The following is a 57,671-nucleotide window of genomic DNA, read 5'->3' as shown; positions in this document are numbered from 1 at the left end:
TAACAGCACGTCACCACGGGGTTTCGGCCAGAGGTGAAACGCCTCGCCCCGGACCGCCACCGGACGAAAAGCTGTACGTCGTCGGGTGCGATTCCGGAGCCACCGGAAGAGCGAGCGAAGGCCGTGGGGGGTTTTGCTCGTTCGGCGGCGGTTGGCAATGGTGCGGCTCCGCACTCGATGGGGGTAAGCCGGGTGCGGCCCGCCGATGGGGATCGGCGGGCCGCACCCCGGTCCGTTCAGCTAGTTTTCTTTGCGCATTAAACGAAGCAATGGGCGCCCGCCATCCGCCCGACATCCCGATTTCCAGGGACATGACAACCCGTTGCCGGTGCCGCCCCGCACGACAAGGCGGCGGCACCCCCGCACAGGGTGCCGCCGCCGCCGGAATTCCGCGCGGCCGGCCCGGTGAGGGTGGGTCGGCCGGCCGCGCGGAATCGGTGGGTGTGCCGCCTCAGCGGCTGTCGCTGGCCCGCGGCCCGGCCGCCGCCCGGCCCGCCTCCAGACGCGCCACCGGAATGCGGAACGGCGAGCAGGAGACGTAGTCGAGACCGGCCTCGTGGAAGAAGTGCACCGACTCCGGGTCGCCGCCGTGCTCCCCGCAGATGCCGAGCTTGAGATCGGGGCGGGTGGCCCGGCCGGCCGCGACGGCGCTCTTGACCAGCGAGCCGACGCCGTCCTTGTCGATCGTCTCGAACGGCGAGACCCCGAAGATGCCCTTCTCCAGGTAGGCGGTGAAGAAGGACGCCTCCACGTCGTCGCGGGAGAAGCCCCAGACCGTCTGGGTGAGGTCGTTGGTGCCGAAGGAGAAGAACTCGGCCGCCTCCGCGATCTGCCCGGCCGTCAGCGCGGCGCGCGGCAGCTCGATCATGGTGCCGATCTTCAGCTTGAGGTCGGTGCCGGTGGCGGCCTGCACCTCGGCGATGACCCGGTCGGCCTCCTCGCGGACGATCTCCAGCTCCTGGACCGTGCCGACGAGCGGGATCATGATCTCGGCGCGGGGGTCGCCCTTGGCGTTCTTGCGGGCGGCGGCCGCCTCGGCGATGGCCCGCACCTGCATGGCGAACAGGCCGGGGATGACCAGGCCGAGCCGGACCCCGCGCAGCCCGAGCATCGGGTTCTGCTCGTGCAGCTTGTGCACCGCCTGCAGGAGCCGCAGGTCGTTCTCGTTGGCGTCCTTGCGGGACTCGGCGAGCGCGACCCGTACCGACAGCTCGGTGATGTCGGGCAGGAACTCGTGCAGCGGCGGGTCCAGCAGCCGTACGGTGACCGGCAGTCCGTCCATCGCCTCGAACAGCTCGATGAAGTCGGCCTTCTGGAGCGGCAGCAGCTGCTCCAGGGCGGCCTCGCGCTCCTTGTCGGTGTCGGCCAGGATCAGCTTCTCGACCATCTCGCGGCGCTCGCCGAGGAACATGTGCTCGGTGCGGCACAGGCCGATGCCCTGGGCGCCGAAGCGGCGGGCCCGCAGGGCGTCCTCCGCGCTGTCCGCGTTGGCCCGCACCCGCAGCCGGCGCACCCGGTCCGCGTACGCCATGATCCGGTGCACGGCGGCGACCAGCTCGTCGGCGTCGTCGGCGCCCGCGTGCATCCGGCCCTCGAAGTACTCGACGACCGGGGACGGTACGACGGGGACCTCGCCCAGGTACACCTTGCCGGTGGAGCCGTCCACGGAGACGAGGTCGCCCTCCTCCACGACGATGTCGCCGACCGTGAGGCGCCGGCGCTTGGTGTCCACCTCGATCTCCTCGGCGCCGCAGACACAGGTCTTGCCCATGCCGCGCGCGACGACGGCGGCGTGCGAGGTCTTGCCGCCGCGCGAGGTGAGGATGCCCTCGGCGGCGATCATGCCGTCCAGGTCGTCCGGGTTGGTCTCGCGGCGGATGAGGATGACCTTCTCGCCGGACCGGGACCACTTGACGGCGGTGTACGAGTCGAAGACCGCCTTGCCGACCGCCGCGCCGGGCGAGGCGGCGATGCCCCGGCCGAGCCGCTGGGTCTTGGCGGTGTCGTCGAAGCGCGGGAACATCAGCTGCGCGAGCTGGGCGCCGTTGACCCGCTGGAGGGCTTCGGCCTCGTCGATCAGGCCCTGGTCCACCAGCTGGGTCGCGATGCGGAAGGCGGCGCCGGCGGTGCGCTTGCCGACCCGGGTCTGGAGCATCCACAGGTGCCCGCGCTCGATGGTGAACTCGATGTCGCAGAGGTCCTTGTAGTGGGTCTCCAGCGTCTCCATGATCTTGAGCAGCTGGTCGTACGAGTTCTTGTCGATCGCCTCCAGATCGGCGAGCGGCACGGTGTTGCGGATGCCCGCGACGACGTCCTCGCCCTGCGCGTTCTGGAGGTAGTCGCCGTACACGCCCTGGTGGCCGCTGGCCGGGTCACGGGTGAAGGCGACGCCCGTACCGGAGTCGGGGCCGAGGTTGCCGAAGACCATGGAGCAGACGTTGACGGCGGTGCCGAGGTCGCCGGGGATGCGCTCCTGGCGGCGGTAGAGCTTGGCCCGGTCCGTGTTCCACGAGTCGAAGACCGCCTTTATGGCGAGGTCCATCTGCTCGCGCGCGTCCTGCGGGAAGTCGCGGCCTGCGTCGCGGGCGACGATCTTCTTGAACTGCTTGACCAGCTTCTTCAGGTCGGCCGCGTCCAGGTCCACGTCCACCGTGACGCCCTTGGCCGCCTTGGCCTCCTCCAGCGCCTCCTCGAAGAGGTCGCCGTCCACCCCGAGCACGGTCTTGCCGAACATCTGGATGAGCCGGCGGTAGGAGTCCCACGCGAACCGCTCGTCACCGGACTGCTGGGCCAGGCCCACGACGGAGGCGTCGGAGAGCCCGATGTTGAGGACCGTGTCCATCATGCCGGGCATGGAGAACTTGGCGCCGGAGCGGACGGAGACCAGCAGCGGGTCGTCGGCCTGGCCGAGCTTCTTGCCCATCCGGGCCTCCAGCGCGTCGAGGTGCGCACTCACCTCGTCGCGGAGCGCCGCCGGCTCGGCACCGCTGTCCAGGTAGACCTTGCATGCCTCGGTGGTGATCGTGAAGCCGGGGGGCACGGGGAGACCGAGGTTGGTCATCTCGGCGAGGTTGGCCCCCTTCCCGCCGAGCAGGTCCTTCAGATCCTTGTTGCCTTCGGTGAAGTCGTAGACGAACTTCTGCACATCTTTGTTTTCCGACACGGTCTCGACTCCTCGAAGACGCGGTGGCTGCCCTGACGGCGAGGAACATACCCAGATCGAAGGTGCGTGGGTACGTCCACTTGCGCGTCGTACGGCCGCAACCACCCGTCCGCCAGCAGATCGAAAGTGAAGCCCGTTTCGGCCCTGGGAAGCGTCGTGTTCAGAAGTCGTACACAGGATGACGCCATGTCCCTCGGAGGCCGCGAATCGGTGGCTGAAAGTAGTCGAAGCGTCGATCGATCAAAGTACGATCCCTTGGCACCCAGTGCCACCCTTTGAGAAGTGCAGCCCCCGTTTTTGCGCTCATGTGAGCGTCAACCATCTCAAGGTGGCGAGAATCACTCCCAAGAGGCCGCTCAGATGTCACCATCCGGACACCCTTGTGTTGACGCAGCGCATACAGATCGACCACACACGGTCACCGTTTACGTGCATACGCTTGCACAGAGCATCGATTCAAGGTCGGGAAGCCTGAATATCGACCCTGCAAGCGCTCAAATGAGCAGGATGCACGTGGGGGCACCCAGTGCCCCGCTCGCGCGGGCGGTTCGTCAGCCGCCGGAGGTGTCCAGCTCCGCGTCGGCGCTCACGCCCGTGCAGTCGTACGGGTCCTTCAGCCAGCCGTCCGGCAGGGCCACCCTGTTGTTGCCCGAGGTGCGCCCGCGCGGCCCGTCGGCGCCGTCCGGCCACGGCTGGTCCAGGTCCAGCTCCTGGAGCTGGGAGCCCAGCTCCTCCAGCGAGGAGGTGATCGCCAGCTTCTTGCGCATCTCCGAGCCGACCGCGAAGCCCTTGAGGTACCAGGCGACGTGCTTGCGGAAGTCGATCACGCCGCGGGCCTCGTCGCCGATCCACTCCCCGAGCAGGGTCGCGTGGCGCAGCATCACCCCGGCGACGGTGCGCAGCGTGGGCGCCTGCCTGGTCTCCGTGCCCTCGAACGCGCTGACCAGGTCACCGAAGAGCCACGGCCGGCCGAGGCAGCCGCGCCCCACGACCACACCGTCGCAGCCGGTCTCGCGCATCATCCGCAGGGCGTCGTCCGCGCACCAGATGTCGCCGTTGCCGAGCACCGGGATTTCCGGGACGTGCTCCTTGAGGCGGGCGATGGCGTCCCAGTCGGCGGTGCCGCCGTAGTGCTGCGCGGTGGTCCTGCCGTGCAGGGCGACCGCCGTCACGCCCTCCTCGACGGCGATCCGGCCGGCGTCGAGGTAGGTGAGGTGGTCGTCGTCGATGCCCTTGCGCATCTTGATGGTGACCGGCAGGTCCCCGGCCCGCGAGACGGCCTCGTGCAGGATGGCGCGCAGCAGCGGTCGCTTGTACGGGAGGGCGGAGCCGCCGCCCTTGCGGGTGACCTTGGGGACCGGGCAGCCGAAGTTGAGGTCGATGTGGTCGGCGAGGTTCTCGTCGACGATCATGCTGACCGCCTTGCCGACCGTCTCCGGGTCCACTCCGTACAGCTGGATGGAGCGCGGGGTCTCGCTCGCGTCGAAGTGGATGAGCTGCATGGTCTTCTCGTTGCGCTCGACCAGGGCCCTCGTGGTGATCATCTCGCTGACGAACAGCCCCTTGCCGCCCGAGAACTCCCGGCACAGCGTGCGGAACGGGGCGTTGGTGATCCCGGCCATGGGCGCGAGGACCACCGGCGGCTGCACGGTGTGCGGGCCGATGCGGAGCAGCGAGGGCGAGGGGGCGAGCGTGGTCATGACCCCCATTGTCCCGTACCCGGACGACTGCTCCCGGGCCGGTCGCGTCCGGCCCGGGAGAAGGGGCTCAGCTCTCCCCGGCGCGGACCAGGTCCAGAAGGCGTTCCAGGCGTTCCTGGGTCTCCTCGTCGCGGGGCGCGTAGGTGACCAGGCGAGGGCCGGCCGCCGGGCCGAGCCAGAGGTCGGTGGTCTCCACGCGCAGCAGCCCCACCCAGGCGTTGCGGAAGACCTTGGACCGGCCGCCGGCCCCGACGACCTCGTGCCGGGCCCAGTTCTCGCGGAACTCCGGCGAGGCCGCCTCCAGGCGGGCCAGCAGTTCCTTCCAGGCGGGCTCGGCGAGGTGGTCGGCCATCGCCGCGCGGAACTTGGCGGTGATGAAGCGGGTCACCTCCGCGGTGTCCATGACGGAGGTGCGCCACTGCTCGTTGGTGTGGGCGAGCAGCATGACGTTGCGGTCCTCGGGCGCCACCGCGTCCATGTCGCAGAGCAGCCGCCCGTACGTGCGGTTGTGGGCGAGGATGTCGTACCGGCTGTTCTGCACACAGGCGGGGATCGGCTCCAGCTGCCGCAGCATGGTCCGCAGCGCCGGGGTGATGTGCGGGCACTCGGTGCCCGGCGCGGGGTCGATGGCGCCGGCCAGCGAGAAGAGGTGGCTGCGCTCGCTGCGGTCCAGGAGCAGCGCGCGGGCGAGCGCGTCGAGGACCTGGGGCGAGACCTGGATGTCGCGGGCCTGTTCGAGCCAGGTGTACCAGGTGACGCCGACGGCGGAGAGCTGGGCGACCTCCTCGCGGCGCAGTCCGGGAGTGCGCCGGCGGCGGCCCCGGACGAGGCCGACCTGTTCCGGGGTGATCCGTTCGCGGCGGCTGCGCAGGAAGTTCGCCAGTTCGTGCCGCCGGATGTCGGGCTCGCTGCCCCCGGGGGCGGCCCTGAGCGCGGCCGGCGTCGCCATCGTCGTCATTCCTCCAGCGTGCGGGTCGGACGGGCGCTGTGCCAGGTGGTAGTTGTACCAGGATAAAGACACTCTGGTACCAGGCTGAGGGGCGGGCGATCGTCGGTGGCGTGAGTGAATCCTCTGTACGGACGACAACGGCGAGCGCCCCGGCCGCCCCGGTGGCGCGGCACGACCATCCCGCCCCGGTGCTCGGCACCCTGGGCCTGTTCACGGTGCTGCTGGGCGCGGCCCTTCCCCTGATCGACTTCTTCATCGTCAATGTGGCCCTGCCCACCATCGACCACGACCTGGCGGCGGGACCCGCCCTGCTGGAGCTGGTCGTCGCGGGCTACGGACTCGCGTACGCCGTGCTGCTGGTGCTCGGCGGGCGGCTGGGTGACATGGCGGGCCGACGCCGGCTGTTCCTGACCGGCATCGCGGCCTTCGGGCTCACCTCGCTGGCCTGCGGTCTCGCCCCGAACGCCTGGTCCCTGGTCGGGGCGCGGGTGGCGCAGGGCGCGGCGGCCGCGCTGATGCTGCCGCAGGTGCTGGCCACCATCCAGGCGGCCACCTCCGGGCACCGCAGGGCCAGGGCGATGAGCCTGTACGGGGCGACCGCCGGGCTCGCCATGGTCGCGGGCCAGATCCTGGGCGGGGCGCTGGTGGCCGCCGCGCCGCTGTCCTCGGTGTTCGGCGAGAGCGCGGGGTGGCGCTCGGTGTTCCTGGTCAACGTGCCCGTCGCGGCGGTCGGTCTGGTGCTCGCGGCGCGTGCGGTGCCGGAGACGCGGGCGGACCGGCCCGCGCCCGTCGACGTACCGGGGACGCTGCTGCTCGCCGCGTCGCTGCTGACGCTGCTGGCGCCGCTCACCGAGGGGCGGGCGGCAGGCTGGCCGCTGTGGACCTGGGTGTCGCTGGCGCTGTTCCCGGTCGTGGCGGTGGCGTTCTACCGGGTGGAGCGGCGGGCGGACCGGCGCGGAGCGGTCCCGCTGGTGCCGCCGAGTCTGCTGCGGCTGGAGTCGCTGCGGCGCGGGCTGGCACTGGTGGTGCCGTTCTCGGTGGGCTTCGGCGGCTTCATGTTCGTCATCGCGGTGGCGCTCCAGCAGGGTCTCGGGCTGGGCCCCGCGGAGTCGGGTCTGTCGATGGCCCCGATGGCGGTGGCGTTCTTCGCGGCCTCGCTGGCCGGCCCCCGGCTCGTGCGGCGGTACGGCAGCCGGGTCGTGACGGCCGGCGGGCTGATCCAGGGGGCCGGGGTCGCGGTGCTGGCGCTGACGGTGTGGCGGGGCTGGCCGGACCTGGGGATGGCGGGCCTGCTGCCCGGAATGGCGGTCGCCGGTTTCGGGCAGGGCCTCCAGCTGCCGGTGATCTTCCGCATCATCCTGTCGGACGTGCCGCCGGAGCGGGCCGGTGTGGGCGGCGGTGTGATGACGACGACCCAGCAGGCGACGCTCACCCTCGGCGTGGCGACGCTCGGCTCCCTGTTCCTGTCCCTGGTGCCCGGTTCGGGCATGCGTGACGCGTTGATCGTCACGCTGCTGGTGCAGTTGGGGGCGGTGGCCCTGACGGCCGCGCTGAGCCTGCGTCTGCCACGCGAGGTGGGATGAGCGTCAGTCCTGGGCCGGGGCTTCCTCGGTGGGGGTGTCCGTCTCGGGGGTCTCCGGGGCGTCGGTGGTCGGGGCGGCCGCGCGCTCCCGCATCCGGCGGAGCAGTTCCTGCTTCTGGTCGGCGGCGCTGCGGCGGTCCGCCTCGCCCGCCGGGCCGGCGCCCTGCGCGCCCGCGCGGGACAGCTTCTTGCGCTGTCCGCCGACGCCGAGAAGGTTGTTGCGGCTCTTGGCCATGGGGTTCTCCCGTTCCTGGTCTCAGTGAGGTCTTCGTGACCTTGATCGATCCGGGGGGCGGCGGGTGGTCGGGCCCGCCACGCGCTCACTCGTAGATCTGGAAGAACGTGTGCATGGGCAAGACCGTACCCACGCCGCTCCCCGTCCTCACCCGGTTTTCCGGCGCCGGGCGCGCTGTGCCGCGTACGGCGTGCGAAACCCCCGCTCCGCCGCGGGGGCGGAGCGGGGGTTTCGTACGGCGGGTGCGGCCGTCAGCAGCCGATCAGGCGGGTGGCGAGGTAGCCCTGGATCTGGTCCAGGGACACGCGCTCCTGCTTCATCGTGTCGCGCTCGCGGACGGTGACCGCGTTGTCGTCCAGCGTGTCGAAGTCGACGGTGACGCAGAACGGCGTACCGATCTCGTCCTGGCGGCGGTAGCGGCGGCCGATGGCGCCCGCGTCGTCGAACTCGATGTTCCAGTTCTGCCGGAGGTCGGCGGCCAGGCCCTTGGCCTTCGGCGAGAGCTGGGCGTTGCGGGAGAGCGGGAGGATCGCGACCTTGACCGGCGCCAGGCGCGGGTCCAGGCGCATCACGGCGCGCTTCTCCATGACGCCCTTGGCGTTCGGCGCCTCGTCCTCGTTGTAGGCGTCGAGGAGGAAGGCCAGCATCGCGCGGCCGACACCGGCCGCCGGCTCGATGACGTACGGGGTGTAGCGCTCGCCCTTCTCCTGGTCGAAGTAGGAGAGGTCGGTGCCGGACGCCTTGGAGTGGGCCGTGAGGTCGTAGTCGGTGCGGTTGGCGACGCCCTCCAGCTCACCCCACTCGCTGCCGCCGAAGCGGAAGCGGTACTCGATGTCGGCGGTGCGCTTGGAGTAGTGGGAGAGCTTCTCCTGCGGGTGCTCGAACCACCGCATGTTCTCCTCGCGCATGCCGAGGCCGGTGTACCAGTTCCAGCGCTGCTGCATCCAGTACTCCTGCCACTCCTCGTCCTCGCCCGGCTTGACGAAGAACTCCATCTCCATCTGCTCGAACTCGCGCGTGCGGAAGATGAAGTTGCCCGGAGTGATCTCGTTGCGGAAGGACTTGCCCATCTGCGCGATGCCGAACGGGGGCTTCTTGCGCGAGGTGGTCTGCACCTGGGAGAAGTTGGTGAAGATGCCCTGGGCGGTCTCGGGGCGCAGGTAGGCGACCGAGCCGGAGTCCTGGGTGGGGCCGAGGTGGGTGGAGAGCAGGCCCGAGAACTGCTTGGGCTCGGTGAAGGTGCCCTTGTTGCCGCAGTTGGGGCAGTTCAGGTCGGCGAGGCCGTTGGCCGGCGCCTTGCCGTGCTTCTCCTCGTACGCCTCCTCCAGGTGGTCCGCGCGGTAGCGCTTGTGGCAGGAGGTGCACTCGGTCAGCGGGTCGGAGAACGTGGCGACGTGGCCGGAGGCCACCCACACCTCGGGGGCCAGGATGACCGACGAGTCGAGACCGACCACGTCCTCGCGGGAGGTGACCATGTAGCGCCACCACTGGCGCTTGAGGTTCTCCTTGAGCTCGACACCCAGCGGCCCGTAGTCCCAGGCGGCCTTCTGACCGCCGTAGATCTCACTGCAGGGGTAGACGAAGCCACGGCGCTTGCTCAGGCTGACGATGGTGTCGATCTTGTCGGCGGCCACGGTGCTCTCTTCATTACGACGACGGAACGTGCGGGCTAATGGCCCAGATTACCGGCGGGCACTGCCCTTCGATCAAATCGGTATCGGTCCCGGAGGCGAACCCCGCTTGTTGACAATCGTTTCCACCTTTGTTGAAAATGACTGTCATGAACGTACGCCGCCTCATACCCGTCGCCGCCGTCACCGGCGCCGTCCTCCTCGGTCTCACCGCCTGCTCCTCCCCGGACGGCTCCGCGCACGAGAACGGCGGCAAGCTGGACGTGGTGGCGTCCTTCTATCCCATGCAGTTCCTGGCCGAACGCATAGGCGGCGAGCACGTCGAGGTCACCGGCCTGACCAAGCCCGGCGTGGAACCCCACGACCTGGAGCTCACCTACCGTCAGATAGGCGGCCTGAGCGACGCCGACCTGATCCTGTACCTCAAGGGCATCCAGCCCGCCGTCGACGAGGCGGTCAAGCTCTCCGAGGCCCCCCACACCCTCGACGCCGCGACGCTGACCACGCTGGAGGACCACGGCGCGGAGGTCGGCGGCCACGACCACGGCGACGACGAGCACGCCCACGAGCACAAGGGCGACGGAGCGGGCGCCGACCCGCACATCTGGCTGGACCCGGTGCGCTACGCCGAGGTCGCCGAGGGCGTCGGCAAGTCCCTGGAGAAGACCGACCCGGACCACGCCGCGGACTACCGCGAGAACACCGACGCGCTGGTCGCGGAGCTGGGCGCGCTGGACACCGCGTACCGTACCGGTCTGAAGAACACCGAGACCCGGACCTTCATCACCACCCACTCCGCCTTCGGCTACCTCGCCGAACGCTACGGGCTCACCCAGGAGGGCATCGCCGGCATCGACCCCGAGGCCGAGCCCAGCCCCGCCCGCATCAGCAAGCTGCACTCCATCGCCGAGAAGGAGAAGGTCACCACCGTCTTCTTCGAGACCCTGGCCAGCGACAAGACCGCGAGGACCGTCGCCCGCGACACCGGACTGCGCACCGACGTCCTGGACCCGCTGGAGGGAATCACCGAGGCGTCCAAGGGCGATGACTACATCGAGGTCATGAAGTCCAACCTCGCCGCCCTGCGCACGGCACTCGGCGCGAAGTGAGCGACGACCGCACCGCACCCACCCGATCCACCCGCGCAGCAGCACCGGAGGCGCTCATGCCCGAGCCCCGCACCCCCGACCGCGAACCCGTCATCGCCGTCCGCGACGCCACCGCCGTCCTCGGCGCGCGCCCCGTACTGCGCGGCATCGACCTGACCGTGCGCCGGGGCGAGGTCGTCGCCCTGCTCGGCGCCAACGGCTCCGGCAAGTCCACCGCCGTCCGCTCCGTCATCGGCCAGGTCCCGCTCACCGGCGGCACCGTCGAACTCTTCGGCACCCCGCTGCGCCGCTTCCGCTCCTGGGCCAGGGTCGGCTACGTACCGCAGCGCACCACGGCGGCCGGCGGGGTGCCCGCCACGATCCGCGAGGTCGTCTCCGCCGGGCGGCTCTCCCGCACCCGGCTGCGCATCCCCCGCCGGGCCGACCGCGCCGCCGTCGACCGCGCCATCGCACTCGTCGGCCTCGCCGACCGGGCCGGGGACTCGGTGGACGCCCTCTCCGGCGGCCAGCACCAGCGCGTGCTCATCGCCCGCGCCCTCGCCGCCGAACCCGAGCTCCTGATCATGGACGAGCCGATGGCGGGCGTGGACCTGGCCAGCCAGGAGATCCTCGCCGACACGCTGCGCGAGCAGGTCGCCGCCGGCACCACCGTGCTGCTCGTCCTGCACGAGCTGGGCCCGCTGGAGCCCCTGATCGGCCGGGCGGTCGTGCTCCGCGACGGCTGCGTCCTGCACGACGGACCGCCCCCGAAGGCCGTCGGGCAGCACGCCCTGCCCGGCCACGACCACGTACACCCCCACGCGGCTTCCGAGCCCGTCCGGACGGGACTGCTGAGCTGACCATGGAATTCCTCGACCCTCCCTTCATGCAGCGGGCCCTGATCGCCGCCGTGCTCGTCGGCGTCATCGCCCCCGCCGTCGGCGTCTACCTGGTGCAGCGCCGGCAGGCCCTGATGGGCGACGGCATCGGCCACATCGCGATGACCGGCGTCGGCCTCGGCTTCCTGCTCTCCACCAGCCCGGTCTGGATGGCCACCGGCGTCGCCGTCGCGGGCGCCGTCGTCATGGAGCTGATCCGCTGGTACGGCCGCACCCGCGGCGACATCGCGCTGGCCATGCTCTTCTACGGCGGCATGGCGGGCGGTGTCCTGCTGATCAACCTGTCCGACACCGGCTCCAACGCCAACCTCACCTCCTACCTCTTCGGCTCGCTGGCCACCGTCGCCCCCGAGGACATCACCGCGATCTCGCTGCTCGCCGCGTTCGTGCTGCTGGTGACGCTGGGGCTGCGGCGCCAGCTGTTCGCGGTCAGCCAGGACGAGGAGTTCGCGCGGGTGACCGGGCTGCCGGTGCGCCTGCTGAACCTGCTGGTCGCGGTCACCGCCGCGGTCACCGTCACGGTCGCGATGCGGGTCGTCGGGCTGCTGCTGGTCAGCGCCCTGATGGTGGTCCCGGTCGCCGCCGCGCAGCAGATCACCCGGTCGTTCAAGGTGACCTTCGTGCTGGCCGTCGTCATCGGTGTCGGCGTCACCCTGTCCGGCACCATCACCTCGTACTACCAGGAGGTCCCGCCGGGCGCGACGATCGTGCTGCTGGCCATCGCCGTCTTCGTCGTCCTGACCCTGCTGGCCGGTCCGCTGGCCCGCCGCCGGGCCCGCCGGGGCGAGGCCGCCGCCGCGGACGGGTGCACCCTGGAGGTACCGGCGGCCCGCCCCTCCCCGGACGACGTCCGCGTCTGACCGCCCCACCGGGCGGGGCCGGGCTGGCACAATGGCCCGACAGATGTACGGGCGACACGAGGAGGCTCCTGTGGCGACGGCGCCGATCAGTGGAACGAACGCGGCTCCGGTACGCGGCCGCTCGACCCGGCAGCGGGCGGCCGTCGCGGCGGCACTCGACGAGGTGGACGAGTTCCGCAGCGCCCAGGAGCTGCACGACGTCCTCAAGCACCGCGGGGACTCGGTCGGGCTGACGACGGTCTACCGCACCCTGCAGTCCCTGGCCGACGCCGGTGAGGTGGACGTCCTGCGCACCACGGAGGGCGAGTCCGTCTACCGGCGCTGCTCGACCGGCGAGCACCACCACCATCTGGTCTGCCGCGTGTGCGGCAAGGCGGTCGAGGTCGAGGGCCCCGCCGTCGAACAGTGGTCGGAGACCATCGCCGCACAGCACGGCTTCGTCAACGTGGCGCACACGGTCGAGGTGTTCGGCACCTGCGCGGACTGCGCGAGCGCCGGGAAGTAGGCCGGGAGGAACAGGACGGGCCCGGCGGGGACACCCCCGCCGGGCCCGTCGGCCGTCCGGTCAGCTGCCGGAGGCGGCGACCTCCTCGGCGCCGCCGAAGCGGCGGTCGCGCTGGGCGAACTCCAGGCAGGCGCGCCACAGGTCCCGGCGGTCGAAGTCCGGCCACAGCACGTCCTGGAAGACCATCTCGGCGTACGCGCTCTGCCAGATCAGGTAGTTCGAAGTGCGCTGCTCGCCGCTGGGGCGCACGAACAGGTCGACGTCCGGCATGTCCGGGTAGTAGATGTACTTCGCGAACGTCTTCTCGTTGACCTTCGACGGGTCGAGCCGGCCGGCGGCGACGTCCTGCGCGATGCGCTGCGCGGCGTCCGCGATCTCGGCCCGGCCGCCGTAGTTGACGCAGAAGTACAGCGTCATCCTGTCGTTGTCCTTGGTCTGCTCCTGGGCGACCTGGAGCTCCTGGACGACGGACTTCCACAGCTTGGGCATGCGGCCCACCCAGCGGATGCGGATGCCCAGCTCGTCCATCTCGTCACGGCGGCGGCGGATCACGTCCCGGTTGAAGTTCATCAGGAACTTCACCTCCTCCGGGGACCGCTTCCAGTTCTCCGTCGAGAAGGCGTACAGCGAGAGGTTCTTGACGCCCATCTCGATGCAGCCCTTGAGCACGTCCATGACGACGCCCTCGCCGACCTTGTGCCCCTCGGTGCGGGGCAGGCCGCGCTCCTTGGCCCAGCGGCCGTTGCCGTCCATCACGATGGCGACGTGCTTGGGCACCAGCTCACCGGGGATCTTCGGCGGCGTGGCACCGGAGGGGTGCGGCTCCGGGGTCTTGTAGTCGCGCCGGTTTCGGCCGCCGAGCATCCCGCGTACTGCCATGAGCTTCTCAGTCTCCCTGTGTCACTTCTCTACGTACCGCAGTGAACGCAGCCCGCGCTCCAGATGCCAGTGCAGATACGCGGACACCAGCCCGCTCCCCTCCCTGACATGACGCGCCTCGCACGCGTCGGCCGTCTCCCAGTCGCCGGTGAGCAGGGCGCTCAGCAGGGCGACGGCCTCAGCCGAGGGTACGACGCTCCCGGGCACCCGGCAGTCGCCGCACACCACGCCGCCCGCCGCCACGGAGAAGAAACGGTTCGGGCCGGGCAGTCCGCAGCGCGCGCAGTCGTCGAAGCTGGGGGCGTAGCCGTTGACGGCGAGGGAGCGCAGCAGAAAGGCGTCCAGGATCAGATGCGGCGCGTGCTCGCCCCTGGCCAGCGTGCGCAGCCCGCCCACCAGCAGCAGGTACTGCTGGACGGCGGGTTCGCCCTCGTGGTCGGTGAAGCGCTCGGCGGTCTCCAGCATGGCCGTGCCCGCGGTGTAGCGCCCGTAGTCGGTGACGATCCCGCCGCCGTACGGGGCGATGGTCTCGCTCTGGGTGCACAGCGGCAGCCCGCGCCCGACGAGCTCGCTGCCGCGCGCGAAGAACTGCACGTCCACATGGGAGAACGGTTCGAGCCGGGCCCCGAACTTGGACTTGGTGCGGCGCACGCCGCGCGCGACGGCCCGCACCCGGCCGTGGCCCCGGGTCAGCAGCGTGATGATCCGGTCGGCCTCGCCCAGCTTCTGCGTGCGCAGCACCACGCCGTCGTCCCGGAACAAGCTCATGCGTCCATTGTCCGGTACGCGGCCGGTGCGCCGGGCCCGCCCCCGCGAACCGGTGCGCTCAGTTTCCCGCCGCGCCCCCGCCCGCGGGCACGACCAGGCCCGATTCGTAGGCGGCGATGACCAGCTGGGCCCGGTCGCGGGCGCCGAGCTTGCCCATGATCCGGCTGACGTGGGTCTTGGCGGTGAGCGGACTGAGGCCCAGGCTCTCGGCGATCCCGGTGTTGTTGAGCCCGCGCGCGACCAGGGCGAGCACCTGGCACTCGCGCTCGGAGAGCATGCCGAGGGCCTCGGGGCCGGGCCCGGCCGGGGCGCTCGGGGCGCTGAGGACGCGGGCGATCAGCCGGGCGGTGGGGCCGGGCGAGAGCAGGGACTCGCCGGCCGCCACGGTGCGGATGGCGGCGAGCAGCTCGGCGGGCCGGGTGTCCTTGACCAGGAAGCCGGAGGCCCCGGCGCGGAGCGCGTCGAGGATGTGGTCGTCGGTGTCGTACGTGGTGAGGACGAGGACCTTCACTCCGGCCAGGTCCTCGTCGGCGGCGATGCGGCGGGTGGCCTCGATGCCGTCGAGTTCGGGCATCCGGATGTCCATGACGACGAGGTCGGCGCGGGCGGACCGGGCCAGCGCGACCGCTTCGAGGCCGGTGGCCGCCTCGCCGACGACCTCCATCTCCGGGTCGGAGCCGATGAGCATCGCGAAGGCCGCCCGGACGAGCGTCTGGTCGTCCGCGAGCAGTACCCGGATCATGAGGTGGTCTCCGCTTCCCGTGCCGGCGCGTGGTCACGCGTCCGGTCATCCGTTCGAGGGGCTTCGGGTGCCCGCTGGTTGCCCGGCGACGCGGGCGGGCAGGGCAGCAGCGCCGACACCTCGAAGCCGCCGCCGGGCCGGGGTGCGGCGGTGAGGGTGCCGCCGGTGCTGCGGGCCCGTTCCCGCATTCCGGCGATGCCGAACCCCTGCGGGACGCCGTCGTCCACCGGGCCGGTGCCGTCGTCGCTGACCGTGACCCGCAGCCCGGCGGGGCCGGCCGGTTCGATGGCGACGGTGATGTGGACGCCGGGGCCCGCGTGGCGGACGGCGTTGGTGAGGGACTCCTGCACGATCCGGTAGGCGGCGGCCCCGGTCACCGGCGCGAGGCGGCCTTCGGGGACGCGGACCCGGAGGTCGACCCGGGCCCCGGCCGTCTCCGCCGCCCGGACCAGGCCGGGCAGGGCGGCCAGGTCGGGCAGCGGCCCCTGCGCGGCGCCGTCGTCGCGGCCGGTGTCGCGCAGCACCTGGAGGGTGGTGCGCAGTTCCGCCCTGGCCTCCCGGCAGGTCTCGGCGATGTCGTCCAGCGATGCGGCGATCGCCGTACGGTCCAGGCGCTGCGGGTCGACGGTCAGGATGTGCGAGGCCACCGACGTCTGGACCCCGATGAGGGTGATGCTGTGGGCCAGCAGGTCGTGCAGGTCGCGGGCGATGCGCAGCCGCTCCTCGGCGACCCGGCGCCGGGCCTCCTCCTCCCGCGTACGCTCGGCGCGTTCGGCGCGCTCCAGCATCGAGGCGACGTACTGGCGGTAGAACCGCACGTCGACGCCGCAGAACAGGATGGCGACGATCCAGCCGGAGATCCTCAGCAGTTCGAACCCGTGGTGGGCGTTGATACCGAGTGCGACCGCGACGGCGACGGAGGTGACGCCGATGCCGACGCCCAGGGTGCGCAGCGGACGGCCGGTGGCCGCCACGGTGTAGAGCACGATGCAGGCCGGCGGCACCGCCGCCGTGTGCAGGTCCTCGGTGACGTGGTAGAGCACCAGCGGCACCACCATGGCCAGCAGCACCCGCAGCGGCCCGCGCCGCCGCCACACGAGCGGTACGGAGCAGCCGAGCAGCAGCGCCCAGCCGGCCGCGCCGAGCGTCCGGCCCCCGTCCGAGCAGAGCGTGAGAACGGCCGAGAGCGCGGCGGACGCCAGCGCGGTCAGGGCGTCGTTGCGGGTGCGGTGCGGCGCCGTCATGGGGTCGCGGTTGACGACGGCCATGACGCGGTCGCGGCGGCTCGTTGCGGTGGCTGGGGGCACGTCGCCATCCTCCGGTACGGGGGCGGGGTCTGTCAGGGGACTTCGGCGGGTGCGGGCTCGCGGGGCGCCGGTGCGGGGGGCGCGGTACGGGAGAGGGCGCCCGGCCACCAGATCGCGCGTCCGAGCGCCACGCTCGCGGAGGTCACCAGATAGGTGCGGACGAGGAAGGTGTCCAGGAGGACGCCGACCGCGATCACGAAGCCCATCTCGACGAGGGCCGCCATCGGCATGCTGGTCAGGACGGCGAAGGTGGCGGCGAGCACCAGACCGGCCGAGGCGATGACACCGCCGGTGGTGCGCAGGGCGGTGAGCGCGGCCTCGGTGGGTCCGGCGCCGTTCCGGGCCTCCTCGCGGACCCGGTGCATCAGGAAGATGCCGTAGTCGACGCCGAGGGCCACCAGGAAGACGAAGGACACCAGGGAGAGTCCGGGGTCGGTGCCCCGCAGGCCGAGGACCGGTTCGAAGAGCAGTCCGCCGATGCCGAGGGCGGCGCCCCACACCGCGACGACGGCGACGACGAGCAGCAGGGGTGCGACGAGGCTGCGCAGCAGGGCGATGAGGATCAGCAGGACGGAGAGCAGGACGAGCGGCACGATGACCTTCAGGTCGCGGGCGCAGGCGGCCTCCATGTCCATCTGCTGGGCGCCGGGTCCGCCGACGTGGCTGTCGGGCAGCCGGTCGCGCAGGGCCAGCAGGGTGGCCCGTTCCCCGGCGGACTCGGGCGGGGCCTCGGCGGTGACGACGAGTTCGGTCCAGCCGCCGCCGCTGCGGCCGCGTTCGGCGGCGGCGACGCCTTCGGTGCTCCGGGCCAGGGCGAGCGCGCCGGCGGCCTGTTCGGTGGGTGTGGTCACGCTGATCGGCTGGCTGGAGCGGCCCGGGTAGGCGTCGGCGAGGATCTCCATCGCGGCGATCGAGTCGGGCCGGCTGGTGAAGGAGTCCTCCTGCTTGAGGGCGCCGGGCAGGTTGAACGCCCCGAGCGACAGCGCGCCCAGCAGCACCCCGCCGGAGACGAGGACGGTGACGGGCCGGCGCCCGGCGGAGCCGCCCATCGCGGCGAACAGCGAGCGGCGGCGGCGCGGCTCGACCCCGTACACCGGTACGAGGGGCCAGAAGACCCGGCGGCCGAGGAGGACCAGGACGGCCGGGAGCAGCGTGAGCATCGCCAGGAGGGCGCACAGCACGCCGACGGCGGCGATGGGTCCCATGCCCCGGCTGCTGTTGAGGTCGGCGGCGAGCAGGCAGAGCAGTCCGGCGGCGACGGTCCCGGACGAGGCGAGGACGGCGGGTCCGCAGCCGCGCAGCGCCGCCGCCATGGCCTCGTGGGGCCGTTCGACGCGGACCAGTTCCTCGCGGTAGCGGGCGACGAGCAGCAGGGCGTAGTCGGTGCCGGCGCCGAAGACGAGGATGGTCATGACGGCGGAGCTCTGGCCGGTGACCGTGAGGCCGAACCCCTCGTGGAGTCCGTGGACGACGGCCATGGACAGGACGTCGGCGGCGCCGGCGACCAGGAGCGGGACGAGCCACAGCAGCGGGCTGCGGTAGATGACGATCAGCAGGACCGCGACGACGGCGACGGTCGTGTAGAGCAGCGGCCCGTCGAGCGACTCGAAGACCTCCTGGGCGTCCACGGTCAGCGCTCCGGGGCCGCCGACCTCGGCCTCCAGCCCGTCGCCGCCGCGCACCGCGGCGCGGACGTCGTCCACGTAGGCGGCGCGCGCCCGGTCGTCCTGGCCGGGTTCGGTCGTGGAGAGCGGGTACATCAGGGTCGTGCCGTCCTTCGACGGTACGGCGTGCGGCGGCGCGGACAGGGTGTGGGCGCTCGCCACCTCGGCGGTCTGCCGGGCGGCGAGGGCCCGGTCGGCCGCGGTGAGGCCGCCGTCGCGGTGGTAGACGAGGACGAGGTCGGTGGACTCGCCGCCGGGCAGGGTGTCCTGGATCTTGGCGGCCCGGGTCGAGTCGGCGCTCGCCGGGAGGTAGTCCACGTTCCGGTTGACCTGGTCGCCCCCGAGTTCACCGGCGAGCGGGCCCGCGAGGGCCAGTACGGCGGCCCAGAGGGCGACGAGCACCCAGGGCAGCAGCCGCCACCCGCCCGCCCCTCGTACGGCCCTTCCGCCACTGCCCTGCCCTGCGCCCCTCATGGAGGCCCCCCTTTCGTACGGGTGTCCGGTCGTGTCCAGACTCCCGTGGGGGCGGGGGCTTCACGTCGCGCCGGGGACCGACTTTGCGGCTACTTCCCGGGAGGGCGCGGCGGGTCCGTTACTCCTCGGGGAGTAACGGGCGGTTGCAGGCGCGGGATCAGGAGGGCGTGCGCGCCGCGGCGTCGAGCAGCCGGACGGTGTCCTCGGCGCGCAGGCGCAGCGCCCCGCCGACCGTGGTCAGCAGTTCGCGCTCGGCGGTGCTGTACGCGCCGTCCGCGAGGGCGATCCGGGCGCCCTGGAGCAGAATCGATTCACGCCCGGTGGGGGCGAGGTGCGGGGCGAGCGGTTCCAGCGCCTCGTGGAGTTCGATGGCGAGGGCCGCGCCGCACGCCTCGGCCGCGGGGTCGAACGCGGAGCCGTGGCCGATGTCGGCGGAGAGCACCTCGACGACGGTGGTGAGCTGTTCGGCCGTGCACTCCTCGAACCCTGCGCCGCGCACCGTCTCGACGGCGGTCTCCAGCACCGTACGGGAGGTGCTGCCGCCGGCCGCGAGGACGCCGAGGGCCACGGTGTGCACGGCGTCCCTGAGCATGGCGGAGAACCGGGTGGTGGTGGGGTGGTCGAGCGCCTCGGGCTCGAAGTGCCGGTCGCAGGCCGCGCAGGCGACGACCGGGCCCGTGGTGCCGCGCCGCAGCAGCGGCACGCCGAGCACGGCGAAGCGGCGCCGTCCGGTGAGGCGGCGGTAGTTGCGGTCACCGCCGCATCCGGGGCAGAAGAACTCCCCGTCGCCCACGGTGTCCCACAGCGTACGGATGCCGCAGATACGCAGCTTCATGGCGCGTTGTCCCAGGGCTGACCGCACGTCGCACACCTCCGTCACACTCCGGCAACACTGCCGTGTCGACGTGATGTTAACCACATCCACCTGGTGTCGTCAGCACCCCGCCTGTCACAACCGGCCGGAGATGGCCGAACCCCGCCCCCCTGGAACGGGTGGGCGGGGTCCGTCGGCCCGCGTCTTCGGGCCGTGGGTGCGCCGGTTCAGCGGGTGGCGCGATTGACCGCGGAGACGACGGCCTTCAGCGAGGAGCGGGTGGTGTTGGCGTCGATGCCGATGCCCCACAGCACCTTTCCGTCGATGACGCACTCGATGTACGAGGCGGCCTGCGAGCTGGCGCCCTCGCTCATGGTGTGCTCGGTGTAGTCCAGCAGCCGGGCGTCGATGCCGATGGCCTGCAGCGCTTCGAAGAACGCGGAGATCGGTCCGTTGCCGGTGCCGGTCAGCACGGTGTCCACACCGTCCACGGTCGCCTCGACGGTGATCGTGTCCCGGCCGTCGGAACCCGTGGTGCTCTGGCCGGAGCGGATCTGTACGCGCCCCCAGGCGTTCTCCGGGTTGGGCAGGTACTCGTCCTGGAAGACGCTCCAGATCTGGACCGGGGTGACCTCGCCGCCCTCGGCGTCGGTCTTGGCCTGAATGATCCGGGAGAACTCGATCTGCATCCGGCGGGGCAGGTCCAGCTTGTGGTCGTTCTTGAGGACGTACGCGATGCCGCCCTTGCCGGACTGCGAGTTGACCCGGATGACCGCCTCGTAGGAGCGGCCGACGTCCTTCGGGTCGATCGGCAGGTACGGGACCGCCCACTCGATCTCGTCCACGGTCCTGCCCCGGGCGGCCGCGTCGGCCTCCATGGCGTCGAACCCCTTCTTGATGGCGTCCTGGTGGGAGCCGGAGAAGGCGGTGTAGACCAGGTCGCCCGCGTAGGGGTGGCGCGGGTGGACCTCCATCTGGTTGCAGTACTCGCTGGTGCGGCGGATCTCGTCGATCTGCGAGAAGTCGATCTGCGGGTCGACGCCCTGCGAGAACAGGTTCATGCCCAGCGTGACCAGGTCGACGTTGCCGGTGCGCTCGCCCTGGCCGAACAGGCAGCCCTCGATCCGGTCCGCGCCGGCCATCAGGGCCAGCTCGGCGGCGGCGACGGCGGTGCCGCGGTCGTTGTGCGGGTGGACGGACAGGCAGACGAACTCGCGGCGCGACAGCCGGCGCGACATCCACTCGAACCGGTCCGCGTGCGTGGAGGGCGTCGAACGCTCCACGGTGGCGGGCAGGTTGAGGATGATCTCGCGGCCCTCCTCGGGCTGCCACACGTCGCAGACCGCCTCGCAGACCTCCAGCGCGAAGTCCAGCTCGGTGTCGGTGAAGATCTCGGGGCTGTACTGGTAGCCGAAGACCGTCTCCTCGCCCAGGATCTTGTCGGCGTACTCCATGACCAGCCGGGTGCCGTCCACCGCGATCTGCTTGACCTGCTCCTTGGAGCCGCGGAAGACCACGCGGCGGAAGGTGGGGGCGGTCGCGTTGTACAGGTGGACGGTGGCGCGGTGGGCGCCGCGCAGCGATTCGACGGTGCGCTCGATCAGTTCCTCACGGGCCTGCGTCAGGACGGAGATCGTCACGTCCTCGGGGATCGCGCCCTCTTCGATGATGGAGCGGACGAAGGCGAAGTCGGTCTCGCCGGAGGACGGGAAACCGACCTCGATCTCCTTGTACCCCATGCGCACCAGCAGGTCGAACATCTCGCGCTTGCGGGCCGGCGACATGGGGTCGATCAGGGCCTGGTTGCCGTCGCGCAGGTCCGTGGAGAGCCAGCGGGGAGCCTTGGTGATCCGCTTCTCGGGCCAGGTGCGGTCGGGGATGTCCACGGCCTCGTAGCGGCCGTACTTGTGGACCGGCATCCCGGACGGCTTCTGCAGCACCGTGGCGTTGGTGATCGGCGTGGGCCGGCCGACGGCGTGCGGGGCGGGGGTTCGGGCGGGATTGACTTCGGTCATGGCGTTGGGCTCCTCGGGTACCTCTCCGGGACGGCCGACTGTGCCACTGCAGCACCAGACTCCGCGGGGAGGGGGTCGGCCTACGACTACAGGCCCTCGCCGCGGCAGCTAAGAAGAAGCAGCCCGAAACGCATGATGCGTCGAGACTAGCCGAGGGACGCCCGAGACGTGGGTGCCGTATCAGTATGCGGGACCGACCGACCGAAACCCCCAACCGTGACCAATCACTCTATTTCAGCAATCCTGGTTGCAACCAGTGACAGTGCACTCACCGAGTGCCACAGTCGGGTGTATGCATCCTTCTTCGCAGCAGGGGTTCCACCCCGTCTTCTGCACCATCGTCCCGCCCCACGTCCTGGACCGGCTCTCCCAGTCCGACGACCCCGTCCTCGCGGACCCGGCCCGCCGCACCCTGGAGTCCGACGCGGCCCGGCGCACCCGCCGCGAGGCGGCCCCCGCGCCCCGGCGCACCGCCGCCCCGGAACCGGACGACGGGACCGCCACCCCCGACCGCACGCTGTACGACTGCCGCCACCGCACGCGCCTGCCGGGCACCAAGGTCCGCGCCGAGGGCGAGCCGCCCACGTCCGACGCCAGCGTCAACCGCGCGTACGCGGGCCTCGGCGCCACCTTCGACCTGCTGCTCACCGCCTACGGCCGGCGCTCCATCGACGGCCACGAACTGCCGCTGATCGGTTCCGTCCACTACGACCGGCAGTACAACAACGCCTTCTTCGACGGCGAGCAGATGGTCTTCGGCGACGGGGACGGGGAGATCTTCCTCGACTTCACCGTCGCCATCGACGTCATCGCCCACGAACTGGCCCACGGGCTGACGCAGTACACGGCCAATCTGAGCTACTACGGCCAGTCCGGCGCGCTCAACGAGTCCGTCTCGGACGTGTTCGGCTCCCTCGTGAAGCAGTACTCGCTGGGCCAGACCGCGGCGGAGGCCGACTGGCTGATCGGTCAGGGGCTCCTCGCGCCGCGCGTCCAGGGCGAGGCGCTGCGCTCGATGAAGGCGCCGGGCACGGCGTACGACGACGACGTGCTCGGCAAGGACCCGCAGCCGGCCACCATGGACGACTACATCCACACCGGCGACGACAACGGCGGGGTCCACCTCAACTCCGGCATCCCCAACCGCGCCTTCTACCTGCTGGCGACCGCGCTCGGCGGCAGTTCCTGGGAGCGGGCGGGTCAGCTCTGGTTCGATGTGCTCACCGGTGGTGAACTGGCGGTGGACGCCGACTTCGCGGACTTCGCCCGGCTGACCGTGGCGGCGGCCCGCAGCCGCTTCGGTGAGGGCGACGTGGTCGAGGCCGTCCTCAAGGCATGGTCGGAGGTGGGCGTCCCGACCGACTGACCGCCGCCGACCCGTCCGCCGTGGAAGGACACCGCATGCGGATTCAGGTGAGCAGGACCGGCGGTTTCGCCGGTATCGCGCGCCACCGCGAGATCGACACCTCCGGACGGGCCGACGCCCGCGAGTGGGAGGCCCTGGCCGGCTCCGCGCTCGCGGACGGCCAGGACACCGCGGACCGGGGCGTCCCGGACGGCTTCCACTACCGGATCACGGTGGACGGCCGCACCGTGCACTGCGCGGACCCCCGCCTGACCGACGCCCAGCGCACACTGATCTCCCGCGTCCTGAAGGAGGGCGCGTAGCCGGAGGGCGCCTGGACGGAGGGCGCGCAGCCGGAGGGCGCGGGCCGGGAGCGGCTCAGAAGCCGAGCTTGCGGAGCTGCTTCGGGTCGCGTTGCCAGTCCTTGGCGACCTTGACGTGCAGGTCGAGGAAGACGGGGGTGCCGAGCAGGGCCTCGATGTGCTTGCGGGACTTCGTGCCGACATCCTTCAGCCGCTTGCCCTTGGGGCCGATGATGATGCCCTTCTGGCTGGGGCGCTCGATGTACACGTTGGCGTGGATGTCCAGCAGCGGCTTGTCCGCCGGCCGGTCCTCGCGGGGCAGCATCTCCTCGACGACGACCGCGATGGAGTGCGGCAGCTCGTCGCGTACGCCTTCGAGCGCGGCCTCGCGGATCAGCTCGGCGACCATGACCATCTCGGGCTCGTCGGTGAGGTCGCCCTCGGGGTAGAGCGGCGGGCCCTCGGGCAGCAGCGGGGCGATCAGGTCCGAGAGCAGGTCCACCTGCTGGTCCTTGACGGCCGAGACGGGAATGATCTCCGCCCACTCGAAGCCGAGCTCCTCGCCGAGCCGCGAGACGGCCAGCAGCTGTTCGGCGAGCTGCTTGGACTCGACCAGGTCGGTCTTGGTGATGATCGCGATCTTGGGCGTCTTCCGGATGCCCGCGAGCTCCTTGACGATGTACTTGTCGCCGGGGCCCAGCTTCTGGTCGGCGGGCAGGCAGAAGCCGATCACGTCGACCTCGGCCCAGGTGGTGCGCACGACGTCGTTGAGGCGCTCGCCCAGCAGGGTGCGCGGCTTGTGGAGGCCGGGCGTGTCGACCAGGATCAGCTGCGCGTCCGGCCGGTGCACGATGCCGCGCACGGTGTGCCGGGTCGTCTGCGGCCGGTTGGAGGTGATCGCCACCTTCCGGCCGACCAGAGCGTTCGTCAGGGTGGACTTGCCCGCGTTGGGGCGGCCCACGAAGCAGGCGAAGCCGGCCCGGTGGGGTGCGGTGTTCTCATCCGGCCGGGCAACGGCTTCAGGGTCAGGTCGAGCGCTCATGGCGCCCATTGTCCCCGATGCCGGGACCGCGGGGCACCGAGGCACCCCGCCGCGCCCCGGCCCGTACGGCCGGGGCGCCCCGGCGGGCCGCCGGGGCGCCGCCGTACGCGGGTCAGCCGGCGGTGACGCTCAGCCGCAGCACGCCGTCCGGACCGGCGAGCAGTACGGGCGTGCCGGGGCCGCCGAGGTCCCGGACGGCCGCCCGGTCCTCGTCGGACGGGGCCTGCGCCTGGGAGACGATCGCGGCCGCCTCCAGGGACTTCGCCCCGCTGGCGACCGCCATCGCGACGGCCGTCCGCAGCGCGCTGAGCTTCAGCGACTCCAGTTCCACGGTCCCCGCGACATAGGTGCGTCCGGTCTCGTCCCGGACGGCCGCGCCTTCCGGCACCCCGTTGCGGGCGCGGGCGCTGCGCGCCAGGGTGACGATCTTGCGGTCCTCGGCGCCGAGGTCGGTGCTCTCAGTCATGTGCCGAGCATACGAAGCCCGGTGCGGACCGGGGCACGCGGGAGCCCGCCCCGGCCGGGCTCGGGCCCCGGCCGGGCTCAGGGCCGGTCCAGCCGCAGCCGCTGGGCCCTGGGCAGCCCGGCGACCACCAGGTCGTAGCTGTCCTCGATCAGCTCGCGCAGCTTCGCGTCGGGCAGTCCGGAGACCGTGACGGTGTTCCAGTGGCGCTTGTTCATGTGCCATCCCGGCGCCACGGCCTCGTACTCCTCCCGGAGCCGCACCGCCTCGTCCGGGTCGCACTTGAGGTTGACGGTCAGCGGCCGGGCGTCCAGCGCGCTCAGCGCGAACATCCTGCCGAGCACCTTGAAGACGGACGCCTCCGGGCCGAAGGGGAACTCCTCCACGCTCGCGTTGAACTCCAGGCAGAACGCCCGCAGCTCCTGCGGAGTCATGCCGCCTCCCCCTCCTCGGGCGCCACCGGCTCCACCAGCACCGTGACGATCTTGTTCCGCCGGCCCGCCGGGGACTCGGCGGTCAGCCGCAGCCGGCGCCCGTCCGGCAGCTCCACCTCGGCGCCCGCCCCGGCGATCGGGACGCGGCCGAGCGCCTTGGCGAGGAGCCCGCCGACCGTCTCGACGTCCTCGTCGTCGTACTCGTCGAGGCCGAACAGGTCGCCGAGGTCGCCGATGTCGAGGCGGGCGGTGACGCGGAAGCAGCCGTTCTCCAGCTCCTGGACGGGCGGCAGCTCGCGGTCGTACTCGTCGGTGATCTCGCCGACGATCTCTTCCAGGATGTCCTCGATGGTGACGATGCCGGCGGTGCCGCCGTACTCGTCGATGACGACGGCGACGTGGCTGCGCTCCTGCTGCATCTCGCGCAGCAGGTCCCCGGCGTTCTTGGTGTCGGGGACGAAGGCCGCCGGGCGCATCGCGGTGGAGACCGGGTCGGCCTCCGAGTCGCGGTTGATGTGCGTCTTGCGGACCAGGTCCTTCAGATACACGATCCCGACGATGTCGTCCTCGTTCTCGCCGGTGACCGGAATCCGCGAGAAGCCGGAGCGCAGCGCGAGGGTGAGGGCCTGACGGATCGTCTTGTAGCGCTCGATGCAGACGAGGTCGGTGCGCGGCACCATCACCTCGCGCACCAGGGTGTCGCCGAGTTCGAAGACGGAGTGCACCATGCGGCGCTCCTCGTCCTCGATCAGGGACTCCTGCTCGGCGAGGTCCACCATGGCCCGCAGCTCGGCCTCGCTGGCGAACGGGCCCTTGCGGAACCCCTTGCCGGGGGTGAGCGCGTTGCCGATGAGGATGAGCAGCTGCGGGATCGGCCCCATGATCCGGGCCAGCGGCAGCAGCACGTACGCGGAGGCGGTGGCCGTGTTCAGCGGGTGCTGGCGGCCGATGGTGCGCGGGGAAACGCCGATCGCCACGTACGAGACGAGGACCATGACGCCGATGGCGACGGCCAGCGCCTCCCAGGTCTCCGGGAACTCCTTGAGGCAGGCGTAGGTGACGAGCACCCCGGCGGCCATCTCGCAGGCGACCCGCACCAGCAGGGCGACGTTGAGATAGCGCGTCGGGTCGGCGGCGACCTGTTCCAGCTTGGCGCTGCCGCGCCGGCCTGAGCGGACCGCCTCGGCGGCCCGGAAGCTCGACGTACGGGCGATCCCGGCCTCGGCGCAGGCCGCGAGCCAGCCGACCACGACCAGCAGGACGACGCCGAGGATCAGGGGCAGGCTCACGAGACGGTGGGGGCCGGGGACGGGCCGGTCAGGCCCCGCTCACCGCGCCAGCCGTCCACGATGGCCGCCTGGAGACCGAACATCTCGGCCTTCTCGTCGGGCTCCTCGTGGTCGTAACCCAGCAGGTGCAGCACGCCGTGGACGGTGAGGAGCTGGAGCTCCTCGTCCATGGAGTGCCGCGTCTCGGCTTCCCGGCCCTGCCTCTCGGCGACCTCGGGGCAGAGCACGATGTCACCGAGGAGCCCCTGCGGGGGCTCCTCGTCGTCCTTGGCCGGCGGACGCAGCTCGTCCATCGGGAAGGACATGACATCGGTCGGGCCCGGCAGGTCCATCCACTGGATGTGCAGCTGCTCCATGGCCGCGGCGTCCACCACGATCACCGAGAGCTCGGAGAGCGGGTGGATACGCATGCGCGCGAGCGCGTAGCGGGCGATGTCGAGGATCGCCTGCTCGTCGACCTCGGTTCCGGACTCGTTGTTGACGTCGATCGACATGGTGCGCTGCTACTGCTTCCCGTTGTGGCGGCCGCGGCCCCGGTGGCCGCCGCCGTCCTGCTCGCCCTGGCGGTTGTCGTACTTCTCGTACGCGTCGACGATACGGCCGACCAGCTTGTGCCGGACGACATCCTGGGAGGTGAGCCGGGAGAAGTGCACGTCGTCTATGCCGTCCAGGATCTCCTGGACCTGGCGCAGACCGCTCTTGGTGCCGGTCGGAAGGTCGACCTGGGTGATGTCACCCGTGATGACGATCTTGGAGTCGAACCCGAGCCGGGTGAGGAACATCTTCATCTGCTCGGCACTGGTGTTCTGCGCCTCGTCGAGAATGATGAAGGCGTCGTTCAGGGTGTTGTGCGTCAGCAGGTAGTCCTGGGTGACGTACAGCGAGTCCTCGGCCGCGACCTGGATGCAGACGGCTTCCTCACGGCCGGCCGGTTCGATGCTGTCGATGAAGCGCATGGGCCGTCCGCCTCCACCGGCGGCCCGGTACTTCTCGGCCTTGCGGACGAGGCGGAAGGGCTCGATGCCCTCCGGCAGGCGGATGTCGACCACGTGGGCGTCGTAGCGGTGATGGACATCGCGTCCGCCAGCGCGTCCCGGCGTACGCCCTTCGGCAGCCCGGCGGCGTGTGTAAGCGACCCCGCCCAGCGACTGCACCAGGGCGATGACGTCGTCACGCAACATGATCGACGCCGTCGTGTACTGGACACGGCACGTGCGGTCCTTCTGGGTGACCGGGCCCCCATCGGCGTCGAGCAGGCCTTGAAGGACAGCGAGACGGACGTCGGCGGAGTTGAAGAGATACGCGTCCGGAACGAACTTGGAGTGGGAGCGCGTGCCCACCAGGTCGAGCTCGCGCAGCGCCCGGGTGACCGGGTTCTCCAGCGTCACCACGTCGCCCGGTGCCTTCTCCCGGTTCAGGACGTAGTCGGGACCACCCCTGTGGCGTACGAGAACGCCTGGCAGGGAGCCTGCCAGCGCCTCGGCCAGCTCGGGGTCCTCGGTGGCGAAGGAGGGGGTCGTCGAACCGGTCAGGCAACCGTCTCCCAGCAGCAGCCCCAGCGCGTACGGGTCCATGGGGACCTCACGCTCGGGGAAGCTGACCGGTGCGGTGAGCATCGGCAGTTCGTAACGACGCGCGTGGGCCGTGCGGAGGTTGCCGATCATCTCCTTGGTCTCCAAAACCCGCCACGGCTTGTCCCGCCGCTTGTCCGACGCCGTACGTACCGTCCACAGATGGTCACCACAGCACAGGGTCCAGGAGCCGTCCTGGGCGCTGATCCGGTAGATGTCCTTCTCACCCTGCGGGTACACACCGAGTACGGGCGTGGGGGCTCCATCGGAGCCGATGACGAGGTCACCGACCTCCAGAGTGCCGATGGGGCGCCAGCCGTCCGGCGTCAGCACGTTGGTGAAGACAGGTTGGGCACGACCCCTCATATAAGCCAGCGGGGCGACCTCGATCGTGCCCGCCGCCATCAGGCGCGGGATCGAGTCGGGGTCGAGCATGTCGTGCAGGGCGTCGTACAGGGGGCGCAGGTACGGGTCGATCTTGTCGAACAGGGTGCCGGGCAGGAAGCCGAGGCGTTCGCCGGCCTCGACGGCCGGGCGGGTCAGGATGATCCGGCTGACCTGCTTGGACTGGAGGGCCTGGACGGCCTTGGCCATGGCGAGGTAGGTCTTGCCGGTGCCCGCGGGGCCGATGCCGAAGACGATCGTGTGCTTGTCGATGGCGTCGACGTAGCGCTTCTGGTTGAGCGTCTTGGGGCGGATGGTGCGGCCGCGGCTGGAGAGGATGTTCTGGGTGAGCACCTCGGCGGGGGTCTCGCTGCCGTCCGCCTGGCCGTTGTCGGTGGCCTTGAGCATCGCGATCGACCGTTCCACGGCGTCCTCCGTCATCGGCTGCCCGGTGCGGAGCACCAGCACCATCTCGTCGAACAGGCGCTGGATCAGGGCGATGTCCGCCGCGTTGCCCGTCGCGCTTATGTCATTGCCCCGGACGTGGATGTCGGCCGCCGGGAACGCCGCTTCGATCACGCGCAGCAGCGAGTCGCCCGCTCCCAGGAGCATCACCATCGGGTGAGCGGCCGGGATGCTGATGTGGGCACGCGCCTGCGGCTGTGTGGGTGACTGAGTCATGGGCCGGCCCTCGGGCCTGCGCATACCTCCCGTTGCAGGGTTCTCGCTGCTCGAAAACCTCGTGTGTCTCCAGCCTACGACTCCCCGCCGACAACTCCAGAGGTTTTACCGGGCAGTACGGCGGCGGGGACGGGACGGGCGGGTTACGCCCGGAATCCGATGGTGGGCACGGCCCGGCGCAGCGGCCACGGCCGGGCGGCGGCGGGCAGCAGCGCGTCGAGGAAGGCGTAGCGCCGCAGGGCGGCCGGGTCCTGTCCGGCGCAGGTGCGCACCTGCTGCCACCAGGCGGCGATCTCCGCCCAGCCGGGGGCCGAGAGCGAGCCGCCGAACTCCTGGACGGAGAGGGCGGCGGTCAGCCCGGCGAAGGCGAGGCGGTCGGCGAGCGGCCAGCCGGCCAGGGTGCCGGTGACGAAGCCGGCCACGAAGACGTCGCCGGCCCCGGTCGGGTCCAGGGCCTCGACCTCGATGGCGGGCACCTCGGCGGCGGCGCCGGTGGCCGCGTCCACCGCGTAGGCGCCCTCGGAGCCGAGGGTGACGACGGCGAGCGGTACGCGTTCGGCGAGGGCGTGCGCGGCGGCGCGCGGGCACTCGGTGCGGGTGTAGCGCATCGCCTCCTGGGCGTTGGGCAGGAAGGCGTGGCAGTGCTCCAGGCCGCTGAGGGAGTCCAGGTCCCAGCGGCCGGTGTCGTCCCAGCCGACGTCCCCGAAGATCAGGGCGCCCCGGCCCGCGGCGTCGGCGACCCAGGGTTCGGTGCGGCCGGGGACGAGCGAGGTGACGGCGGCCCGTGCCCTGGGCGGGCAGCGGGGGAAGGCGGGGGCCTCGGGCGAGGCGGTGGCGGGCAGCGCGGGGGCCTCGTGGCCGTGCGAGACCATGGTGCGCTCGCCCTCGTACGCCATGGAGACGGTCACCGGGGAGTGCCAGCCGGGGACGGTGTGGGAGCGGGACAGGTCGATGCCCTCGCCCTGTTCGAGCGCGTCCCAGCAGTACTCGCCGTAGTGGTCGTCGCCGAAGGCGGCGGCCAGCGAGGTGCGCAGGCCGAGCCGGGCCAGCGCGGTGGCCATGTTGGCGACGCCGCCGGGGCTGGAGCCCATGCCGCGGGCCCAGGACTCGGTGCCGCGCACGGGGGCGCTGTCCAGGCCGGTGAAGATGATGTCGAGGAAGACCGTGCCGGTGAGGAAGACGTCGCAGTCGGGGTCCTGCGGGGCACGCAGCCCGTCCAGCGGGTCGATGTCAGGGATGTCGGCGCTCACCTTGCACTCCCGGTCGTGGCGGTTGCGGCCAGTGTGCCCGATGTGGGGCCTTGTTGGACGAGTGCGCGGCGCGCGTGTGTTCACCGGCGCTGACCTGTGTAAACATGCGCAGCTACCCATCCGTGGAACCCGTAAACACAAAAGTGATCCAGATCACACATGACCGGCTATCGGTGAGCCGGGAGCACTTGATACAAATTGGCCCGCGAGCACCGTTGGAGACGTATCCGACGGAAGCGCCGATCTTCTCTCATTTCAGCATTTCCCCCTCACCGCCTGTCGCCTCTCCTCGGCATGTCCTTCAGGAACGCCCATGTCCTCGCGCCCTCGCGCCGCGTGGCCCCTGGTCGCCGTGTTCACCGCCGGCTACCTCGCCGCCTATCTCCTCCCCACCATCGTGGGACGGCTCTCCGTCTACCTCGGCCTCAGCACGGCGCAGGCCGGGCTCGTCGGCAGTGCGCTGCTGCTCGGCTCGGCCTCCGCCGGCTTCGCCCTGGCCGGCCGCGTGGAGACGTACGGGCCGTGCAGACCGGCGCGCGTGGGACTGGTCCTGTGCGCGGTGGGGTACGGCTGCGCGGCGCTGGCCGGGTCGGTGCCGCTGGTGGTGGCCGGCGCGGTCGTCGGCGGCCTGGGCTCCGGCACCGCGACCGCCGTCGCGGCGGCGGGCATCGCCGCCCAGCGCGACCCGCACCGCACCTCGTCCCTGGGCCTGCTGAGCGTCTCGGCGACGGCCGGCGCCCTGTATCTGACGATCCCGCACCTGGGCGGCGGCCACCGGCTGCCGTTCGCCTCGATCGCCGTGGTGGCGCTCCTGGTCTGGCCGGCCACCTCCCGGCTCGGCGGCTCGGGAGCGAGCGGACCTGCCGTCCCCGCGGCCGGCCGGCTGCCGCACCGCCGCTCCGGCCTGGTGCTCGCGGGCGGAATGCTCGTCTGGTCGATGGCGCAGAACGCGCTGTGGGGCGTCAGCAGCCGCATCGGCGTGGACCAGGTCGGGCTCTCCGAGGTCACCATCGGCGCGGTGTTCGCCGCCGCGCTCGGCGCCGGGCTGCTCGGTGTGATGGGCGCCGGCGTGCTCGGCTCGCGGCTCGGCCGGGCCGTCCCGATCGGGGTGGGCACCGCGGTCATCGCGGGGAGCATCGTGCTCAGTTCGTCGGCCGGGAGCCTCGGCTCCTTCGCCACCGGCGAGATCCTGTGGAACACCGTCTACCCGGTGGTCCTGTCCTATCTGATCGGCCTCGCCGCCTCCCTGGACGTCCGCGGCCGCTGGGCGGTCCTCGCGGGGTCCGCCTCGTCGGTCGGCGTCGCCTGCGGCCCGGTGCTGGGCAGTGTGCTGTCGGAGCAGGCCGGGTTCCCGGGGATGGGCCTGATCCTGGGCACGCTGACCCTGCTGGTGGCGCTGCCGGTGACGGCGGTCGCCCTGCACACCGGCGGCCGTCCGCTGGTGCCGGGTTCGGTACGCCGCCGGGGCGGCGCGCCCGCGGCGCTGCTCGCCGTCACCACGGGCGCGGTGCCGGGCGCCGTGCCCAAGGTGGGTGCGCCGGAGCAGGCCGTCACGGAGATCAGCAACCCGGTGCTGCGCCGCAGGCGGCCGGCCCGGAGCGCGTTCCGTACGGCCGGGCCGGCGGGCGGCGGTCAGTCGAACGCGTACTCCTCGACCTCCGACAGGTAGCGCGCCCTGCGCTCCTCGTCGTGGTCGAGGAAGGCCGCCTGGAAGGAGTTGCGGGCCAGGGTGCGCAACTGCTCGCGGTCCAGGCCGAACGCCTCGTGGACGGCGTGGAAGGTGTCCCCGACGTAGCCGCCGAAGTAGGCGGGGTCGTCGGAGTTGACCGTGCACAGCAGCCCGGCCTCCAGCATGGCGGGCAGCGGGTGCTGTTCCAGCGTGTCGACCGCGCGCAGCCGTACGTTGGACAGCGGGCACAGCGTGAGCGGGACGCGCTCGGCGACCAGCCGCCGCACCAGGTCGGGGTCCTCCATGCAGCGCAGCCCGTGGTCGATCCGCTCCACGCCCAGTTCGTCGAGCGCCTCGCGGATGTAGGAGGGCGGGCCCTCCTCCCCCGCGTGGGCGACCTTGCGCAGCCCGAGTTCCCCGGCCCGCTCGTACACCTCGCGGAACTTGACGGGCGGGTGGCCGATCTCGGCGGAGTCCAGGCCGACGGCGCTGATCCGGTGCAGGTGCGGCCGGGCCGCCTCCAGGGTCTCCAGGGCCGATGCGGCGGACTCGTCGCGCAGGAAGCACATGATCAGCTGGGTGGAGATCCCGTGCTTCTCCTCGCTGCGCTCCAGTGCCTTCCCGAGCCCCTCGACGACGGCGGCGAGGGGTACGCCGCGCGCGGTGTGGGCCTGCGGGTCGAAGAAGATCTCGGCGTGGCGTACGCCCTGGGCGGCGGCGCGGGCGAGGTAGGCGTCGGCGAGCTCGGTGAAGTCCTCCTCGGTCCGCAGCACCGCCATCAGCGCGTAGTAGAGGTCGAGGAAGCTCCGCAGGTCCTCGAAGAGGTAAGCGGTGCGCAGGGCCTCGGTGTCCGCGAAGGGCAGGGTCACGCCGTTGCGCTGGGCGAGCGCGAAGGCCAGTTCCGGTTCGAGGGTTCCCTCGATGTGGAGGTGGAGTTCCGCTTTGGGGAGGTGCACGGTGGTTCTCGCTTACGCAGTGGTGCTGTGTGTGTGGGGGGGCTGGGTGTGACGGATTTCTACGGGTGGCGGCGCGGGACCGGGACGCGCGTCAGGTCGCGGGCGACCGTCAGCTCGCCCTCGTACCCGGCGGCCCTGGCCTCGGCCTCGAACGCCTCGGGCTCCGGGTAGCGCTGCGAGAAGTGCGTGAGGACGAGATGCCGTACGCCCGCCTCGCGGGCGACACCGGCCGCCTGGGCGGCGGTCAGGTGGCCGTGGTCGGCGGCCAGCGCACGGTCCGGTTCGAGGAACGTGGACTCGATGACCAGCAGGTCGCAGCCCTCGGCGAGGGCGTGCACGCCGTCGCAGATCCTGGTGTCCATGATGAACGCGAACCGCTGTCCGCGCCTGTGCTCGGAGACGTCGTCGAGCGTGACCGCGCCGAGGGAGCCCTCGCGCTGGAGGCGCCCGACGTCCGGCCCCGCGATGCCGTGCTCGGCGAGCTTCGCGGGCAGCATGCGCCGCCCGTCCGGTTCGGTGAGCCGGTAGCCGTAGGACTCGACGGGGTGCGAGAGCCGGCGGGTGTCGAGGGTGTACGCGGCGGTGGTGGCCAGCGGTCCGTCGGCGGCGACCGGGGCCTCGGTCAGCCGCACGGTCTCGCGGTAGGCGGTGGCGTACCGCAGCCGGTCGAAGAAGTGCTGCCCGCTCGCCGGGTAGTGGGCGGTCACCGGGTGCGGGACCTGGTCGAGGTTGATCCGCTGGATCACCCCGGCCAGGCCCAGCGAGTGGTCGCCGTGGAAGTGCGTGACGCAGATCCGGTCGATGTCGTGGGCGGCGACCCCGGCCCGCAGCATCTGGCGCTGGGTGCCCTCACCGGGGTCGAAGAGGATGCCCTCGCCGTCCCAGCGCAGCAGATAGCCGTTGTGGTTGCGGTGCCGTGTCGGGACCTGGCTGGCGGTCCCGAGCACGACGAGTTCGCGTGCGGACATTATCCGGGCGGCCATTCCAGACCGCGGCCGCCCAGTACGTGGGCGTGCGCGTGGAAGACGGTCTGGCCCGCCCCGGCTCCGGTGTTGAACACGATCCGGTACCCGGTCCCGTCGATCTTCTCGTCCGCGGCGACGTTGCCCGCCTCGCACAGCACGTCGGCGAGGACCTGCGGTTCGGCGGCGCCGAGCGCGGCGGCGTCGGGGTGGTGCAGCCGCGGGATGACGAGGACGTGGGTGGGGGCCTGGGGGTTGATGTCGCGGAAGGCGACGGTCGTCTCGGTCTCGCGGACGATGGTGGCCGGGATCTCGCCCGAGACGATCTTGCAGAACAGGCAGTCGGGTTGGGGTTCTCCTGCCATTTGCTTGCGCGCTCCTTGGGTCTCGGGTGCTCCGTCGCGGGCCAGCCTATCCGGGCGGGCCCGCGACGGGCGACGGCTTTCGGGGCCGCCGCCCGTACCGTCTCAGCCCGGCAGCCCCGGCAGCTCCGGCGGCACCTTCGCGGCCACCCGCTCCAGCGACTCCAGCCCGATCCGGACCGCCTCGTCCAGCTGCGGATCACGTCCCTCGGCGTGGTCGCGCGGCGTCATCACGACCTCCACGTCCGGGTCGACGCCGTAGTTCTCGACGCCCCACCCGTAACCCTCCAGCCAGAACGCGTACTTCGGCTGGGTGATGCGTGTGCCGTCGACGAGCCGGTAGCGGTTGTCGACGCCGATGACACCGCCCCAGGTGCGTACGCCGACCACGGGCCCGATCTTCAGGGCCTTGATCGCGGCGTTCACGATGTCGCCGTCCGAGCCGGAGAACTCGTTCGCGACGGCGACCACCGGGCCGCGCGGCGCGTCGGCCGGATAGCTGGCGGGGCGCATGCCGCGCGGCAGGTCCCAGCCGACGATGCGGCGGGCCAGCTTCTCCACGACGAGCTGCGAGGTGTGGCCGCCGCGGTTCTCCCGGACGTCCACGACGAGGCCCTCGCGCGCCATCTCGGTGCGCAGGTCGCGGTGGATCTGGGCCCAGCCGGCGCCCACCATGTCCGGGACGTGGAGGTAGCCGAGCCGGCCGCCGGACCGCTCGTGGACGTACGCCCGCCGGTCGGCGACCCACGCGTGGTAGCGCAGGGCCTCCTCGTCGGCGACGGGTACGACGACGACATGGCGCCGCTCGCCCCCGTCCGCCGGGGCGACCGTCAGCTCGACGGGCTTGCCGGCCGAGCCGGTGAGCAGCGGCGCGGGCCCGGTCAGGGCGTCGACGGGCTGCCCGTCGACGGCGACGATCGTATCCCCGGCCCGTACGGCGACGCCGGGCGCGGCGAGCGGCGAGCGGGCCGCCGGGTCCGAGGTCTCCGAGGGCAGGACGCGGTCGACGCGCCAGCCGCCGTCCTCCCCGCGCGACAGGTCCGCGCCGAGGAGCCCCTGCCGGGCGGCCTCGTCGCGCCAGCCGCCGGGCGGGGTCACATAGGCGTGCGAGGTGCCCAGCTCGCCGTGGACCTCCCAGAGCAGGTCGATGAGGTCGTCGTGGGTCGCGACCCGTTCCAGGACCGGGCGGTAGCGGTCCAGGACGCCGTCCCAGTCGACGCCGCCCATGTCGGGGCGCCAGTAGTTGTCCCGCATGAGGCGCCCGGTCTCCTCGTACATCTGGCGCCACTCGGCGGCCGGGTCGAGGGTGCGGCGGATGCGGGACAGGTCGACGGTGACGGCGTCGTCGTGGTCGTCGTCACCGGCGGGCACCCGGCTGTCGGAGGGGACGACGGACAGCTTGCCGCGGTTGATGATCGCGAGGCGCTTCCCGTCACCGCTGACCGCGAAACCGCCGACGTCGGAGGAGAGTTCCTCGCAGCGCAGCTTCTCCAGGTCGTAGCGTTCCAGGACGGTGTCGGGGCGGCGGGAGTCGGGCCCGGCGCCGCTGGTGCCGAGGACGCCGGTGAGCGGGTGGCGCAGCCAGAGCAGTCCGTCGCGCGCGGCCCGCAGCGAGGAGTAGACGGCGGCTTCGACGGGAAGGGGCACGATCCGGTCGGCGAGGCCGTCCAGGTCGATGCGGGTGATGGGGAGCGCGGTGGGGTTGTCCTCGCCGTCGCCGCCCTTCTCCTTCTCCGTGGGCCGGCCGTGCAGTTGCGGGCCGAACGGGGACGGGGTGGTCGCCGCGAGCGTCAGCAGATGCGGCCGGCAGGAGCCGATGAACGCCATGTCGAAGACGTGCGCGTCGTAGACGGGGTCGAAGGCGCGCTCGGAGAGGAAGGCGAGGTGCTTGCCGTCCCCGGTGAAGGCGGGCGCGAAGTCCCGGAACCGCAGCGGGGTCGCGTCGTGGACCGCGAGGTCGGCGATGTGGACGAGCTTGATCTGGCTGAGCGGCTCGGGGCCGGGGTGCGACCAGGCGAGCCAGGCGGAGTCGGGCGACCAGGCGAGGCCGGAGGCGTCGCCGTACTCGCTGCGGTCCACCTCGTGGATCTCGCCGCTCTCCCGCTCGACGACGAGCACCCGCCCGTCGTGGGCGGCGACCGCGAACCGGCTGCCGTCCGGGGCGGGGACGAGGTCCAGGACGCGGCCGAGCCGGCCGGCCGCGAGGCGGTGCGGCACGGCGCCGGGGGCGGTGCCGGTGGCGGGGGCGATCTCCAGCGCGTCGTCGCCCTCGGCGTCGGTGACCCAGACGACCTGCTGGTCGCCGTCGGCCTGGAAGGTGCGCGGCAACCGGGCCCGTACACCGGGTTCGGCGGCGAGCGCGCGGGCCGGGCCCTCGCGGTGGGTGACCCAGTGGACGGCGCCCCGGGTGCAGACGGCGCTGCCCCGGCCGGTGCGGTCGGGCGAGGCGCTGGTCAGGTGGCTGTCGGAGTGCAGCGGGTAGGGCTGGAGGTCGGCGCGCTGGCCGCCGAGCCGGACCTCGACCCGGCGCGGCTCGCTCTCCAGGTCGTCCAGCAGCCACAGTTCACCGGCGCTCGCGTGGACGACCCGGGTGCCGTCCGTGGTGGCGTGCCGGGCGTAGAAGCCGTCGACGGGGGTGTGCCGGCGCAGCCCGGTGCCGTCCGGCAGGGAGGAGTAGAGGGCGCCGACGCCCTCGTGGTCGGAGAGGAACGCGATGCGCTCCCCCACCCACATCGGGCACTCGATGTTGCCGTCGAGGCCGGCGTGGACCCGGACGAAGTCCAGCGGGTCGTCCCCGGTGGCGATCCAGAGCTTGCCGGCCGTGCCGCCCCGGTAGCGCTTCCAGGCGGCGGCCTCGCGGCCCATGGTGGCCGAGAGCAGCAGGACGCGTCCGCCGGGCCCGTACGCGAGGGAGCCCACGGGCCCGTACGGGAGGGTCCGCGCGGGGCCGCCGTCGACCGGGACGGCCCGCGCCCAGGTGCGGCGCAGCGAGACCTGGCCCTGGGTGCTGGTGACCAGTACGTCTCCTTCGGGGGTCCAGCCGCGCACGGTGGTGCGGGCGTCGCCCCAGTGGGTGAGCCGCCGGGAGGGTCCGCCGTCCGCGGGGGCGATGTGCACCTCGGGCGCCCCGTCGCGGGTGGAGGTCCAGGCGACGAGGGTGCCGTCGGGAGATATGCGCGGCTGGGTGACGGGACGGTTGTCTGCGCTGACCCGCCATGCCCGGCCGCCGTCGAGCGGCGCGAGCCAGACGTCGTCCTCGGCGGTGAAGGCGATCTGATCACCCTGGACATGGGGGTACCGGAGGTAGGAAGGCTGTGTCACACGGTCACCCTAGGCCGCGGGCATGCCTGGTGGCACGGGGTTGGCCGGAGTACGTCGTGCGCCGCCGGGGCGGCTGCGGCGGTGCGTCCGGGTGTGCCCGCGGGGTATGCGGACCACCGGGGTAGGGCAACCGGCGCTTTCACGCGGCTACTTGCCGGGTTGAGCGGTGACCGTCACGGTCACCGTGACGGTCGGGCGCACGCCCTGCCCCGGTGCTCCGGCGGGCGGCCGGCTGGTGGCGGGCGCCGCGCAGTTGCCGAGGAGGGTGGCCCGGAAGACGGTGCGTCCGCCGGTCTTCGCGGTCATGTCGCCGCGTACGCACCGCCCTTCGACCGCCTGGGTGACCTGGCCGCCGAGCGCGATGGTCCGGCCGTCCTCCGTCCGGCCGTCGCAGTCCACGCGGGCGGTGCGGCGGGTGGCGGCGGGTGCTCCGGAGGCGGTGCCGGCCTCCTTGGCGCCGTTTCCTTCGAGCGAGGCCATACAGGTCAGCCAGCGCACCCGGACGCCTTCGTGCTCCAGGGCGCGGGTGGCGGTGTGGTCGGTGGTCAGCGCCACCGATGCGGTGTTCAACGCGCCGATCCCGTCGGCCGGTTCGCAGGCGGCGAGGCCGGTGACGGCCGCGACGGCGAGGCAGAGTACGGCCGGAAAGCGTCGGGCCGCCGGACGGCCCCATGCCCTTGATGTCCCCATACGGGCAGCTTCCCACCACAACGGGCGGTGCGGTAGGCCGCTTCCGGGCACATCCACCCCTTCGGGGGCCGGTTACGACCAGCGCCCCGTGCGTCCGAGCAGCAGGGCGGTGGCCGCGGTGCCGGCCGTCGAGGTGCGCAGCACGGTGGGGCCGAGCCGGCAGACGCGGGCCCCGGCCGCGGTGAACACGGCCAGTTCCTCCGGGGAGACGCCGCCCTCGGGTCCGACGACGAGCACGATCTCGCCCTCGCCGGGCAGTTCGACGGTGGCCAGCGGTTCGCTGTCGTGGTCGCGGTCCTCGTGCAGCACGGCGGCGAAGTCGGCCGCCGCCAGCAGGGCCGCGACCTGCTTGGTGGTGGCCAGATCCGCCACCTGCGGGAACAGCACCCGGCGGGACTGCTTGCCGGCCTCGCGGGCCGTACCGCGCCACTTCGCCAGGGACTTGAGGCCGCGGTCGCCCTTCCACTGGGTGATGCAGCGCCCCGCCTGCCAGGGCACGATCGCGTCCACGCCGGTCTCGGTCATCGTCTCCACGGCGACCTCGCCCCGGTCCCCCTTGGGCAGGGCCTGGACGACGGTGATGCGCGGGGCGGGCAGCCGCTCCTCGCGGACCGGGTCCAGTTCGCCGACGACCAGCCGGTCCTTGCCCTCGGCGGCGCGTACGACGCCGCGTGCCCACCGGCCCCGGCCGTCCGTCAGGACGACCTCCTCGCCGGTGCGCAGGCGCTTCACCGAGACGGCGTGGCGTCCCTCGGGCCCGTCGAGGACCAACTCGGGGGCGTCCGGCAGTTCTTCGACGACGAAGACGGGTGCCGTCACTGGGTACTCCTCGTGCTCACGGCCGTGCGTGCGGCGTCCAGTTCGTCGGCGAGCAGCCGGACCAGCCGGCCGGCGGGCAGCTCGCGGGCCATCCGGTGGCCCTGCCCGGCCCACAGGGCCATGCCCTGCGCGTCCCCGGCGCGCGCCGCGGCCCGGCGCAGCACGGAGGTCATGTGGTGGAGCTGGGGGTAGGCGGCGGGCGCGTGCGGCCCGTGCTCGCGTACGAAGCGGTTGACCAGGCCGCGTGCCGGGCGCCCGGAGAACGCCCTGGTGAGGGTGGTGCGGACGAACAGCGGGTTGGTCAGGGCCTGTTTGTGCAGGGCGTGCGCGCCGGACTCGGGGCAGGCCACGAAGGCGGTGCCGAGCTGGGCGGCGTCGGCGCCCGCCGCGAGCACCCCGGCGATCTGGGAGCCGCGCATGATGCCGCCCGCGGCGACGACCGGTATCTGCACGGTCTCGCGGACCTGGGCGACCAGGCTCAGCAGCCCGGTCCCGCCGTCGTCGGCGGGGTCGTCCCGGAAGGTGGAGCGGTGGCCGCCGGCCTCGGTGCCCTGGGCGCAGACGGCGTCGGCCCCGGCCCACTGGGCGGCCTGGGCCTCCTCGGGCGAGGTGACCGTGACGACGGTGTACGTACCGGCCGCGGCGAACGCGTCGAGGGTGTCGCGCGAGGGGCAGCCGAAGGTGAAGGAGACGACCGGGACCGGGGTGTCGAGGAGGACGGCGAGCTTGTCCTCGTAACCGTCGTCGCCGGAGACGTCCGGGTCGCCGAGGGCGGTCTCGTAGCAGGCGGCCTCGCCCGCGAGCTGCCGGGCGTATCCGTCCAGGACGGCCGGGTCGGCGGGGTTGTGCTGCGGCATGAAGAGGTTGACGCCGAAGGGCTGCGCGGTCAGTGCGCGCATCTGGGCGATCTCGTCGCGCACGGCGTCCGCCGTCTTGTACCCGCCGGCCAGGAAGCCGAGCCCGCCGGCCTCGGAGACGGCGGCGGCGAGCTGCGGACAGGAAGGGCCGCCGGCCATGGGGGCCTGCACGATCGGGTACCGGCACAGGTCGGTCAGCGCGGAGGACATGACCGCATCGTGTCATGTCCGCCCATGTCCCGTGCCGTCCGCCCCGCGACGGCGGGGTGTGCGGCCGCGGTACGGGCCCGGGCCCGTACCGCGGGGACGCGTGCCGTCAGCGGCCGTTGAAGGCGTCCTTCAGGCGGGAGAACAGGCCCTGCTGGCCGGGCTGGAACTGGCCGGTGGGCCGCTCCTCGCCGCGCAGCTTGGCCAGTTCGCGCAGGAGGCGCTCCTGCTCGGGGTCCAGCTTCATCGGCGTGGTCACCTCGACGTGCACGATGAGGTCGCCGCGACCGCCGCCGCGCAGGTGGGTGATGCCGCGCCCGTGCAGCGGGACGGACTGGCCGGACTGGGTGCCGGGCCGGATGTCCACCTCCTCCAGGCCGTCCAGCGTCTCCAGCGGCACCTTGGTGCCGAGGGCCGCCGCCGTCATGGGGATGGTGACCGTGCAGTGCAGGTCGTCGCCGCGGCGCTGGAACACCGCGTGCGGCAGCTCGTGGATCTCGACGTAGAGGTCGCCGGCGGGGCCGCCGCCGGGGCCGACCTCGCCCTCGCCCGCGAGCTGGATGCGGGTGCCGTTGTCGACACCGGCGGGGATCTTCACGGTCAGCGTGCGCCGCGAGCGGATGCGGCCGTCGCCGGCGCACTCCGGGCACGGGGTCGGCACGACCGTGCCGAAGCCCTGGCACTGCGGGCAGGGACGCGAGGTCATGACCTGGCCGAGGAAGGACCGGGTGACCTGCGAGACCTCACCGCGGCCGCGGCACATGTCGCAGGTCTGCGCGGAGGTGCCGGGGGCCGCGCCCTCGCCGCTGCACGTGGTGCAGACGACGGCCGTGTCGACCTGGATGTCCTTGGTGGTGCCGAAGGTCGCCTCGGAGAGGTCGATCTCCAGCCGGATCATGGCGTCCTGGCCGCGCCGGGTGCGCGACCGGGGGCCGCGCTGCGACGAGGTGCCGAAGAACGCGTCCATGATGTCGGAGAAGTTACCGAAGCCGCCCTGGCCGAAGCCGCCCGCGCCACCGCCGCCGGACTGCGAGAGCGGGTCGCCGCCGAGGTCGTAGACCTGCTTCTTCTGGGCGTCCGACAGCACCTCGTAGGCGGCGTTGATCTCCTTGAACCGCTCCTGGGTCTTCGGATCGGGGTTGACGTCCGGGTGCAGCTCGCGGGCGAGCCTCCGGAATGCCTTCTTGATCTCGTCCTGGGAAGCGTCGCGGCGCACGCCGAGTACGGCGTAGTAGTCCGTGGCCACTTACGACTCCGCCAGGATCTGTCCGACGTAACGTGCCACTGCGCGTACCGCTCCCATCGTTCCGGGGTAGTCCATGCGGGTCGGTCCGACCACGCCGAGTTTGGCGACTGCCTCGTCGCCCGAACCGTAGCCGACCGCGACGACGGACGTGGAGTTGAGCCCTTCGTGGGCGTTCTCGTGCCCGATGCGTACGGTCATGCCCGAGTCCTTGGCCTCGCCGAGCAGTTTCAGCAGCACGACCTGCTCCTCCAGTGCCTCCAGCACCGGCCGGATCAGCACCGGGAAGTCGTGTCCGAAACGGGTGAGGTTGGAGGTGCCGCCGATCATCAGCCGCTCCTCCGTCTCCTCGACGAGGGTTTCGAGCAGGATCGAGAGAACGGTGGACACGGTTCCCCGGTCCTCGCTCTCGAAGGATTCCGGCAGATCCTGCACCAGCTGCGGGACGTCCGCGAAACGGCGCCCCACCACCCGGCTGTTGAGCCGGGCCCGCAGGTCCGCGAGGGAGGTCTCGCCGAACGGCGCCGGGCAGTCCACCATCCGCTGTTCGACCCGGCCGGTGTCCGTGATCAGCACGAGCATCAGCCGCGCCGGGGCCAGCGCGAGCAGTTCCACGTGCCGCACGGTCGAGCGGGTCAGCGAGGGGTACTGCACGACGGCGACCTGCCGCGTCAGCTGCGCGAGCAGCCGCACGGTCCGGCCGACGACGTCGTCGAGGTCCACGGCGCCGTCGAGGAAGTTCTGGATGGCGCGGCGCTCCGGCGACGAGAGGGGCTTGACGCCCGCGAGCCTGTCTACGAAGAGCCGGTAGCCCTTGTCCGTCGGGATGCGCCCCGCGCTGGTGTGGGGCTGGGCGATGAAGCCCTCCTCCTCCAGCACCGCCATGTCGTTGCGGACGGTGGCCGGGGAGACCCCCAGCTTGTGCCGCTCCGTGAGCGCCTTGGAGCCGACCGGCTCCTCGGTCCCGACGTAGTCCTGGACGATGGCGCGCAGCACTTCGAGTCTGCGTTCGCTGAGCATCGCGCGCACACCTCCAGCTGTCTGCTCCATTGGTTCCCGGGCCGTTCCCCGAGATCCCTCCTGGCACTCTGTGCGTACGAGTGCCAGCGATCCCCGGCCAGTGTACGGCGCCGGGGTGGGCCGGTAGCAAGGGTGACCGGCCACGCTACCGCGAGACCGCGCAGGTCCCTGCCGATAGCGTCGCCGTATGGACGCCTCTTGGGAAGACTTCGGATGGGAGCGGCTGGGTCCCGGAACCGGCCGCCGGCGCCTTCCGGTCTGGGACGCGACGGCCCTGCTGGTGGCGGGGAGGGACGGGGTGCTGCTCTGCGACACCGGCTCGTCCCTGCGCGAGGGAGCGGAACTGCGCACTCAGGCGCGGGCGCTGCTCGGCCGGAGGGTGACGCACATCGCACTCAGCCACCCCCACTTCGACCACGTGCTGGGCACGGCCGCGTTCGCCGGGGCCCGGGTGTACGGGGCTTCGGGCACGGCGGAGCTGCTGCGGCGGGGAGCGGACGCGCTGTACGCGGACGCGGTGGCCCACGGGCTGCCGGAGCCGGACGCGGCGGTGTCCGCCGATGTGCTGGTGGCGCCGCACGACGAGGTGCACGGGGAGCGGACGCTGGACCTGGGCGGCCGTGAGGTGCTGCTGGTGGACATGGGCCCCGCGCACAGCGGCCACGACCTGGCGGTGCTGGTGCCGGGCTCCCCGGCGCTGGTGTTCTGCGGCGACCTGGTCGAGGAGTCCGGCGAACCCCAGGCCGGTCCGGACGCCCGGCCCGCGCGCTGGCCGGCGGTGCTGGACCGGCTGCTGGAGCTGGGCGGCGAGGACGCGCTGTACGTGCCGGGGCACGGCGCCGTGGTGGACGCGGCGTTCGTCCGGGCCCAGCGGGAGGCGCTGGCGGCGCGGGTCGAGGGGGCGTAGGGCCGCTCCCGGTTCCGGCTCGGCGTGTCGTGGGCCTTCCCCGCTTATCGTCGTGCGATGCGCAGCTACCAGCCCGATCTGACCCCGCCGTGGAAGAAGTCCGCCCCCGCCCCGGAGGTGCCCGCCGAGCCCGAGCTGGTCGTGGAGGAGGCCGTCACCGGCTTCTGCGGTGCGGTGATCCGGTGCGAGAAGACCGCCGAGGGGCCCACCGTGACCCTGGAGGACCGGTTCGGCAAGCACCGCGTCTTCCCGATGGCGCCGCGCGGCTTCCTGCTGGAGGGCCGGGTCGTCACCCTGGTGCGCCCCTCGGCCGGCGGCCCGGCACGCCCCACGCGTACGGCCTCCGGCTCGGTGGCGGTGCCCGGCGCGCGGGCCCGGGTGGCACGGGCGGGCCGGATCTATGTGGAGGGGCGGCACGACGCGGAGCTGGTCGAGCGGGTCTGGGGCGACGACCTGCGCATCGAGGGCGTGGTCGTCGAGTACCTGGAGGGCATCGACGACCTGCCGGCGATCGTGCGGGAGTTCGCGCCCGCGCCGGATGCCCGGCTGGGGGTGCTGGTCGACCACCTGGTGCCCGGTTCCAAGGAGTCCCGGATCGCGGCACGGGTCTCGGACGCCGACGTGCTGGTGGTCGGCCACCCGTACATCGACGTGTGGGAGGCCGTGAAGCCGGCGTCGGTGGGCATCCCCGCCTGGCCGGTGGTGCCGCGCGGTCAGGACTGGAAGACGGGCGTGTGCCGGGCGCTGGGCTGGCCGGACAACACCGGCGCGGCCTGGCAGCGCATCCTGGCCTCGGTGCACACCTACCGCGACCTCCAGCCCGAGCTCCTGGGCCGGGTCGAGCAGTTGATCGACTTCGTCACCGCTCCGGAGTGACGCCCGGCGGACGGCGCTACGTTCAAAACACGCCCTAGTCGACCAGGTCCCGTACCACGGCGTCGGCCAGCAGTCGGCCGCGCAGGGTGAGGACCGCCCGGCCCGCGTCGAACGGCACCGGTTCCAGCAGTCCGTCCGCCACGGCGCGGCGGGCGGCGGCGAGTCCGGCGGGGGCGAGCAGGGAGAGCGGGCAGCCCTCGACGAGCCGCAGCTCCAGCAGGATGCGCTCGACGCGACGGTCCTCCTCGGACAGGATCTCGCGCCCGGCGCCCGGCGACCGTTCCTCGCCGATCGCCTGCGCGTACGCCCCCGGGTGCTTCACGTTCCACCAGCGCACCCCGCCGACGTGGCTGTGCGCTCCGGGGCCGGCGCCCCACCAGTCGGCCCCGCGCCAGTACAGCTCGTTGTGCAGGCAGCGGCCCTCGGGGGTGCGGGCCCAGTTCGACACCTCGTACCAGGAGTAGCCGGCGGCGCTCATCGCCTCGTCCGCGATGAGGTAGCGGTCGGCGTGCACGTCGTCGTCGGTCATCGGGACCTCGCCGCGCTTGATCCGGCGGGCGAGGCCGGTGCCCTCCTCGACGATCAGGGCGTAGGCGGAGATGTGGTCGGGGTCCGCGCCGATCGCCGCGTCCAGGGATGCCCGCCAGTCGTCGTCGGACTCGCCGGGGGTGCCGTAGATCAGGTCGAGGTTGATGTGCTCGAACCCGGCCGCGCGCGCCTCGGCGACGCATGCCTCGGGCCGGCCGGGGGTGTGGGTGCGGTCGAGGATCTTCAGGACGTGCTTGCGGGCGCTCTGCATGCCGAAGGAGATCCGGTTGAAGCCGCCCTCGCGCAGCTCGGCCAGGTAGGCGGGGCCGACCGACTCCGGGTTGGCCTCGGTGGTGATCTCGGCGTCCGGCGCGAGTCCGAACTCCTCGCGCACCGCCGCCAGCATCCGGACCAGGTCGGCGGCGGCGAGCAGGGTGGGTGTGCCGCCGCCGACGAAGACCGTGCGGACCGGGCGGGGGTCGTCGCCGAGGACCTTGCGGGCCCGGCGGACCTCGCCGATGAGGTGGGCGGCGTAGTTGTCGCGGGAGGCCAGGGCGCCGCCGGAGCCGCGCAGCTCGGTCGCGGTGTAGGTGTTGAAGTCGCAGTAGCCGCAGCGGCTCGCGCAGTACGGCACGTGCAGATAGAAGCCGAGCGGGCGGCCGGCTGCGCCTTCCAGGGCATGGCGGGGCAGCGCCCCGTCGTCGGGCACGGGTTCACCATCGGGCAGTACGGAAGGCATACCGCCCATTGTCGCGCGCCGCCCGGCGACCGTGCGCCACGCCCGTGTCCCGGCCGGCCTCACCCGCCGCCGTCACCGCCCCGGCCGCCACCACCCGCCCCGCCCGCCGTCACTCGGCCTGGAGCACCAGCAGGGCCAGGTCGTCGTCCGGCGGGCGCTCGGCGAAGTCGTGCACGGCGCGCTTGATGCACTCCGCGATCCCCTCGGCGCTCAGCCCCGCGCAGCCGGACAGCGCCCGCGCCAGGCCGTCGCCGTCGTCGAACATCAGCCCGCCCGAGCGGCGCTCCGTGACCCCGTCGGTGACGCAGAGCAGGCTGTCGCCGGGGGCCAGGTCGAAGCTCTGGGTCTCGTAGACGGCGTCGTCCATGAGGCCGAGCAGCAGCTGCGGCTCGGCGGCGGGACGCACGGTGCCGTCCGGGCGCAGCAGCAGCGGCAGCGGGTGTCCGGCGCTGGCCAGGGTGCAGCGGGCGCCGCCGCCGGGCAGCGGCACCAGCTCCCCGTACAGCAGGGACAGGAAGCGGGACTGGCCGCCGTTGTCCTCGGAGTGCTGGCCGCCGGCGGCGGCGACCATGAGCGCGGCGGCCTCGGCGGCCTCCATGGCGTCGTCCAGGAGCAGCCGGTTGAGCCGGACCAGGACCTCGCCGGCCTGGAAGCCCTCGCGGGCCAGCAGCCGCAGCCAGGGCCGGGCGAGGCCGGTGACGACGGCGGCCTCGGGGCCGCTGCCCTGGACGTCGCCGAGCACGAAGCACCAGCGGTCGCCGGGGCACGGGAAGATGTCGTAGAAGTCGCCCCCGACGACGCCGTCGTCGCTCGGCTCGTAGACGAGGGAGCTGGCGACACCCGGTATCTCGGCGACCTTGCTGGGCAGCAGGCCGCGCTGGAGGATGCGGCTGATGGTGGCCTGCCGGGTGTAGGCGCGGGCGGCGCCGACCGCGAGGCCGACCCGGCGTACGAAGTCCTCTATCAGGGCCGTGAGCTCGTCGGGGAGGCGCAGGGTGGACTCGCGCCCCAGGAGTACGGCTCCGAGGGTGCGCCCGCCGGAGGTGATCCGGTAGGCGAAGGCGACGGCCTCCTCCTCGCCCGGCGGTTCGCCGTCCCACTCGTCCGGTGGTTCGCCGTCCTCGGCGCTGCCGGGCCACGGCATGGTGACGGCGCCGGTCCCCACGCGTTCGGGGAGCCGGAGCGGGTCGCCCTCCAGCAGGGCGCGCAGCGGCCCTATGCGCTCCTCGTCCACGTGCCAGACCTTGGCCAGGCGCGGGACGGCCGCCGGTCCGCCGCTCTCGGGCTCCAGCCAGATCGCGCACCAGTCGGCGAGCCGGGGTACCAGTAATTGTCCGGCGAGGGCCGCCACGATGTCCTCGTCGAGCTGGCCGGCCAGCAGGTCGGACGCCTCGGCGAGGAAGGAGAGCGCGCCGCGCCCGGCCCAGTCGCCGTCGTCGCGGGCGGTGCGCCGGGCGGTGGGGGCGAGCAGTTCGGCGCGCAGTCCGCGGTCGAGGCCGCCCTCGCCACGTCCCGCCGGGAACGGGTTCCAGTCGTCGACGGGGAGCCGGGCCCAGACGGTCTTGGCGCCCGCGCGGTACGTGATGCCCCACCGTTCGGCGAGGGCGGCGACGATCTCCAGGCCGCGTCCGTAGTCGGCGGGAGCCCCTGCGGCCTCGGCGGCGCTGTGTCCGTGGTCGCCCCGGACGGTGCGGGCGGGGTGCTGGTCGGAGACCTCCAGGATCAGCGCGGACGCCTCGTCCTCGGTGGCCTCCTCCAGGCGGAAGTGCAGTTCGACGGTGGTGCCCGCGTGGACGACGGCGTTGGTCACCAGTTCGCTGACGATCACCGCCGCGTCATCGGACAGCCGTTCGCTGAACCCGACCGCCGCGGGCAGCCCGAGCGCGGTCCACTCGGCGAGCGCGGCGGTGACGAACCGCCGGGCCGCCGCGGGCGCGAGGAGGTTGCCGGGCAGGCTGGTCCGGGCGACCGGCCGGGTGCCGGCGGCAGCGGTGGTTCCGGGACGCTGCACGATGTCCCGCTGCAAGGGAATGGACCCCACAGGGCGGCTCCTGACCTGTTCTCGCTCTGCCTGTTTCTCCGTTGTGCGCCGCTGACGACACGGACAGAGTGACAGATCGACCCTCCGCATACGCGCCGAGTTACCGAAGTGGGTGGTGAAGAGGTTGCGGAAAGAACGCGCCGACCCCCCGCGCCGTTGTGCGCGGGGGGCTTGCAGGGGGCGCGCGAAGCACCGGCGGGCGCCCGGCGGGGCGCCGGTTCACGCCTGCCGGGGCGTCGGCGCACGCGTGCCGGGAGGCCCGTTCACGGCCGCCCGCGTGTCGGTCAGGCCTCGCGGGAACCGGCGTACATCTCCTCGATCAGGTCCTTGTAGGTGCGCTCGACGACGGGCCGCTTGAGCTTGAGGCTGGGCGTCACCTCGCCGTGCTCGATGTCGAGGTCGCGCGGGAGGAGGCGGAACTTCTTGATGGTCTGCCAGCGCTGGAGGCCGTCGTTGAGCCGCTTGACGTAGCCGTCGATCAGCTCGACGGTCTTCGGGGAGGCCACGACGTCCGCGTACGGCTTGCCGGCCATGCCGTTCTCGGCGGCCCAGCCGAGGATGGTGGGCTCGTCCAGGGCGATCAGCGCGGTGCAGAAGTTGCGGTCCGCGCCGTGCACCAGGATGTTCGAGACGAACGGGCACACGGCCTTGAACTGTCCCTCGACCTCGGCCGGGGCGATGTACTTGCCGCCGGACGTCTTGATGAGGTCCTTCTTGCGGTCGGTGATCCGCAGGAAGCCGTCCACGGAGAGTTCGCCGATGTCGCCGGTGTGGAACCAGCCGTCGGCCTCCAGCACCTCGGCGGTCTTGTCCGGCAGGCCCTGGTAGCCCTGCATGATGCCGGGGCCGCGCAGCAGGATCTCGCCGTCGTCGGCGATCCGGACCTCGGTGCCGGGCAGCGGTTTGCCGACCGTGCCGGTGCGGTAGCACTCGCCGGGGTTCACGAAGGATGCGGCGCTCGACTCGGTGAGCCCGTAGCCCTCCAGGATGTGGATGCCGGCGCCGGAGAAGAACAGTCCGATGTCGGTGGCGAGCGCGGCGGAACCCGAGATGCAGGCGCGCAGCCGGCCGCCGAACGCCTCGCGGATCTTGGCGAAGACCAGGGCGTCGGCGATCTTGTGCTTGGCGCCGAGACCGAAGGGCACGGACGCCTTGCCGGTGCGCCGGAAGTTGTCCTGGGAGACGCGGGCGTACTCGCGGGCGACACCGGCCGCCCACTGGAAGATCTTGTACTTGGCGGCGCCGCCCGCGCGGGCCTTGGCCGCCACCCCGTTGTAGACCTTCTCGAAGATGCGCGGGACCGCCGCCATGTAGGTCGGCTGGACGACCGGCAGGTTTTCGATGATCTTGTCGACGCGGCCGTCCACGGCGGTGACGTGGCCGACCTCGATCTGCCCGGAGGTGAGGACCTTGCCGAAGACGTGGGCGAGCGGCAGCCAGAGGTACTGGATGTCGTCCTTGGTGATCAGGCCGGTGGCGACGGTGGCCTTGGCCATGTACGACCAGCTGTCGTGCGGCAGCCGTACGCCCTTGGGACGGCCGGTGGTGCCCGAGGTGTAGATGAGGGTCGCCAGCTGCTCGGAGGTGATGGCGTCCACCCGCTCCCGGATCGCCTCCGGGTTCTTCGCCAGGTGCTCGGCGCCCCGCGCCTCCAGCTCGGCCAGGGTGAGCACCCAGCCCTCCGGGTCGCCGTCGGCGGGGCCGGCGCCCTCCCCGTCGATGACCACGACGTGGGCGAGGGCGGGCAGCTCGGCGCGGCGCTCACGGGCCTTGGCCAGCTGCACGGCGTCCTCGGCGATCAGGACCCGGCTCTCGGAGTCGGAGAGGATGAACGCCGATTCGTCGGCGTTGGTGGTGGGGTAGACCGTGGTGGTCGCGGCTCCCGCGCACATGACGCCGAGGTCGGCGAGAATCCACTCCACGCGCGTGGACGAGGCGAGCGCGACGCGTTCCTCCGGCAGCACGCCCAGCGAGATCAGCCCGGCGGCCACGGCGTACACCCGCTCGGCCGCCTGCGCCCAGCTGAGCGACTTCCATACATCGGGCCCCTCGCCGCCGGCCGCCGGCACGGGGTAGCGGTACGCCTCCCCGTCCGGGGTGGCCGCCACCCGGTCGATGAAGAGGGTCGCCACGGAGGGCGGACGGTTATCGATCATGGTCTGTGTGTCGCTCACGACATCCTCCGGGCCTGCGGCGGTACTTCACGACCGGCTGCTGCTTGATGTGATCCTGCGTGCTGCGATCCCGCTTGTTTAACTGGCGAGTAACCAAGAAGTCGTGATCAGAGTAGAGCGCCCGCGCGCCCCGCGTAAGGGGCATTCGGACCCCGCTTGATAACGAACGGGCCCCCGCACCGCAGCGTGCTGCGATACGGGGGCCGCCGGTCCTGTCCGGAAGGCTACTTCTTGCCCTTGCCCTCCCCGGCGGACTCGTCGGTCGACAGCACGGAGATGAACGCGTCCTGCGGCACCTCCACGTTGCCGACCATCTTCATCCGCTTCTTGCCTTCCTTCTGCTTCTCCAGCAGCTTGCGCTTACGGGAGATGTCGCCGCCGTAGCACTTGGCGAGGACGTCCTTGCGGATGGCGCGGACGGTCTCGCGGGCGATGACGCGGGAGCCGATGGCCGCCTGGATCGGCACCTCGAAGTTCTGCCGGGGGATGAGCTTCTGCAGCTTGGCGACCAGACGCACCCCGTAGGCGTACGCCTTGTCCTTGTGGGTGACCGCGGAGAACGCGTCCACCTTGTCGCCGTGCAGCAGGATGTCCACCTTGACGAGCTGGGCGGACTGCTCGCCGGTGGGCTCGTAGTCGAGGGACGCGTAACCCCGCGTCTTGGACTTCAGCTGGTCGAAGAAGTCGAAGACGATCTCGGCGAGCGGCAGCGTGTAGCGGATCTCGACGCGGTCCTCGGAGAGGTAGTCCATGCCGAGGAGGGTGCCGCGGCGCTGCTGGCACAGCTCCATGATCGCGCCGATGAACTCGCTGGGCGCCAGGACCGTGGCCCGGACGACCGGCTCGTGCACCTTGTCGATCTTGCCCTCGGGAAATTCACTCGGGTTGGTGACGGTGTGCTCGGTGCCGTCCTCCATCTCGACCCGGTAGACCACGTTGGGCGCGGTGGCGATGAGGTCGAGGCCGAACTCGCGCTCCAGCCGCTCGCGGACCACGTCCAGGTGGAGCAGGCCGAGGAAGCCGACACGGAAGCCGAAGCCCAGCGCCGCGGAGGTCTCCGGCTCGTAGACCAGGGCGGCGTCGTTGAGCTGGAGCTTGTCCAGGGCCTCGCGCAGGTCGGGGTAGTCCGAGCCGTCCAGCGGGTAGAGCCCGGAGAACACCATCGGCTTGGGGTCCTTGTAGCCGCCCAGCGCCTCGGTCGCCCCGTTGTTCAGCGAGGTGATCGTGTCACCGACCTTGGACTGCCGGACGTCCTTCACACCGGTGATGATGTAGCCGACCTCGCCGACGCCGATGCCGTCGGAGGGCGTCATCTCCGGCGAGGAGACGCCGATCTCCAGCAGCTCGTGGGTGGCGCCGGTCGACATCATCCGGATGCGCTCGCGCTTGTTCAGCGAGCCGTCCACCACACGGACGTACGTGACGACGCCCCGGTACGAGTCGTAGACCGAGTCGAAGATCATCGCGCGGGCGGGGGCGTCCGCGTCGCCGACCGGGGCCGGGACGTCCCGGACGACGCGGTCGAGCAGCGCGTCCACTCCCATACCGGTCTTCGCGGAGACCTTCAGCACGTCCTCCGGCTGGCAGCCGATGAGGTGGGCCAGCTCCTCGGAGAACTTCTCGGGCTGCGCGGCCGGCAGGTCGATCTTGTTGAGCACCGGGACGATGGTGAGGTCGTTCTCCATCGCCAGGTAGAGGTTGGCCAGGGTCTGGGCCTCGATGCCCTGGGCCGCGTCCACCAGCAGGATCGTGCCCTCGCACGCCGCGAGCGAGCGGGAGACCTCGTAGGTGAAGTCGACGTGTCCCGGCGTGTCGATCATGTTGAGGACATGGGTGCTGCCCTGGCCCTCACCGGTGGTCGGCGCCCAGGGCAGCCGGACCGCCTGGGACTTGATGGTGATACCGCGCTCGCGCTCGATGTCCATCCGGTCGAGGTACTGAGCGCGCATCTGCCGCTGGTCGACCACCCCGGTCAGCTGGAGCATCCGGTCGGCAAGGGTCGACTTGCCGTGGTCGATGTGCGCGATGATGCAGAAGTTGCGGATCAGCGCCGGGTCGGTACGGCTCGGCTCGGGCACGTGGAGAGGAGTCGCGGGCACGCAGGGTCCTGATTCTTGAGACGCCGGACGCCGTGTCTCGGGTCGATGTCGGGTCGGGGCGGATCGGTACGTAGCTTCCATCGTCCCACGCCTGCGGGGCGGCGACCGGTTTGGGCCGGTCCGAGGGCTGCTGCTACCGTGGACAGCTGTGCCCCGTGGCTCTCGGGCCGTACGGACACTCCTAGAAGATCCAACGAACCTGAAAAGGCTCTTTCGTGGCGAACATCAAGTCCCAGATCAAGCGGAACAAGACGAACGAGAAGGCGCGCCTGCGCAACAAGGCCGTCAAGTCGTCGCTCAAGACCGCGATCCGCAAGGCCCGCGAGGCCGTCGTCGCGGGTGACGTCGAGAAGGCCACCGTGGCCGTCCGCGACGCCTCCCGTCAGCTCGACAAGGCTGTCTCGAAGGGTGTCATCCACAAGAACGCCGCCGCCAACAAGAAGTCGGCGCTGGCCGCCAAGGCTGCCACCCTCCAGGGCTGAGCGATCTGAGCACCGCCGGAACGGATCAAGCGGGCCCTCTACCCCGCTCCTGACCGGCCCCCGCGTCGCACACCGAACCTGCGTTCGCCACGCGGGTGCGACGCACCCTTCTGTACCCGAGGCCCCGCCACCCTTTCCCCAGGGTGAAGCGGGGCCTTCGGCGTACGGGAGGTCTATCGGGGGCCGCGTCCGGCCCGTGCGGCGCCGGCCACCGCGACCACGGCCTTCTCCAGCGCGTACTCGGGGTCGTCGCCGCCGCCCTTCACGCCCGCGTCCGCCTCCGCGACCGCCCGCAGCGCCACGGCGACGCCGTCCGGGGTCCAGCCCCGCATCTGCTGGCGGACCCGGTCGATCTTCCACGGCGGCATCCCCAGCTCGCGCGCCAGATCCGCGGGGCGCCCCCCGCGCGCCGAGGACAGCTTGCCGATCGCCCGTACGCCCTGCGCCAGCGCGCTGGTGATCAGGACGGGCGCCACGCCCGTGGACAGCGACCAGCGCAGCGCCTCCAGGGCCTCCGCGGCCCGTCCCTCGACCGCCCGGTCGGCGACCGTGAAGCTCGACGCCTCGGCCCGCCCCGTGTAGTAGCGCCCGACGACCGCCTCGTCGATCGTGCCCTCGATGTCCGCGACGAGCTGCGACACCGCACTGGCCAGCTCCCGCAGGTCGCTCCCGATGGCGTCGACCAGCGCCTGGCACGCCTCGGGCGTCGCGGACCGGCCCAGCGTGCGGAACTCCCCGCGTACGAAGGACAGCCGCTCGGCCGGCTTCGTGGTCTTCGGGCAGGCGACCTCGCGGGCCCCGGCCTTGCGGGCCGCGTCGAGCAGGCCCTTCCCCTTGGCCCCGCCCGCGTGCAGCAGGACGAGGATGATCTCCTCGACCGGGTCGCCCAGATACTTCTTGACGTCCTTGACGGTGTCCGCGCCGAGGTCCTGCGCGTTGCGCACGATCACGACCTTGCGCTCGGCGAACAGGGAGGGGCTGGTCAGCTCGGCCAGCGTGCCCGGCTGGAGCTGGTCGGGGGTGAGGTCCCGGACGTCCGTGTCGGCGTCGGCGGCTCGGGCCGCCGCCACGACCTGCCGCACGGCGCGGTCGAGGAGCAGGTCCTCCTGCCCCACGGCGAGCGTGAGCGGGGCGAGCGGGTCGTCGGTGGAATTCCTTCTGGTGGCCATCGCCGTCCAGCATCCCACGGGCCACCGACAGCCCGGCCGCGGCCGGGTCCGCCGCACCCCGCCCCGTACCCGAGAATGAGCACGTGAGCGATGAGAGACACGTCCTGGTGCTGCCCGACCGCGACGCCGCCGAGGAGGCGGCGCGGGAGCTGGCGGACCGCTTCGGCGTCACCGACGAACCGCAGCTCGTGCGCGACGCGCTGGCCGGCGAGGACGACGCCGAGGACGCCCAGTGGCTGGTGGTCGTGGAGGACCCGCGGGGCCGTCTCGACGCCGCCGCGCTCGACGCGTTCGCCGCCGAGTACGAGGGGTGGCTGGAGGCCCCGTGAAGTGCGGGCCGCCGCGCCGGCGGGCCGCCTCGCTCAGCCCTTCGGGACGATCTGGACGTCCATCTCGATGGAGATGCTCGGGCCGACGACCGCGATGCCCCGGGCCAGCATCGTCTGCCAGGTGAGGGTGAAGTCCTCGCGGTGCAGCTGCGTGGTGGCGCGGCAGGCGGCCCTGGGCTCGCCCTCCATCCCGTTGCCGAGCCCCAGGTACTGGGTGTCGAGCGTCACCGTGCGGCTCACGCCGTGCAGGGTGAGCGCGCCGCTCACGCCCCAGCGGGAGCCGCCCCGGTGGACGAAGCGGTCGCTGTAGAACTCCAGCGTCGGGTAGCGGCCGACGTCCAGGAAGTCGCTGGAGCGCAGGTGGTCGTCGCGCATCTGCACGTTCGTGTCGATCGACGCGGCGTCGATGACCACGTGCATCGCCGAGTCCTCCATGCGGTCGGCGATCCGTACCGCCCCGGCGAAGGTGTTGAACCGGCCGTGGATGCGGGCCATGCCGATGTGGCGGGCGGTGAAGCCGATCTGCGAGTGCATCGGCTCGATCTCCCAGTCGCCGGGCTCGGGCAGCTGCGGCGGCGCGGAGATCTGGAGCGTCACGTCGCCGAGGCTCGCGTGCCCGCCCTCGGTGACCGTGGCCGCACCGTGGAAGGGGGTGAACCCCTCCGCCGTGACGGCCAGCCGGTACTCCCCCGCCGGGACCGTGGCCAGGACACTGCCGTACGGGTCGGTCTCGCCCCCGACCACCTTGCGCCCCGCACGGTCCGTCAGGACGAACTCCGCCTGTGCGACCGGCTCGTTCACCGGGTCGAGCACCCGGCAGCTGAGGACACCCGCCGAGTCCGGCACCACCAGTCCGGCGAGGGCGTTGCCGAGGGCGGCGCCCGTCGTAGTTTTGCTTCCGAACCAACGGCCGAACATTCTTTCCACACACTCCCGGGCGCGCTCTCACCTCGGGCCGTGGGGCAGACGTCGTTGTCGGAGCAGCGGCCCGCCGACGAGGACGCATTCGAACACCATTGAGGCGTTCGAGGCAAACGCAGCAGCTCGCGGAGGCTTGGGCGCAGGTGTTACCGAAGGTCCGATTTGCTGGGCAGCCGGTCCAGGCGCACCCCGAAGTGTTCGCGATAGGCGGCGAGCACCTCCGCGTCGTCGCCCAGCGGCGTGTCCAGGCGCCGGCCGCCCGCGGTGGTGCGCAGTGTGCGGCCGGTGAGCGTGATCCGGCCGTCGTCCGTGCAGCGCGAGCAGACCGGGGCGCGGGTGAAGTGGGAGTCGGGCGAGGTGCGGTGGTACCAGGCGCCGGCCCGGAAGTCGGCGAGCGTTCTGGGCCGCAGCTCGACGCGGAGCCGGGGCTCGCCGTCGCACAGCACGTCGAGGTCCCCGGAGCCGGCGTCGGCCCCGGCCGTGACGGGCGCGATCCGGAAGGTGCCTGCGGGGTCTCTCTGGTCGGCGCGGTCGTCGAGCGCGAGGGGGCTGCGGGCGTGGTCGCCGAAGCCGACGTCCGCGAGCCACGGCCCGGTCCCGTCCACCGTCTCCACCCGCAGCACCAGGTGGTCGTACGGGATGCCGAGCCGGCCGCCGTCGCCGTACACACGGGCCTGGAGCAGGGTGACGCGGAAGCCGAGGGTCCGCAGCAGGGCGGCGAAGGCGCCGTTGAGTTCGTAGCAGAAGCCGCCGCGCCCGCGCGCCACGATCTTGTCGAGGAGCGCCGCCTCGTCCAGCACGATGTCCTCGCCGAGGTGGATCGAGAGGTTCTCGAACGGCACGGAGAGGAGGTGGCGCAGTTGCAGTTCGCGCAGCGCGGGTGCGTCGGGGCGTGCGGGCCGGTCGGCGCCGATGCGTTCCAGGTAGGCGTCCACGGTGCGGGGCAGCTGGGGGTCCATGCCCCCAGTCTCCGCCGCGGCCCCACGGCGGCACCATGCGTCACTGGTCCTAGGTCCGACGACGGTGCCACGGGGGCGGCGGGCCGGGAGGGCGAGGGTGTCGGGGTGGGGTGGTGGCGAGCTGGGGCGTCGGAGCGGGGTGGCGAACTGGGGTGTGGGACGAGGTGGCGGGCCGTCATGAGCTTCCCACCGCCCGGAGTTCGCGGCCCTCGCCGGTGACCGCGATGGCGCCGGCCCTGTCGGTGCGCAGCACCACCGCCCCCTCGCCCGTGAGCGCCCGGACCGTCCGGGGCGCCGGATGGCCGTACGGGTTGTCGCGCCCCACGCTCACCAGCGCGAACCGGGGGCGCAGGGCCCGCAGCAGGGCGTCGTCCTGGTGGGCGGAGCCGTGGTGGGCGACCTTGAGCACATCCACCGGCGGCAGCCCCGGATGGCTGCGCAGCAACGCCCGCTGGGCGGGCGGTTCCAAGTCGCCGGGGAGCAGCAGGGTGAGCCCGCCGGCCCGTACGAGGAGGGTCACGCTGGCGTCGTTCGGGTCCTGCGGTACCGGACCGGCCGCCGGGCCCGCCCCGGCCCCGCCCGGAGGCCACAGCACCTGCCAGGCGAGCGGCCCGATCCGCTGCCGCGCACCGGGGACGGCCCGCAGCACGGGGACCCGGGCCCGCGCCGCCGTCCGCCGTACGAACGCGGCCTGCTCCGGCGGCTCGTCCAGGTTCGTCGTCCGGATCTCGCCCACCGCGCGCCCCCGCAGCACACCGGGCAGGCCGCGCACATGGTCGGCGTGGAAGTGGGTGAGCAGCAGCAGCGGCACACGGCTGACGCCCAGTTCGCGCAGGCACCGGTCGGCGAGCCGGGGATCGGGGCCGGCGTCGACGACCACTCCGGCGCCCCGGCCCGCCGCGAGCACCAGGGCGTCGCCCTGTCCGACGTCGCACATGGCGAAGCTCCAGCCGGGCGGCGGCCATCCGGTCAGCACGCGGGTCAGCGGCACCGGCCTGAGCACGGCGAGCACCAGGAGCAGCGCGGCGGCCACGCAGGCCCAGGGCCGGCGGCCCATCCACCGCACGGCCGGCACCAGGACCAGGACGAGGGCGGCCAGCAGCACCGCCCCGGCCGGGCCGCCGGGCCAGTCGGCCTCCGCTCCGGGGAACGCCGCCCCGGTCCTGGCCACCGAAGCGATCCATCCGGCCGGCCATCCCGCGACCCCGGCCGCCAGGACGGCCACCGGCATCGCCACCGGCGCCAGGGCCAGCGCGGCGAATCCGAGGACGGTGGCCGGTGCCACGGCGAACTCGGCCAGCAGGTTGCACGGGATCGCCACCAGGCTCACCCGCGAGGCGAGCAGCACCACCACGGGCGAGCACACCGCCTGTGCCGCCGCGGCGGCGGCCAGCGCCTCGGCCAGTCGCGGCGGCACCCGGCGCCGGCGCAGCGCGTCGGCCCAGCGCGGGGCGAGGGTCAGCAGGGCACCGGTGGCCAGCACCGACAGGACGAAGCCGTAACTGCGCGCCAGCCACGGGTCGTGGAGCACGAGCAGCAGCACGGCGGCGCACAGGGCGGGGATCAGTGTCCGGCGCCGCCCGGTGCCGATGGCGAGCAGGGTGATCAGCCCGCACGCGGCGGCCCGCAGCACGCTCGGTTCGGGCCGGCAGACCAGGACGAACGCGAGTGTGAGCGCGCCGCCGAGCAGCGCGGTCGTCCGCAGGGAGATCCCGAGCCGGGGCGCCAGTCCCCCGCGCTCGGTGCGCAGCGCCCTGCCGGGTGGTCCGATGAGCAGGACGAGCAGAATTCCGAGGTTCGATCCCGATACGGCGAGAACGTGGGTGAGGTCGGTGGCCCGGAAGGCTTCGTGCAGCTCCGGGGTGACCCGTGCGGTGTCGCCGACGACCAGTCCGGGCAGCAGGGCCCGTGCGTCGGGGGGCAGTCCGTCCGTGGCTTCCCGCAGTCCGGCGCGCAGCCGTCCCGCCGTGCGCTGGAGGAGGCTGGGCGGGCCGGTGACCTTCGGCGGGGTCTTGGCGTCGGGCCGCAGGACGGCGGTGATCCGCTCACCCCGGTGCAGCGGTGGCGCCAGCCGTCCTTCGATCCGCAGCCGGGTGGAGGGGAGCAGCCGCTGCCACTGGGCCGCCGCGCCTCCCGGCGGGACGATGACCAGCACCGGCGTCCGCAGCCGTACGGCGGTGCCGTCGCGGCGTGTGAGGCGGTCGACCTCCGCGTCCAGGAGCAGCGAGGCGGGCACACTGCGGTCGCCGCGCACCCGCGGGTAGGTGCGCCGGGCGTCGGAGGTGAGGGTGATCTCCGCCTCGAC

Annotated in this window: 48 protein-coding genes (1 of these 48 running past the window's edge); 12 read left to right on the top strand and 36 right to left on the bottom strand. The window is 72.4% G+C overall.

What is annotated here, in order from left to right:
- Window positions 1-451: 451 nt before the first annotated feature.
- The 3 genes from ppdK to DNK56_RS08020 all read right to left on the bottom strand — a co-directional run bounded on the left by ppdK (window position 452) and on the right by DNK56_RS08020 (window position 5,821).
- Entirely contained in the window at window positions 452-3,163 is a 2,712-nt protein-coding gene (gene ppdK / locus DNK56_RS08030) for a pyruvate, phosphate dikinase (protein WP_111331848.1), read from the bottom strand.
- 551 nt (window positions 3,164-3,714) lie between these two features.
- The gene (gene dusB / locus DNK56_RS08025; RefSeq protein WP_111331846.1) at window positions 3,715-4,863 is read right to left on the bottom strand and encodes a tRNA dihydrouridine synthase DusB; all 1,149 of its coding nucleotides are present in this window, start codon (window positions 4,861-4,863) and stop codon (window positions 3,715-3,717) included.
- Window positions 4,864-4,930: 67 nt separating this feature from the next.
- Window positions 4,931-5,821, bottom strand: coding sequence for an MmyB family transcriptional regulator (locus tag DNK56_RS08020; protein ID WP_111331844.1), 891 nt, complete (start codon window positions 5,819-5,821; stop codon window positions 4,931-4,933).
- A gap of 101 nt (window positions 5,822-5,922) precedes the next feature.
- Here DNK56_RS08020 and DNK56_RS08015 point away from each other — a divergent pair, with 101 nt between their 5' ends.
- Window positions 5,923-7,395: an MFS transporter gene (locus DNK56_RS08015; protein WP_446750432.1), complete on the top strand. Its 1,473-nt coding sequence runs from the start codon at window positions 5,923-5,925 to the stop codon at window positions 7,393-7,395.
- A gap of 3 nt (window positions 7,396-7,398) precedes the next feature.
- On the opposite strand, the gene DNK56_RS08010 is transcribed toward DNK56_RS08015, so the two are convergent.
- On the bottom strand, window positions 7,399-7,629 hold the full coding sequence (locus DNK56_RS08010) for a DUF6243 family protein (RefSeq protein WP_111331839.1): 231 nt from the start codon (window positions 7,627-7,629) through the stop codon (window positions 7,399-7,401).
- Between the two features lie 251 nt (window positions 7,630-7,880).
- A complete protein-coding gene (locus tag DNK56_RS08005; protein ID WP_111331836.1) occupies window positions 7,881-9,263 on the bottom strand; it encodes a glycine--tRNA ligase in 1,383 nt (460 codons plus the stop codon).
- A gap of 146 nt (window positions 9,264-9,409) precedes the next feature.
- On the opposite strand from DNK56_RS08005, the gene DNK56_RS08000 reads away from it, so the two are divergent.
- The 4 genes from DNK56_RS08000 to DNK56_RS07985 all read left to right on the top strand — a co-directional run bounded on the left by DNK56_RS08000 (window position 9,410) and on the right by DNK56_RS07985 (window position 12,612).
- Window positions 9,410-10,369, top strand: coding sequence for a metal ABC transporter substrate-binding protein (locus DNK56_RS08000; RefSeq protein ID WP_111331833.1), 960 nt, complete (start codon window positions 9,410-9,412; stop codon window positions 10,367-10,369).
- Window positions 10,370-10,425: 56 nt separating this feature from the next.
- A complete protein-coding gene (locus tag DNK56_RS07995; RefSeq protein WP_111331831.1) occupies window positions 10,426-11,208 on the top strand; it encodes a metal ABC transporter ATP-binding protein in 783 nt (260 codons plus the stop codon).
- Window positions 11,209-11,210: 2 nt separating this feature from the next.
- A complete protein-coding gene (locus DNK56_RS07990; RefSeq protein WP_111331828.1) occupies window positions 11,211-12,107 on the top strand; it encodes a metal ABC transporter permease in 897 nt (298 codons plus the stop codon).
- Window positions 12,108-12,177: 70 nt separating this feature from the next.
- Window positions 12,178-12,612, top strand: a complete 435-nt coding sequence (locus DNK56_RS07985) for a Fur family transcriptional regulator (protein ID WP_111331826.1) — start codon at window positions 12,178-12,180, stop codon at window positions 12,610-12,612.
- Between the two features lie 60 nt (window positions 12,613-12,672).
- On the opposite strand, the gene DNK56_RS07980 is transcribed toward DNK56_RS07985, so the two are convergent.
- The 7 genes from DNK56_RS07980 to leuA form a co-directional block, all read right to left on the bottom strand.
- Window positions 12,673-13,491: an isoprenyl transferase gene (locus DNK56_RS07980; protein ID WP_111331824.1), complete on the bottom strand. Its 819-nt coding sequence runs from the start codon at window positions 13,489-13,491 to the stop codon at window positions 12,673-12,675.
- Between the two features lie 21 nt (window positions 13,492-13,512).
- Window positions 13,513-14,259, bottom strand: a complete 747-nt coding sequence (gene recO / locus DNK56_RS07975) for a DNA repair protein RecO (RefSeq protein WP_111331822.1) — start codon at window positions 14,257-14,259, stop codon at window positions 13,513-13,515.
- Window positions 14,260-14,317: 58 nt separating this feature from the next.
- Window positions 14,318-15,001 carry a response regulator transcription factor gene (locus DNK56_RS07970; protein ID WP_111331820.1) on the bottom strand — a complete coding sequence of 228 codons (684 nt, stop codon included), beginning with the start codon at window positions 14,999-15,001 and terminating at the stop codon, window positions 14,318-14,320.
- Window positions 14,998-16,308, bottom strand: a complete 1,311-nt coding sequence (locus DNK56_RS07965; protein ID WP_111335583.1) for a sensor histidine kinase — start codon at window positions 16,306-16,308, stop codon at window positions 14,998-15,000. The genes DNK56_RS07970 and DNK56_RS07965 overlap by 4 nt, the downstream gene beginning before the upstream one ends.
- Before the next feature lie 32 nt (window positions 16,309-16,340).
- Window positions 16,341-18,446, bottom strand: coding sequence for an MMPL family transporter (locus DNK56_RS07960; RefSeq protein WP_111331818.1), 2,106 nt, complete (start codon window positions 18,444-18,446; stop codon window positions 16,341-16,343).
- A 157-nt stretch (window positions 18,447-18,603) separates the two neighbouring features.
- Window positions 18,604-19,281 carry a TerB family tellurite resistance protein gene (locus tag DNK56_RS07955; protein ID WP_111331816.1) on the bottom strand — a complete coding sequence of 226 codons (678 nt, stop codon included), beginning with the start codon at window positions 19,279-19,281 and terminating at the stop codon, window positions 18,604-18,606.
- 206 nt (window positions 19,282-19,487) lie between these two features.
- Window positions 19,488-21,275 (bottom strand): 2-isopropylmalate synthase, encoded by a 1,788-nt coding sequence (leuA, locus tag DNK56_RS07950; protein WP_111331814.1) that lies wholly within the window; start codon window positions 21,273-21,275, stop codon window positions 19,488-19,490.
- Window positions 21,276-21,567: 292 nt separating this feature from the next.
- Here leuA and DNK56_RS07945 point away from each other — a divergent pair, with 292 nt between their 5' ends.
- Together DNK56_RS07945 and DNK56_RS07940 are read left to right on the top strand one after the other, a co-directional pair.
- Window positions 21,568-22,641 carry a M4 family metallopeptidase gene (locus DNK56_RS07945; RefSeq protein WP_111331812.1) on the top strand — a complete coding sequence of 358 codons (1,074 nt, stop codon included), beginning with the start codon at window positions 21,568-21,570 and terminating at the stop codon, window positions 22,639-22,641.
- 35 nt (window positions 22,642-22,676) lie between these two features.
- Entirely contained in the window at window positions 22,677-22,943 is a 267-nt protein-coding gene (locus DNK56_RS07940; protein ID WP_111331810.1) for a protealysin inhibitor emfourin, read from the top strand.
- A gap of 55 nt (window positions 22,944-22,998) precedes the next feature.
- Here the strand turns inward: DNK56_RS07940 and era are convergent, their stop codons facing one another.
- From era to DNK56_RS07905, 7 genes are all read right to left on the bottom strand, one after another.
- On the bottom strand, window positions 22,999-23,973 hold the full coding sequence (gene era, locus DNK56_RS07935) for a GTPase Era (protein ID WP_199563819.1): 975 nt from the start codon (window positions 23,971-23,973) through the stop codon (window positions 22,999-23,001).
- A gap of 103 nt (window positions 23,974-24,076) precedes the next feature.
- Complete coding sequence (locus DNK56_RS07930; protein ID WP_111331806.1) at window positions 24,077-24,430, bottom strand: cytidine deaminase; 354 nt, start codon at window positions 24,428-24,430, stop codon at window positions 24,077-24,079.
- A 77-nt stretch (window positions 24,431-24,507) separates the two neighbouring features.
- On the bottom strand, window positions 24,508-24,861 hold the full coding sequence (locus DNK56_RS07925) for an MmcQ/YjbR family DNA-binding protein (RefSeq protein WP_111331804.1): 354 nt from the start codon (window positions 24,859-24,861) through the stop codon (window positions 24,508-24,510).
- Window positions 24,858-26,150: a hemolysin family protein gene (locus tag DNK56_RS07920; protein ID WP_111331802.1), complete on the bottom strand. Its 1,293-nt coding sequence runs from the start codon at window positions 26,148-26,150 to the stop codon at window positions 24,858-24,860. The genes DNK56_RS07925 and DNK56_RS07920 overlap by 4 nt, the downstream gene beginning before the upstream one ends.
- Window positions 26,147-26,644, bottom strand: coding sequence for an rRNA maturation RNase YbeY (gene ybeY, locus DNK56_RS07915; RefSeq protein WP_111331800.1), 498 nt, complete (start codon window positions 26,642-26,644; stop codon window positions 26,147-26,149). Before ybeY ends, DNK56_RS07920 begins: the two co-directional genes overlap by 4 nt.
- A 9-nt stretch (window positions 26,645-26,653) precedes the next feature.
- Window positions 26,654-28,786: a PhoH family protein gene (locus tag DNK56_RS07910; RefSeq protein ID WP_111331798.1), complete on the bottom strand. Its 2,133-nt coding sequence runs from the start codon at window positions 28,784-28,786 to the stop codon at window positions 26,654-26,656.
- Window positions 28,787-28,929: 143 nt separating this feature from the next.
- Complete coding sequence (locus tag DNK56_RS07905; RefSeq protein ID WP_111331796.1) at window positions 28,930-30,036, bottom strand: carbohydrate kinase family protein; 1,107 nt, start codon at window positions 30,034-30,036, stop codon at window positions 28,930-28,932.
- 313 nt (window positions 30,037-30,349) lie between these two features.
- On the opposite strand from DNK56_RS07905, the gene DNK56_RS07900 reads away from it, so the two are divergent.
- The gene (locus tag DNK56_RS07900; protein ID WP_111331794.1) at window positions 30,350-31,705 is read left to right on the top strand and encodes an MFS transporter; all 1,356 of its coding nucleotides are present in this window, start codon (window positions 30,350-30,352) and stop codon (window positions 31,703-31,705) included.
- Here DNK56_RS07900 and DNK56_RS07895 read toward each other — a convergent pair.
- The 9 genes from DNK56_RS07895 to hrcA all read right to left on the bottom strand — a co-directional run bounded on the left by DNK56_RS07895 (window position 31,669) and on the right by hrcA (window position 42,142).
- A complete protein-coding gene (locus DNK56_RS07895; RefSeq protein WP_111331792.1) occupies window positions 31,669-32,661 on the bottom strand; it encodes an adenosine deaminase in 993 nt (330 codons plus the stop codon). The genes DNK56_RS07900 and DNK56_RS07895 overlap by 37 nt on opposite strands.
- Before the next feature lie 59 nt (window positions 32,662-32,720).
- Complete coding sequence (locus tag DNK56_RS07890; RefSeq protein ID WP_111331790.1) at window positions 32,721-33,629, bottom strand: ribonuclease Z; 909 nt, start codon at window positions 33,627-33,629, stop codon at window positions 32,721-32,723.
- Window positions 33,629-33,988 carry a histidine triad nucleotide-binding protein gene (locus tag DNK56_RS07885; protein ID WP_111331788.1) on the bottom strand — a complete coding sequence of 120 codons (360 nt, stop codon included), beginning with the start codon at window positions 33,986-33,988 and terminating at the stop codon, window positions 33,629-33,631. Before DNK56_RS07885 ends, DNK56_RS07890 begins: the two co-directional genes overlap by 1 nt.
- Before the next feature lie 102 nt (window positions 33,989-34,090).
- Window positions 34,091-37,306: a S41 family peptidase gene (locus tag DNK56_RS07880; protein WP_111331786.1), complete on the bottom strand. Its 3,216-nt coding sequence runs from the start codon at window positions 37,304-37,306 to the stop codon at window positions 34,091-34,093.
- 147 nt (window positions 37,307-37,453) lie between these two features.
- Window positions 37,454-37,996 (bottom strand): hypothetical protein, encoded by a 543-nt coding sequence (locus DNK56_RS07875; RefSeq protein WP_241990527.1) that lies wholly within the window; start codon window positions 37,994-37,996, stop codon window positions 37,454-37,456.
- Window positions 37,997-38,068: 72 nt separating this feature from the next.
- Window positions 38,069-38,815: a 16S rRNA (uracil(1498)-N(3))-methyltransferase gene (locus tag DNK56_RS07870; RefSeq protein ID WP_111331784.1), complete on the bottom strand. Its 747-nt coding sequence runs from the start codon at window positions 38,813-38,815 to the stop codon at window positions 38,069-38,071.
- Window positions 38,812-39,882 (bottom strand): nitronate monooxygenase, encoded by a 1,071-nt coding sequence (locus tag DNK56_RS07865; protein ID WP_111331782.1) that lies wholly within the window; start codon window positions 39,880-39,882, stop codon window positions 38,812-38,814. Before DNK56_RS07865 ends, DNK56_RS07870 begins: the two co-directional genes overlap by 4 nt.
- Before the next feature lie 106 nt (window positions 39,883-39,988).
- Window positions 39,989-41,125, bottom strand: coding sequence for a molecular chaperone DnaJ (dnaJ, locus tag DNK56_RS07860; protein WP_111331780.1), 1,137 nt, complete (start codon window positions 41,123-41,125; stop codon window positions 39,989-39,991).
- A complete protein-coding gene (gene hrcA, locus DNK56_RS07855; protein WP_111331778.1) occupies window positions 41,126-42,142 on the bottom strand; it encodes a heat-inducible transcriptional repressor HrcA in 1,017 nt (338 codons plus the stop codon).
- A 187-nt stretch (window positions 42,143-42,329) separates the two neighbouring features.
- Here hrcA and DNK56_RS07850 point away from each other — a divergent pair, with 187 nt between their 5' ends.
- On the top strand, window positions 42,330-43,049 hold the full coding sequence (locus DNK56_RS07850) for an MBL fold metallo-hydrolase (RefSeq protein ID WP_111331776.1): 720 nt from the start codon (window positions 42,330-42,332) through the stop codon (window positions 43,047-43,049).
- A gap of 57 nt (window positions 43,050-43,106) precedes the next feature.
- Window positions 43,107-43,925 (top strand): DUF3097 domain-containing protein, encoded by an 819-nt coding sequence (locus DNK56_RS07845; protein ID WP_111331774.1) that lies wholly within the window; start codon window positions 43,107-43,109, stop codon window positions 43,923-43,925.
- 34 nt (window positions 43,926-43,959) lie between these two features.
- Here the strand turns inward: DNK56_RS07845 and hemW are convergent, their stop codons facing one another.
- From hemW to lepA, 4 genes are all read right to left on the bottom strand, one after another.
- Entirely contained in the window at window positions 43,960-45,192 is a 1,233-nt protein-coding gene (hemW, locus tag DNK56_RS07840; protein WP_199563820.1) for a radical SAM family heme chaperone HemW, read from the bottom strand.
- A 109-nt stretch (window positions 45,193-45,301) separates the two neighbouring features.
- Window positions 45,302-47,218, bottom strand: a complete 1,917-nt coding sequence (locus tag DNK56_RS07835; protein ID WP_111331770.1) for a SpoIIE family protein phosphatase — start codon at window positions 47,216-47,218, stop codon at window positions 45,302-45,304.
- Window positions 47,219-47,517: 299 nt separating this feature from the next.
- On the bottom strand, window positions 47,518-49,407 hold the full coding sequence (locus DNK56_RS07830) for an AMP-dependent synthetase/ligase (RefSeq protein ID WP_111331768.1): 1,890 nt from the start codon (window positions 49,405-49,407) through the stop codon (window positions 47,518-47,520).
- Window positions 49,408-49,631: 224 nt separating this feature from the next.
- Entirely contained in the window at window positions 49,632-51,506 is a 1,875-nt protein-coding gene (gene lepA, locus DNK56_RS07825) for a translation elongation factor 4 (protein ID WP_111331766.1), read from the bottom strand.
- Between the two features lie 215 nt (window positions 51,507-51,721).
- On the opposite strand from lepA, the gene rpsT reads away from it, so the two are divergent.
- On the top strand, window positions 51,722-51,988 hold the full coding sequence (rpsT, locus tag DNK56_RS07820) for a 30S ribosomal protein S20 (RefSeq protein WP_111331764.1): 267 nt from the start codon (window positions 51,722-51,724) through the stop codon (window positions 51,986-51,988).
- Between the two features lie 173 nt (window positions 51,989-52,161).
- Here the strand turns inward: rpsT and holA are convergent, their stop codons facing one another.
- Window positions 52,162-53,157 (bottom strand): DNA polymerase III subunit delta, encoded by a 996-nt coding sequence (gene holA / locus DNK56_RS07815; protein ID WP_111331762.1) that lies wholly within the window; start codon window positions 53,155-53,157, stop codon window positions 52,162-52,164.
- Window positions 53,158-53,240: 83 nt separating this feature from the next.
- Here holA and DNK56_RS07810 point away from each other — a divergent pair, with 83 nt between their 5' ends.
- Complete coding sequence (locus tag DNK56_RS07810) at window positions 53,241-53,486, top strand: hypothetical protein (protein ID WP_111331760.1); 246 nt, start codon at window positions 53,241-53,243, stop codon at window positions 53,484-53,486.
- A 33-nt stretch (window positions 53,487-53,519) separates the two neighbouring features.
- Here DNK56_RS07810 and DNK56_RS07805 read toward each other — a convergent pair whose 3' ends face one another.
- The 3 genes from DNK56_RS07805 to DNK56_RS07795 all read right to left on the bottom strand — a co-directional run.
- The gene (locus tag DNK56_RS07805) at window positions 53,520-54,404 is read right to left on the bottom strand and encodes a YceI family protein (RefSeq protein WP_111331758.1); all 885 of its coding nucleotides are present in this window, start codon (window positions 54,402-54,404) and stop codon (window positions 53,520-53,522) included.
- Between the two features lie 149 nt (window positions 54,405-54,553).
- On the bottom strand, window positions 54,554-55,366 hold the full coding sequence (locus tag DNK56_RS07800) for an arylamine N-acetyltransferase family protein (protein ID WP_111331756.1): 813 nt from the start codon (window positions 55,364-55,366) through the stop codon (window positions 54,554-54,556).
- 175 nt (window positions 55,367-55,541) lie between these two features.
- Window positions 55,542-57,671, bottom strand: the 3' portion of a protein-coding gene (locus DNK56_RS07795) for a ComEC/Rec2 family competence protein (protein WP_199563821.1). 510 nt of this gene lie beyond the right edge of the window; only the last 2,130 of its 2,640 coding nucleotides appear in the window; its start codon lies off the right edge, out of view; the stop codon is at window positions 55,542-55,544.

The sequence above is a fragment of the Streptomyces sp. AC1-42W genome, from assembly GCF_003248355.1.
Lineage (GTDB): Bacteria > Actinomycetota > Actinomycetes > Streptomycetales > Streptomycetaceae > Streptomyces.
The sequence above is the reverse complement of the archived record's forward strand: the minus strand, read 5'-3'. Positions and strand labels throughout refer to the sequence as shown.

Coding starts and splice junctions, on each gene's coding strand:
- DNK56_RS07910 (WP_111331798.1), bottom strand. CDS start 28,786: ATGACTCAGTCACCCACACAGCCGCAGGCGCGTGCCCACATCAGCATC.
- DNK56_RS07885 (WP_111331788.1), bottom strand. CDS start 33,988: ATGGCAGGAGAACCCCAACCCGACTGCCTGTTCTGCAAGATCGTCTCG.
- hrcA (WP_111331778.1), bottom strand. CDS start 42,142: ATGCTCAGCGAACGCAGACTCGAAGTGCTGCGCGCCATCGTCCAGGAC.
- DNK56_RS07930 (WP_111331806.1), bottom strand. CDS start 24,430: ATGACTGAGAGCACCGACCTCGGCGCCGAGGACCGCAAGATCGTCACC.
- DNK56_RS08000 (WP_111331833.1), top strand. CDS start 9,410: ATGAACGTACGCCGCCTCATACCCGTCGCCGCCGTCACCGGCGCCGTC.
- dusB (WP_111331846.1), bottom strand. CDS start 4,863: ATGACCACGCTCGCCCCCTCGCCCTCGCTGCTCCGCATCGGCCCGCAC.
- DNK56_RS07955 (WP_111331816.1), bottom strand. CDS start 19,281: ATGAAGCTGCGTATCTGCGGCATCCGTACGCTGTGGGACACCGTGGGC.
- DNK56_RS07875 (WP_241990527.1), bottom strand. CDS start 37,996: ATGGGGACATCAAGGGCATGGGGCCGTCCGGCGGCCCGACGCTTTCCG.
- DNK56_RS07845 (WP_111331774.1), top strand. CDS start 43,107: ATGCGCAGCTACCAGCCCGATCTGACCCCGCCGTGGAAGAAGTCCGCC.
- hemW (WP_199563820.1), bottom strand. CDS start 45,192: ATGCCTTCCGTACTGCCCGATGGTGAACCCGTGCCCGACGACGGGGCG.
- recO (WP_111331822.1), bottom strand. CDS start 14,259: ATGAGCTTGTTCCGGGACGACGGCGTGGTGCTGCGCACGCAGAAGCTG.
- DNK56_RS07970 (WP_111331820.1), bottom strand. CDS start 15,001: ATGATCCGGGTACTGCTCGCGGACGACCAGACGCTCGTCCGGGCGGCC.
- DNK56_RS07805 (WP_111331758.1), bottom strand. CDS start 54,404: ATGTTCGGCCGTTGGTTCGGAAGCAAAACTACGACGGGCGCCGCCCTC.
- DNK56_RS07960 (WP_111331818.1), bottom strand. CDS start 18,446: ATGAGGGGCGCAGGGCAGGGCAGTGGCGGAAGGGCCGTACGAGGGGCG.
- ybeY (WP_111331800.1), bottom strand. CDS start 26,644: ATGTCGATCGACGTCAACAACGAGTCCGGAACCGAGGTCGACGAGCAG.
- DNK56_RS08020 (WP_111331844.1), bottom strand. CDS start 5,821: ATGACGACGATGGCGACGCCGGCCGCGCTCAGGGCCGCCCCCGGGGGC.
- DNK56_RS07800 (WP_111331756.1), bottom strand. CDS start 55,366: ATGGACCCCCAGCTGCCCCGCACCGTGGACGCCTACCTGGAACGCATC.
- DNK56_RS07980 (WP_111331824.1), bottom strand. CDS start 13,491: ATGGCAGTACGCGGGATGCTCGGCGGCCGAAACCGGCGCGACTACAAG.
- DNK56_RS07990 (WP_111331828.1), top strand. CDS start 11,211: ATGGAATTCCTCGACCCTCCCTTCATGCAGCGGGCCCTGATCGCCGCC.
- DNK56_RS07925 (WP_111331804.1), bottom strand. CDS start 24,861: ATGACTCCGCAGGAGCTGCGGGCGTTCTGCCTGGAGTTCAACGCGAGC.
- holA (WP_111331762.1), bottom strand. CDS start 53,157: ATGGCCACCAGAAGGAATTCCACCGACGACCCGCTCGCCCCGCTCACG.
- DNK56_RS07890 (WP_111331790.1), bottom strand. CDS start 33,629: ATGTCCGCACGCGAACTCGTCGTGCTCGGGACCGCCAGCCAGGTCCCG.
- DNK56_RS07995 (WP_111331831.1), top strand. CDS start 10,426: ATGCCCGAGCCCCGCACCCCCGACCGCGAACCCGTCATCGCCGTCCGC.
- DNK56_RS07850 (WP_111331776.1), top strand. CDS start 42,330: ATGGACGCCTCTTGGGAAGACTTCGGATGGGAGCGGCTGGGTCCCGGA.
- DNK56_RS07900 (WP_111331794.1), top strand. CDS start 30,350: ATGTCCTCGCGCCCTCGCGCCGCGTGGCCCCTGGTCGCCGTGTTCACC.
- DNK56_RS08010 (WP_111331839.1), bottom strand. CDS start 7,629: ATGGCCAAGAGCCGCAACAACCTTCTCGGCGTCGGCGGACAGCGCAAG.
- DNK56_RS07940 (WP_111331810.1), top strand. CDS start 22,677: ATGCGGATTCAGGTGAGCAGGACCGGCGGTTTCGCCGGTATCGCGCGC.
- DNK56_RS07865 (WP_111331782.1), bottom strand. CDS start 39,882: ATGTCCTCCGCGCTGACCGACCTGTGCCGGTACCCGATCGTGCAGGCC.
- DNK56_RS07945 (WP_111331812.1), top strand. CDS start 21,568: ATGCATCCTTCTTCGCAGCAGGGGTTCCACCCCGTCTTCTGCACCATC.
- era (WP_199563819.1), bottom strand. CDS start 23,973: ATGGGCGCCATGAGCGCTCGACCTGACCCTGAAGCCGTTGCCCGGCCG.
- leuA (WP_111331814.1), bottom strand. CDS start 21,275: ATGACCGAAGTCAATCCCGCCCGAACCCCCGCCCCGCACGCCGTCGGC.